The sequence below is a fragment of the Candidatus Sneabacter namystus genome, assembly GCF_008189685.1.
Lineage (GTDB): Bacteria > Pseudomonadota > Alphaproteobacteria > Rickettsiales > Rickettsiaceae > Sneabacter > Sneabacter namystus.
Genome location: NZ_CP043312.1, coordinates 115,344 through 173,014, shown reverse-complemented (window position 1 = coordinate 173,014; position 57,671 = coordinate 115,344). Strand labels below are relative to the sequence as shown.

Genomic DNA, 57,671 nt, shown 5'->3' with positions numbered 1-57,671 from the left:
AAATCCACTACATACTTTACCATAGATAAAGTGTGCAACCTTATCCCCTTCATTAAAGTAGCAGTTAATATTATGCTTTCCTGTAAATACGGAAAACTCATCTAAGACATTTAATACACCTGCTGCTTTTGAAAAGGTGGAAAAAGGCTTGTTATCAGGGTTTACGGTAGCGTGGAGTAAAATTTTCCCTCCGCTCAAAAGATTAGATAAATTAATCTGTACAGAGATATCACCAAGGCCATAACTACCTAACGCCTCATGATAACAACGCACGTCACTCAAAGAAATACGACGGAAACTTTCTACCTTAACACTGTCTATCAGTACCTGAAAAACTGGGTTAGATAACTTACTTTCTAAATAATGTTTACACTCCTTTAAATATTCACAACGCGCAAATGTTAAAAAAACACCAATAATACAAAACAAACAAAAGCTAATCTGCCACACATACCTCCTCAATATAACCATACAAAGACCCATTACGCTGAAGATTTAAATATGTGATAACAAGATTAGTTGAAATATAATAAAAGTTATCAACAAAAGCCTAAAGAATCCACAACAACCTTATTCTTGACTAGAGTAAGGTAATAGATTAGCCTCCTGGTTTGTGTGGCGGACGTAGCTCAGTTGGTCAGAGCATCAGGTTGTGGTTCTGAGGGTCGCCGGTTCGATCCCGGTCGTCCGCCCCATACTGATTTTCCTTAAGGGCCCGTAGCTCAGCGGTAGAGCACACCGCTCATAACGGTTTGGTCGCAGGTTCGATCCCTGCCGGGCCCACCATTTTAGACCACAATTATGCTCAAAAAAGGCACTAAACACTCTAGCTTCTACGTGTTTTAACTCATTAACTAGAGTTACAAGATTTAAATAATGCGAGTTGTTAAACTTTACTACAAATTCTAAAGCCCTGCTCATGCACTATGGCATCCAAAAGATAGCATATACCTCCGGAAATGCGCCTTACTATAGCCCTCATACCAAGGGAACGTATAAGAAAATAAGTGTAATATTCATGAACGTTATGTATAGACATATCCTGTTCTCTACCACCACGTGTTAAGATATCAACCCTTTTAGAGTTAATATCTGACATATTGTTAGCTGTAACCTTTGCAGACACACTAAATTTAGAAAACTGCAAACTAATGTTACCTCCATCCCAAATATGCTCACAACATAATGTCACCAGACATAAATACAACTTTATATGATTTGGGGAACGTAAACGTAACGAAATATCGTCCGCAATCTGAAAATTAACAGTCACGTTACGTTTATCTGCAAGAAAGCCTTCAATAACAGACTGCATTTGACCAAAGTCTATTTTTTCTTCAGGCAAGCTATAGCCATACAGCTCTCGAAAAAATCTCAACCGCGCTATTGCCGCTTTAGAGGCATGCGATGCCAACTGAATAGACTTGAGCCTAACACTTTCATCAGGGCAATTCAAATATCCGACACTATTATATACAGCACCTAATATTCCAGACATTTCATGGCTAAACTTAGCACTCACCATTTGAGATAATAACAAGTCCATAAATTTATTTACTAAAACTTATTTAAACAAACGTGAACATAGCTCACAACACCCAATTTCCTCTCAAGATATTGTCTCACCTGATGACCACAAGCCAAGGCTGTGTTATCATGCATCTCGATCTACCTATAGTCGAGTAGATCATAAATATAACCAAAATGCAAATCTCAGTAATAAAAGTAAACTATGATATTGTATATTTCCTTTTGATTAGAAGTCGATTCAGCATAGATGAATGAGTCAATTGGTTAATTTTACATACTTACGCAACAATACAAATATCTTAAAAAGGGATAATTTTATTAACTGACTTTCACAAGTTAACAAAATGCAAAACTTACATAAATACAACAATGCATTACTTTTCATTCCGTTAGGTGGAACAGAAGAGATAGGAATAAATTTAAATGTATATCATTTCAGAGGTAAACTTCTTATAGTAGACTGCGGCAGCGGATTTATACACGATGTTCCAGGAGTGCGAATGGTTCTTCCAGATATATCTTTTCTTGTACAAAATGAAAAAAAGATTGTAGGTGCCTTTATCACTCACTCACATGAAGACCATGTCGGAGGACTGCCGTATCTATTATCAACAATATCGTGTCCGCTATATGCAACAAATTTCACTGCTAATTTCATACAAGCAAAACTCAAAGAATACAGCATCACCGCAAAGATCAATACAATTGAACCAGACACAAGTTTTACTTTGGACCCTTTCCATTTAACCGCCATATCTCTTACACATTCATCCCCAGAAATGCAAGCTCTGCTAATACAAACATCTCAAGGGAACGTTTTACATACAGGAGATTGGAAATTCGACCCAGGGCCACTAACAGGGCCTCAGTCTAACAAAAAAGCTTTAAAACATTATGCTAAACAAGGAATACTAGCACTAGTCTGCGACTCTACAAATGCATTCTCTGAAGGTAGATCTGGATCTGAAGAGAAGGTACAAGAATGTCTGTCAGACATAATACAAAAAGCCACAGGCATGATATTAGTAACAACGTTCGCATCTAATATAGCACGTCTTGAAGGACTATTAATGGCAGCGCAACAAGCATCTAAAAAAGTCATCTTGCTTGGCAAAAGTATGCTAAAAATATTTAACATAGGAAAAGACAGTGGTTACTTCCTCGAATCCGAAGACACAGTGATTAACAAAAAAGAAGCCAGTTTATTCAAAAGAACAGAGCTATTAATTCTGTCTACCGGATGTCAAGGAGAAAAAAACGCCGCTTTATCACAAATTGTGCAAAAAAATCATGAAATTAAACTAAAAGCAAACGATACAGTAATTTTTTCCTCTAAAATTATACCAGGAAACGAAAAAGCCATATACGATATAATGAATCATCTGGTAAAAGAAGATGTTAAAGTTATATCTGCACACGAAGCAAATGTGCATACATCAGGACATCCGTGCCAAGAAGAGCTAAAGGAAATGTATTCTATAATAAAACCTCAAATAAGTGTTCCTGTACACGGAGAACCTATGCATATATCTAAACATGCGGAATTAGCACAATCATTTTCTGTACCAAAAATTATTAAAGTACACAATGGTAGCGTGGTACTGCTAGATAAAAATAACCCTGATATTATAGGGAATGTAAAAACTAGATACCTGGCTATAGATGGTAACTCAGTTATACCATTATCATCTCCTATTCTTAAAGAAAGGCGTACGTTAACAGACTCAGGTGCAATAGTGATAACGTTACTACTGAATAAGGATAGAAAACTTATCAAAACACCTATACTTTCAACACCAGGGTGCCTGAGTGATGTCACAGATAAGCATTTATTGGAATCTCTTCTGCTAAATTTGTCAGACATAGTCAAACAGTGCAACTCAAAACAAAGCGTGATATCTTCCTCTACAAGATATGTAACAAAATTTATAAAAAAAGAGTTAGCAAAATCACCGCTTGTGATAGTAAATGTAGTAACTGTATAAACTGTTTCTAGAATTAATTAATATGGTAGAAGATAACGAAGCACTTATAGTGCGACTGATAAATCAAATACAATCAGCCTCTTCAAAGGAAGAATTGGAAAGGTTGAGACTAGATCTTATTGGAAAAAAAGGACTTATTTCTTCTCAATTCTCTCAGCTAAAAAGCGCAAATTTAGAACAGCAAAAAGAAAAATTAAAAAGGTTAAACAAGCTAAAGTCAGAAGCAATAACTAATATAGAAAACAAAAAGCAATTGTTGCTTAAAGAACAATTAAATAAGCAAATAACAAACGAATGGTATGACATTACCTTGCCTGGAACACCTAAAAAATACGGAAAAATTCATCCTTTGACTAAAGCAAAACACACGTTACTTTCTATCTTAGCAAAGTTAGGTTTTCAACACGAGGAAGGACCTAATATAGATGACGAATGGCACAATTTCTCTGCACTAAACATGCCGCAACATCATCCAGCAAGGCAGATGTTCGACACATTCTATATAAAAGACCATAAGGTAAGTTGCGATAATAGAAAATTACTAAGAACCCATACATCAACCGTACAAATAAGAGTCATGAGTAAAGATAAACCTCCTTTTAGGTTTATCTCAGCTGGGAAAGTATATAGAAAAGACATGGATGCCACGCACATTCCTATGTTTCATCAAATAGAAGGGGTAGTGGTAGAAAAAGACTTCTCTTTAGCTCACATGAAATCCGTATTATATACCTTACTAAGAGAGTTTTTTGAACAGGATATACAAATCAGATTAAGGCCCAGTTATTTCCCTTTCACATCACCTTCCGCTGAAATAGATTTAAAATTACCGCAAAGTGACAAATGGTTAGAAGTACTAGGTACAGGAGTGATACATCCAGCCGTGCTACAAAACGTCGGTATAAACAACTCCCAATGGTTTGGATGTGCTTTCGGACTTGGCATAGAAAGATTGGCGATGCTAAAATACCACATTCCAGACTTGCGTCATATGGTTGAAGGACACATATCATGGCTGCAAAATAATGGGTTTAGCATGTTAGAAATTTGATTGTTATTATAGAAATAATAATATCAAGTTTTGTTTTGTGTATTTAAATAAGTGTTAGCATTAAATAATGATTATTCCTCTTTCTTGGCTAAAAGATTTCATCTCGATCGATCCTACAACGGATCCGGAGCATATATCAAAAACTTTGACAAATATAGGATTGGAAGTAGAAAATGTTAACCATACATCAAACGCGTTAAAAAATTTTCTTATATGCAGGGTATTAGAAACATATCCTCACCCAAATGCCTCTAAACTACACATATGTACCGTTGATATAGGTAAACAAGATCCAGTACAAGTTATATGTGGCGCAAAAAATGTCAAAGCAGGACTCAAATCAATATTCGCACCTATTGGAACAACAATACCTGCTAGTGACATAATAATATCACAAGCATCTATACGAGGTATCTCAAGCTATGGCATGTTATGTTCTGCAAGCGAACTAAAAATTGAAACAGATACAATCTCTAATGCTGATACCGATAATAATTCTATAGTGGAGCTTACGGAGCAAGAAGAAATAGGGATGGCTTTAACTGATTATCATGAGTTAGATGACACTATTTTTGATGTAAGCGTTACCGTAAATAGAGGAGATTGCCTATCGATGTTAGGAATAGCAAGAGAATTATCTGCAAGCGGAATAGGAGAGCTAAAGCCTGTATCCTTTCCTTCCATTGACATAAGAAACACTCCTGTACATAGCCTTGATGTGCAAGCCCCAGACAAATGCCAATTTTTTTCAATTCATTACATACAAAATATACAGAAGAAGACAACACCTATATATATAAGACAAAGATTAAGTAAAATAGGAGTCAAGAGAGTAAACGCAGCGGTAGACCTAGTGAACTATGTAGTACATGCATTTGGACATCCTATGCATGTATACGATGCAGATAAGATAGGTAAAAAATTATCAGTCAAAACCAGAGCTGGAAAAATAGACGCTCTTGACGGTATGCAATACGAAGTAACATCATCTGATATATCAGTAATTTCTGACGAACAAATAATCTCTTTAGCAGGGATAATAGGCTCTGAAGACTCGAAGGTGACAGAAAATACCACAAATATCATTCTTGAATCTGGAATTTTCGATCCAATACGAGTATCACAAACTGGCAACAGACTAAATTTACATACAGAAGCACGACACAGATTCGAAAGGCAAGTGGATACAGAAATGCCGCTAAAAGCAGCTAGTGTTGTAGCATCACAAATATCTCTCATATGTGAAGGTGAAATACATTCACAAGTACAAGTTTCTAGCAATGTTGAAAAAAATATATGCATATCAGCCAGATCTTTGAGTGCTGATATTAAGAAAATTGCCAATATAAGCATAAAAGATAAAGAGGTAAATCTAATTTTAAGATCCTTAGGCTATCATCTTACAAAAACTAGTAATGAAACACTTATCACAGCACCAAGTTGGAGACATGATGTACTTTGCGATAGAGATGTAATAGCTGACGTTATCAGAATTAAAGGTTTGCAACATATACCTGTGTTACACATACCACAAAACAATATACAACATGATACATCTGAGTTATCAATTAAGAAATTCCTAACCTCACTTGGTTATAATGAAACAATATCTTGGTCTTTCATAAGCAAAGAGGAAGCATTCCAATTTTGCTCGAATGAAAAAGAGCTAGTACAAGTTGAAAATCCTATATCAGACAATCTATCTTACATGCGCCAATCAATTGTACAGAGCCTTTTAAAAGTAGTAGAAAAAAATTTAGAAAGAGATGCAGAACAAGTATCTCTATTTGAAATTGCACCAATTTTTCCTAACTTGGAAGAAGAAGTAACAGTAATATCTTTAATGAAGTGTGGTTTGCTAACTGACTCTAATCCTCATATTCCTGACAAAAATGTAGATTTTTTCGATGTAAAAGGAGATTTAGAAGCTTTACTAAAAACCATGAATATTGACCTAGATACCATCACTTGGTGCACAAAGGAATGTCCACAATTCTTGCATCCCAACAGAAGTGCCAACATAATGGCAGATGAGGTGAAAATAGGACACATAGGAGAACTGCACCCTTTTCTTACTCAAAACATCAAAGTAAGAGTGATATCATCAGAGATTGCGATGCAAAAAATTAACAAAATAACTTCCTCAAAAAAATATTTTGTACCTTCGAATTACCAACAAACTATCAGAGATTTAGCATTCACAACGGCTTTAAACAACAACCTAGGTGCAATACCAAAAGCCATCAAAAATATTAACCCTTTATTGATAACAGATGTCAAAATATTTGATATTTTTTCTGGACCACCTTTAGAAGAGGGCAAAAAATCTTTTGCTATCAGAATTTACCTGTTACCACAAGACAAAACTTTAGACGAACAACTAATTGCTACAATAATGAGTAATGTGATAGACACATTGAAAAAAAAATTTTCATCTCATTTAAGATCTTAACTTAACAACATTTTACGTATTTCTGGTAACCATGACGATAACAATACACTCTGGTCAAGATTGGGAAAAAATGAGAATTGCAGGAAGATTGGCAGCTCAAACACTTGATTATATTACCCCTTTTGTCACCCCAGGGATCACGACATCCAAACTAAATGATTTGTGTCACAACTACATAGTAGAAAATGGGGCAATACCAGCTCCTTTAAACTATAAAGGTTTTCCTAAGTCTATCTGTACTTCTGTCAATCACGTAATATGTCACGGTATTCCAGATGAAAGACAATTATTAGAAGGAGATATCGTCAATATAGATGTAACTGTGATAGTAGATGGGTGGTACGGAGACACAAGCAGAATGTTTCCTGTCGGAGACATAAATATAAAAGCTACAAAATTAATAGATGTAACATATGCATCTATGATGAACGGTATAAAAGCTATAAAACCTGGCTCGACTTTAGGAGATATAGGGTTTGCAATAAATAATACTGCAGAAAAAGCTGGCTTCTCTGTTGTAAAAGATTTTTGCGGTCACGGAATAGGGCAAGTGTTTCATGCTGAGCCGGCAGTACTAAACTATGGGTCTAAAGGAAAAGGAACCAAGCTTGAAACAGGAATGTTTTTTACTGTAGAGCCCATGGTAAACGCAGGAAAACATCATACTATTGTAAGTAAATTTGATGGTTGGACCGTCACCACAAGAGACAAATCTTTATCTGCACAATTTGAGCATACAGTAGGAATAACTGAAGATGGATATGAAATTTTCACACTATCGCCATTAGAGCTACATCATCCGCCTTATGAGCAAAAAAATAAACAATAAAAACCACTATACCGGACATAGAGGCAGACTCAAAGCAAGGTTCTTACAAGCGCCCTCGTCAACTCAAGATTATGAGATATTAGAGCTGCTTCTTTTTTCTTCCATACCAAGAAAAGATACAAAACCTATAGCGAAAGAACTGTTAACAAAATTTGATACTTTGGCAAATATAATTTATGCTGATAAAGATAAGCTTCTATCTGTAGCGCAAGTATCAAAAAACACTGTAGCAAACATTATACTTGTTAGAGAAATATTAAACAGGGTGTTGCAGCAAAACATCATAAAAAAGGATATCTTATGCTCATGGTCTGACGTAATAGAATATTTACAAACGACAACAGGACACATGAAAACAGAACAATTCAGAATAATATTTTTGAATAAAAAAAATGAAATTCTGTCAGACGAAGTACAATCTGTAGGAACAGTAGATCAAACTTCCGTATATCCAAGAGAAGTAGTTAAAAGAGCACTATTCTTTGAGGCAAGTGCCATATTATTGGCACATAATCATCCAAGTGGCGACCCAAGGCCATCCAAAGCGGACATAGTCTTAACACAAGAAATAGTAAAAGCTTGCGACACTTTTGGTATTACAGTCCACGATCATGTAATAATCGGAAAGAAGAAATTCTTCAGTTTCAAATCGGATAATATACTTTAATCCTAAACGCACCATAGCTAATAATCATTCAATATCACTTACTATTCTTCATAGATATAACAAAGCTCAAGATCTCTGCCACTATAGTATAATATTTTGGTGGAATTGCTCCTTGTACGGCCACTTCTTTATATAAACCTTGTGCCAACTGTTTGTTTGGGACAATTGGTACATTATTTTTCTTGGCTATATACTTCATCCGAAGTGCCATCATATCTTTCCCTTTAGCAGTAACTTTTGGTACATTTGCTACTTCAGAATTGTATGACAAAGCAACAGCAAAATGTTCAGGATTTGTAACAATAACATCTGCCTTAGGTACAGCGTTAGCAAGCTGACTTTGCCATCTTTGTACAACCCTGTAGCGAATTCTTTTTTTTATTTCATGATCTCCTTCCGTTTCTCTTAATTCTCGTTTTATTTCCTGCCTTGTCATCTTAAGTTTGTTAAAATATATTTTCCTACTATAAAAGTAGCTAAAACATGCCACACACCCAACAACTACAGAAGATAAAATAAAGAAAAAATGTAATTGAGAAAATATATTCTGCATTATCACATGCAAAGGCAGAAGAGAGTAATTAATTATTGTGTTCCAAAATTTGAATACAGAAACAGTAAATACAACAATAAGTAGAAGTAACTTTATCAAATTAGCAACAAAGTCAAGTAAATTTTTTTTTGATAGAATTTTGCTTAATCCAGATGCAATGGAGATCTTGCTAAAATCTAATTTTACTGAGTTAAAGCTAAAATAAAATTTAAAATGATGCAAAAAATTTGCCAAAATAATCGAGGCTATAATAAAAATAAACAAAGGTGTCATGTACAATAAGACTTTTAAAAACAAAGTGCCTACACTTACGCCAGGACCACAGCTAAAAGATAAATTACCAGCATGCGTTAAAAGTCCACACATATAATTTAAAATACCTTTAACAATATCAGGAATAATAAAAATGACACTCACTGTCCACGCTGTCATTATGCACACACTGTATACATCTTTAACAAACATGAGATTTCCTTTCTTAAACGCTTCTTGTACTTTACGTTCAGTAGGCTCTTCTGTTTTAGCAGCTTGGTCTTCTGAGGATTGGACCATAAAAAATTTTAATAGATAAAAAAATAATGGTAAAGCTAGACATAATTGTAGAAGAAGATGCCTGGAAAAGACATACAAACTTCAGCAGAAAATATTTAACAAATATAGCAAATATCACACAAAGTGCCCTATCAACAACACAACGTATCAATGCAAGCATGTGTGTGCTGCTTACGCATTCAGAAAAAATGTGTCATCTAAACAAAGAATTTCTAGGAAAATCATATCCAACGAATGTACTCGCCTTCCCATATGGTGACATACAACATACCAGTCACAGACTCCAACTCCTAGGAGATATAGCTTTGGGATATCAAATCATATATAAAGAAGCATCAGAATACAGCATACCTTTTGTGAACCATGCATCACACCTTTTGGTCCACGGACTATTGCATATAATGGGATATGATCACTTTAACAAAACTGATGCAGAAAAAATGTTTGCTAAAGAAGATAAAATCATGCAAAAACTTAAAATAAAACAGTATCAAAAAAATCAGTTTACATAGACAAAATAGTCTATATTTTGTATAATCTCCTGCTCAACTTAGCTATTGTATCATGCCAAAAGAAGATTTTGTAGAATGCCTGGGAGACGTCGTAACAGTGTTACCCTGTGGTAAATTTAAAGTAGAAATAGAACTACGGGACCTTAACAGTAAAGCACCCGAGGATGCCAAACATACTGTTATTGCTCATAGTGCTGGAAGAATTAAGCAAAATAGAATTCGTATCATAATGGGAGATAAAGTCACAGTTGTGATAACAAAGTACGATCTAGCTAAAGGAAGAATTATAAAAATACATAAAAAGAAAAAAGTACCGTTTGTTCAATAAATAAAAAGTAACTTACGATAACATCTTTGGCACATTTTCAATTATATCTTAGCAAAATGCGTTTATGTCCAAACAATCTCCTTTGTTGTATTTAAAAAATGTAGATGTAAGTTTTGCAGACAAAGTCATTCTAAGCAATGTAGAGCTATACGTAAGAGATAAAGAAAGGATTTGTGTTACAGGAAAAAACGGTTCTGGTAAGTCTAGTCTGTTGAAAATATTGGCACAAATATACGAACCAGATCACGGCACTATATACTTGAAACCAGGAATTACTGTCGCCTATCTTAAACAAGAAATAAAAAAATATAGTTCGCAAACGGTTTTAGACGCTATCTTGTCAACGTCCAACTGTTCCAAACACTTAGCACAGTATTACTCTAGACAACTTGGTCTTCCACATTTAGAAACAACTGACACACTATCCGGAGGGCAACAAAGAAGACTAGCATTAGCAGCTGTGTTATCTACAGAGGCAGACATATTACTGCTCGATGAACCAACAAATCACTTAGACATATCTTCCATAGAATGGTTGGAAGAATTTTTATCAAACTATAAAGGATCTGTAATTTGTATAAGTCATGATAAAACTTTTTTACATAACATAACTAAAACGACGTGGTGGGTTGATAGGACTACCGTACGAGTCAATCAAAAAGGTTTCAGCAACTTCGAACAATGGAAACATGACATTTTAATACTTGAACAACAGAAAACTTTACATCTTGAGAAAAAGTTACACTATGAAGAGCAATGGCTACAAGGAGGTATTTCTGCCAGAAGAAAAAGAAATCAATTAAGGCTAGAAAAACTTTCTAAGCTAAGAAAAGAAATACAAGCAAGAATCAATAAGTTTGCTGAAGAAGGCATACAAATATCGCAAAATAACAAGGTTAGCAAAACTAAGTTTATTTTATCTGCGGAAGATATATCTTTCTCCTACAACAATAAAACCGTGATACAGAATTTTACCTATAGAATAATTAAAGGTGAAAGAATTGGCATAGTAGGAGCAAATGGAGTGGGTAAATCAACTCTGCTCAAGCTTTTTTTAAAAGAACTGTCTCCATCATCTGGAACAGTAATACACGGAGAAAATTTACAAATCTCCTATTTCTCTCAACATAAAGAGCACGAAATTAACCCAAAAGAATCACTGCTAGAAACACTATGTCCAGAAGGCGGTCATTACATTCAGGTGCATGACTCAACTATCCATGCAGGTGCTTATTTAAAAAAGTTCCTTTTTGATCCATCACTTTTGCATGCTAAAACTTCGGTTTTATCAGGCGGACAGGCTAGTAGACTATTGCTTGCAAAAATACTAGCGCAAAAAAGTAACTTACTTATATTAGATGAACCCACAAATGATCTTGATTCTGATACGCTCGACACACTAATCGATATAATAGATGAATATAAAGGCACTGTCATACTTGTAAGCCACGATAGAGATTTTATAGAAAAGTTAGTAACGCGTACTATTGTGCTATCCGCAACAGGGATCTTAAACCTCGTAGGAGGATATCAACGTCACAAAAAACATAATGTAACAAAAAAAACTGACACAGAGAAAATAGCAAAACAATGCTATTTTAGTTACAAATCTAAAAGAGAATTAGAACTACTTACGAAAGAAATAGCACAACTAGAAAAGAAATACTCTCACATCGAAAAACAACTTGCTGACACAAATATATATATTAACGATGCGAAACGTGCCACTATTTTAGGACAAGAGATCAAAGCATTGCGAACATTAATAAATGAAAAAATGGATAAATGGGCTGTATTAGAAGAAGAGAAAGAAAAATTCTCAAAGAAGGTACAAAAATAAAATGCATATTAATCAAGTAAAAACTAGATTTGCACCTTCTCCAACAGGGGTACTACATCTAGGAGGAGCAAGAACTGCCCTACTGAATTACCTTTTTGCAAAACAGTCTAACGGAAAATTCTATGTAAGAATAGAAGATACAGATAAAGAAAGATCTTCAACTCAAAATTCGCAATCTATTATAGAAAGTCTGCAATGGCTAGAATTAACGTGGGACGAAGAAATAGTATTTCAATCTCATAATGCTAAAAAACACATTAATATAGCAAAACATCTAATAGATGCAGGACATGCTTACTACTGCTTTAAGCAGCAAGAGGAAAATACAAATGGTAGTTTTCAATCAGACAAAATCATTAATCCATGGCGAGATGCACTTGTGCATCAGTTTCCTAAAGATAAAAAGCCCACAATTAGACTAAAAGTACCTTTACATGGAAAAATAACGCTAGACGATTTGGTACAAGGCCCAATAACAATTGAAAATAGACATTTAGAAGACGTAGTATTAGTAAAGAGTAACGGTGACCCTACTTACATGCTATCAGTAGTGTGTGATGATCACGATATGAATATCTCACATATAATAAGAGGAGATGATCATATATCTAATACATTTCTACAGCTACACATTTATCAAGCCATGAAATGGGATATACCTAAGATGGCCCATATACCTCTTATACACAATCCGGACGGCACAAAATTATCCAAACGTAAAGGCGCGATAGATATACAAGAATATAAAAATGCTGGATATTTACCACTAGCCCTGTGCAATTATATAGCAAAATTAGGATGCGGATTTCAAGATAGAGAAATAATGTCTATTGAAGAAATGATTCAACTATTTCGCATAGAAAATATCAATAAAGCAGCAGCAAGGATTGACTTTGATAAACTAAAATATGTAAATGCATGCCACATAAAACGCTATCCAAAAGATAAATTGGTGCATCTGATTCTAGAACACATCGATAATGAAATGGTAATTACACACAATACAGAAGAAAGAATACATAATTGCTATGACGCTGTGGTTAAGAGAGCAGTTTTGCTGACAGATTTAGTACAAACAACTAAAATGTACCTGCCTGAATTTACTCCAATGTATTCTGATATGGCAAAGACTTTACTTGAAAAATCAAATATTACGCTATTAGAGAATGCTACTTTTCAACTAAAACATATAAAAGATTTTTACAAACCAAATATAGAAAACACAATAAAATGTTTGGCAAAAGAACACAATGTAAAGCTTGTATCAATAGCAATGCCAATAAGAGCGTGTCTTACAGGTATAACTCAATCTCCATGCATTTTTGAAATGATGCAAATAATCGGAAAACTTGACACCATAAAGAGGCTCGAACAAGGAATTGCATATGCTAGAAAAACTTGAACAAATGTGGGCAAAAAACCACATGCCACACTCTATTTTGATACAAAGCAGCAACTACAAGGGCAGTACAAACACAATAAAACACTTCTTCTCCAAGATATCATACAGTCTTGACCAAGACATCCATACTGAATCAATTGTATATGTAGTGCAGGCGGAACGAGATAAAGCTTTCGTAACTGTAAACAACATTCGAGCAGCGAATCTATGGCTCAGTAAAAGCTCAGCACACGGAAAATATAAAGCTATTGTAGTAGAAGAAGCTGACAAACTGTCTACAGAAGCAGCAAATGCAACTTTAAAAACTTTAGAAGAACCAGGAGAAAATAATTACTACTTCTTGATCACTAATACAATCTCTCAGATACTCAAAACGATTCAATCAAGGTGTTATAGTATTGAAGATATACAATTACTAGATTACGAGCAATCATACACACATTTCTTATCTATACTTAAAGAAAAAAATATAGCACATATCTCTAAAGAGGTTATAAATCCGGATTTTATATCATATTTAACAAAATTGTTTGGTAATTGGATAAAATCTTATACAGGAATCTCTCAAACATTAGAAGAAGAAAAAGAGATTTTTAAACTTATGGATCTCCATTCAGTGCAAGAAGCATTAGAAAAATTACAAATAATAAAGACACTACATGATGGTCAAAAATTCTTCTTAAACTCAGAACATCTATCAGCTTTGTTATTGAGTCACGTTTTTTCCAAATGAATTACGCTATTTTAGACGCAACAGTCCAGAATTTGTTCAAAATTCCGTTATCACATGTACAAGCTCTAAAAAGATTAGGCATTCAATCTATACGAGATCTATGTTGTTATGCTCCAAAAACTTACATCTCTAAGCTACTTTACACTAAGCAAATACCAATAAAATCGATACCAGAAAACCAAATAGTATTACTCAATGGAAAAATATCTGATATCAGTAACCGTTCTAACAAACTAATAATCAAATTTACCTACGAACCAGCAAAACATGTATTTTTGATGTTTTTTAAAAAAATACATCCCGCAATTTATAAACAACTATACATCAATGCAAATTATACAGTAGAAGGCAAAATATCTATGCACAATAGCAAAACATACATGATACATCCAGAGTTTGTATTCAGTCCTATAGACTTATGTCTTATAGAACCGGTATATCCTTTAACATACGGATTAAATAATAAAACTTTATGGAAATATATAAAACAAGCCCTAGATATCGCTCAAGATACTATAACTAACACTCGTCAAGAAAAGAATACCTGTGAAATAAAATTGCAAATGTACCTAAAGTTCTTAAACAAACTGCATATTCCAAAAAATGTGCTAGATGTACAAAAACATCTAAGAGACTGCCTTGCAACCTTGGCAATTGAAGAGTTAACTGCGCACAAATTACTCATAGCAGAACACACACAAAAGAAAAAATCACAAACATTTACAGCTGCGCATCACATACATGAAGCGATGTTAAAAAACTTAAATTTTGAGTTAACTTGTTCTCAAACAGAAGCATTAGATGAAATTCAAAAAGATCAAGCAAATGAACAACAAATGGTGCGATTATTACAAGCAGATGTAGGATCAGGTAAAACTATCGTAGCTTTAATGAGCATGGTAAATGTCACACAATGTAATTACCAGGCTGCTCTCATGGCTCCAACAGAACTATTAGCTAATCAACATTATCAATACTGTCTAAAAGCACTCAATGGCTTAGACATCACAGTGTGTTTACTCACTGGCTCATTGACAAAATCAGAGCAAAATGAGGCATTACAAAAAATTAAAAATGGAGCTTCTATAGTAATAGGTACACATTCCATTTTTCAATCAAATGTATCATTTAAAAATCTCAAATACGTTGTTATAGATGAACAACATAGATTTGGCGTATATCAGCGCCTCTCACTAATAGAAAAATCAAACACAGTAGACATACTCTTAATGAGCGCCACGCCTATTCCACGTAGTTTAGCAGCCACCTTATTAGGTAATGTCTCTATTACTAATATGAAGACAATTCTCAACAGAAAACCAGTCAATACATACGTTATGTCTTCAGACAAAGAAGAACAAGTACTAAATTGCGTGCAAAAAACAATATCGAAGGGAGAAAAGGTATTTTGGGTATGCCCTTTAATAAGCGATCCAGATGAAGAATTGTCTAAAAATACAAACAATAAAAAAGGTGATGTGCAAACTAGATTTAAAATTTTACAACAGATATTAGGTACAAAGGTTGCGATGCTGCATGGAGATACACCAACAAAAGAAAAACAAGCTATTATGTCGCAATTTCTTAAAAGTGATACCGACGTTATCGTCTCTACAACAATAATAGAAGTCGGAATAGATATAAAAAACGCTTCCTTAATAATAGTAGAATCTGCAAATCAATTTGGTTTGGCTCAATTACATCAACTAAGAGGTAGAGTTGGAAGAAGTTCTTTAGAATCGCACTGCATACTTATGTACAACAAAAAAAATATCTCTAGTAACGGACTAAAAAGACTGGCACTTTTAAAAAGTACACATGACTGTTTTATACTAGCAAAACAAGATTTAGAAATAAGAGGCAGCGGAGACATACTAGGAATAAAACAAAGCGGTAAACAAGACTTTTACTTCGCAGACAAAATACCAATCGATAGCGTAATATATGAAACTGTAAGTCAAAATACAATCAATGCGCAAAAAGATACTACTATAGCTAACTTTTATAAAAAAATTGTTTCAAAAAAGTTTTCTACAAAAGCAGGGATTATAGCATAAACAGATTAGCAATGTGCGAGCGTATCTTTTATTTCTTTTTCACACCAAGTAGCCGCTCTACTACTTAGTCTAGGCAATATAATATTAACAATCGATTTATAATAATCTCGCAAATATGCTTTGTCTTCATACGATAGTAGATCAAATTGTATTAACGCAGCACAATATGGCAGCATAGTAAGTTGTTCAAACTTTAAAAGAGAACTAGAATTTTCTACACAAGTAACGTAACAAAGATTTTCTATTCTGATACCAAATTCACCTTCTTTATAAAATCCTGGCTCATTAGAAAGTATCATGCCTTCTTTTAAACTGATTTTACTAACAGGAGAAATACTTTGCGGACCTTCATGAACGCACAAGAAGTTACCAACACCATGTCCTGTACCGTGACCATACGTCATACCAGAGCGCAACAAAAATTGCCTAGCCAATATATCCAAGTGCAACCCACAAGTACCATGCGTAAAATACACATTGGCAAGACTAATATGACCTTTAAGTACTTTTGTATAGGCTAACTTTTGTTCTTCTGTCACGAAATCTCCCAATACCAGATTCCTCGTAACATCAGTCGTACCGCCTAAATATTGCCCCCCGGAATCAATAAGCAATATACCATCTGACTGTAGTAAAGCAGAATCATAAGGATCTGGACGATAGTGTATCATAGCACCATTGCCTCCATATCCACAAATAGCATCAAAACTCTCACACACATAATTAACTCTCTTTTGTCTATTTGCTATTAGCATTTGTGAAACATCAAACTCTCTAACGCGTTCACCACACGCTAATGCTTTGTAGATGTCTGTAAAAGTCTCTATAACAGCTACGGCATCTTCGATATGACATTGCTTAGCAGTACTAATTTCAACTTCATTTTTCTCTGCCTTAAAAATAACACTTGGCGAAGGGATATTCGAAACAATCTTGCATTTAGATAATGTACGTTCAATTAGTTCAGAGTATGGCTGCGAATCAATGATAATACTACTACCCTCCTTTATCTTATCTAGATAAGAATACATATCAGAAATATCTTCAACAATGATATCTGTATCCTTGTACGTAAGGTTTACATTCCTCAATCGCTCAGGATAATAAGTAAAAACAATAATAGAACTTGCAGATATTAAAGCATGACACAGCAAAACAGGAGTATTACATAAATCTCTAGCCCTAATATTCAGTAACCAATTAACTGAAATAGGATCATAAATAAAAAGATACTGTATGGAAAATTGTTTTATATATTCTAAACATCTATATATTTTACTGTCAGATGATTCACCAGAATATTTTTCTTCATACAAAAATACTTCTGAAGAAGGATGCTTGGGTTGATCATGCCACACAATATCAACCAAATTTTTCTCTAGCGGGACAAGATTTAATTCATCAAAAATTGCAAGTTGTCCAGATGACATAACACTTGCATCATATCCAATGACATCTGTATGCGAAAAATAATTTGAAGATACAAATACATTTTGCTCAATAACCTCATATGTACCTACATCATGCATCTCTTTCTCGGCCTGTAGCAGATATCTGCTATCTGTTATCAGCACGAGTTTATCTTGAAAAACAGCAGCAATGCCGTATGATCCAGAAAAACCTGTTATATATCGTAAACGTGCAGAGTACTCCGCACCTATCATAGATCCATACTCATCATTAGATGAAATAAGGTAGCAAGATAAGCCATATTGCTTATACAAAGATCGAAGAGCATCTACTTTGCCTGTATTTTCTCGATCCATTCGCGTTCAGTAAAAACTGTTATGTTCAACTCTTGAGCTTTAGACAATTTGACACTGCTGTCAATATCTCCAGCAATGAGAGCATCAATATTTTTGGAAACATGGCCTACTACCCTTACACCTAATTTTTCAGTTTTTGCTTTCAGCTCCTGCCTTGACATACTAGCAAATTTTCCAGTAAAGACTACAACTTTTTCCAGCATGGCTACAGTATCAGACACTTCAACATAATCAGCAATCTCAAGTACTTGTATCAATTTTTGTACTATCTTCAAATTATGATCATTTTGTGCAAACCTGCGCAAAGATTCCGTAACAGATGGATGAAACACCTCACGCATTTTGTATTCATCACACCATGTTTGCAATGCAAGATAGAACGAGTCTACACTCTTAAAATGTCTGGCTATTAATCCAGCATTAACGTAACCAACTCTTTTAATACCTAAAGAGTATATAAATCTTTGAAAAGATACATTCCTAGCACGCTCTATAGCATAAAGTAAATTAGACACAGAACGCTCCCCCCAACCCTCTAAAGATTTAATTTGTCTTTTTTTATCCTTCAATGCAAATAAATCAGGTAAATGTTGTAAATATCCTTTATCCAATAATAGTTTCAGTTGAGATGCTCCCAATCCTTCTATGTGTAAGGAATCTCTAGAGACAAAATGACAAAAACTACGATGTATCTGAGCATTGCAACTAAAATGATTAAGGCAAAAAACAGCTACATCACCTTTTTCTTGAAATAGAGAGCCTTGACATGATGGACACAAATTAGGCGCTGCAACAGCAACACAATCTTTTTGTCTTTTACTTTTATCAACAAAACATATTTTCGGAATTACGTCACCTGCCCTTTCCAAAGCAACTACATCACCTATTCGTATATCCTTTCTCTGTATCTCTTGATAATTATGAAGAGTAGATCTAGAAATCGTCACACCTCCTACATTAACAGGACGAAGAATAGCAACAGGAGTAACCGCACCAGTCCTACCTACCTGATGCACCACATCTAATAACTGTGTAAATGCTAAAATAGCAGGGAATTTGTGAGCTATAGCAAATCTAGGCCTTTTGCCTACACTAGACAAACGCCGTTGCAACGACAAATCATTGACTTTGTATACAACTCCGTCTATTTCAAAATCCAGTGAATTCCTTTGCACTTTCACAGACTCATAAAATTTAATCATGTCGTCAAGTGATAGAGCCAAATGAGGCTCTCCATCTATTAAAAAACCTAAATCTTTTAAAGAATTTAAAGTTTCTAGTTGTGTGTTAGCAAAATTGTTCACTCCATCAACAGAGTAGACAAAATACCGCAAATTACGTTGCTCAGTAATCTTAGGGTCAAGTTGACGCAAAGAACCAGCAGCAACATTCCTAGCAGTAGCAAAAATTTCCTTACCTTGAGCTTCCCTTTCTTTATTTAAATTTTCAAAATCCGATTTAGAAATGTATACCTCTCCCCTTATCTCAATATCTCCTGTATATCGTATTTGTTGAGGGAAATTTTTCACAACTTTCATGTTCTCAGTCACGTTTTCACCTACCTTGCCATCTCCTCTAGTTGCAACCATTTTCAACTTGCCAAAAGAATAGCTAGCTGAAAAGGATAAACCATCTATTTTTTTCTCACAGCAGAATGCCAAATTATCTTCTGTATGCAAAAAGTTTTTGACTCTTTTCACAAAATTTTTAATATCCAGTACAGAGAAACCATTATTCAAAGACAGCATAGGAACAACATGCGTCACTTTACCTAATCCAGAATCGTAGGAAGGGGCAGCTCCTACAGAAACAGTGGGGCTATTCAAATCTCTCAAAGATGGAAAGCGCGATTCTAATTTCTTTATAAAAGTAACAAGCCAGTCATACTGTTGATCCGAAATTATAGATTCATTCCTGTTATAATAAGAGTCTCTAAAGTCTTTTTCAGCTTCCGATAATTTCACAAACAAATCTGTGGCATCATGAACACTAAGAGAGTCTAAATCTATGTTATCCAGATTCAAATTTAGAATCATAACTAGGCACCCAATTTTCAATACAGGCGGTAAAAGTTTCAGTTAATCTAGATACCCCAAATGAACCAAATGCACTGGTTGGAATAACATTAACCTCCTCTTTAAAAACTTTGTATACTTCTTCTTGCGCATTAAAACATGCGTTGTCAATATACTTCTTGTCAATCTGATCAACTTTTGTCAAAACAATTTGACACATATGATGCGCAGAAAAAACATATTCAAGAGCTGCTATATCCTTTACAGTCACACCCTTTCTTACATCCACCAAAACATTTACCAACGCTATATTTTCTACATAGCGTAAAAACCAGGTCACTAACTTATTTATCTTAGCAGAAGTACGGTTAGATATTTTTGCGTACCCATATCCAGGCATATCAGCAAGTAAAGAACTTTTTTCTACTTGAAAAAGATTAATTTGGCTAGTAGACCCAGGTCTTTTTGAGCGCCTCGCTAACTTTTTTCTACGACACACAGCACTAATCAGGCTAGACTTACCCACATTAGATGAACCGGAAAATACAATCATAGGCAAGGTAGTATAACTAGATAAATCTTGCACACCTTGCAAACCCATAACAAATTCAACATCACCAGACACCATCTTATCCCATTTACTGACGTCAGACATATTACTTAAAGTCAAACAAAATACATAAGGACAGTATAAATCAAATGGAGTGAGGAAAGAAATAAAATCTATAACACTTTACTATCTTTTGCAGCTTTCAACCTAGGCAATACCTTATCCACAATTAATTGCTGACATACACCGAATATATTACTCCATGTCCAATAAATAACTAATCCGGCAGGTAAGCTACTAAAAGTAAAGAGCATCACCAAAGGCATAAGAGCAAAAATTCGAGCTTGCATTGGGTCACTAGATGCGGGAGATACTTTTTGCTGAACATACATAGTCAAAGACATAAAAATAGGCCAAATACCAACATTTAAAAAAGACGGATGATCCCAAGGTATCAGACCAAATAAAGTGAATAGATTTGTAGGATCCGGTGATGATAAATCTTGTATCCACAACATAAACGGAGCATGTCTCATATCTATCGCAACATCTAGTACTTTATACATAGACAAAAAGATAGGCACCTGTGCTAACATAGGCAGACACCCGACAGGATTAAAATTTTCCTTTTTATAAAGTGCCATAATTTCTTGCCTTAAACGCATCTGATCTTGAGCATAAATTTCCTTTAGCTTTGCAATTTTAGGCTGCAACACTTTCATTTTTTCTAATGATTGAAGTGACCTGTAAGTCAAAGCGAACAGGAAAATTTTTACTATCAAAGTAAGCAATATTATACTGAAACCAAAATTATCAGTGAATTTGTTAAGAAATTTAAGTAAGAAAAATATAGGTTTTGCTATAAAATGCAGCCATCCAAAATCTACAGCTCTATCTAAAAGCGGCAATTCCAAAGAACGTTTATACTTGTCTAATATCTCTACTTGCTTTGCTCCAGCAAAAAGATATATAACGTTTATCCCTTGCTCTGCTTCATAGCTTTGCGCAGATACCTTTACCAAAGATTTTCCAAAACGTTTCTCTTTACTCACTTGTACTACAGATGAACGAGATTTAAATAATGCAGCGGTGAGCCAATATTTATCGGTTATGCCAAACCATTTTGGATTGTTACCAAACACTTTTGGTTGCTCTATCTTAGTAATATCTTTCTTATTCAGTTCCTTTATACTGCCGTCATAAGTACCTACTATTCCGTTGTGAGAAGCAAACCTGCCACTATCTGCTATGCTTTCGGTATCTTTATATATATCAAGACATGTGGTGTGAGTTAAATGTGCACCCTTTGCATCTTTAACTGAAGTATAAAAACTGAACAAATAACCATCATCTACTTTACATTCTACAGTAAAAGATACTCCAGAGTTATTCTTCCATACAAATTTTACACTTGAATCATCTGTAAGCTTTTGCTTATCAGGCACCCAAACAGCATCTGCACCTGGAGTTACAACATTTGGTACAACAAATCTTACATTCACAAAACTTACGTTGTCTTCCAACGATAAAAGCTTTAATAAGCCTGACTGGTTATCACTAAAATCCTTATATTGCAGCAATCTTAAATCGTAAAACATTAGCCCCTTACAAGAAACCTTACCACGCATTTTATCTGTACTGATATTTACAGAATTATCTGCACAATAACTCTCTTTTTCTAACAACGTATCTGTCTTCTGTATACTAATAGGTCTTTCCTCAACAGAAATCACTTTTTCTACACGTTGCTCCTCCTGCTTCACAGTATAAGGTAACTGAGACGCAGTGGGAAAAAAATGCTGCCATAAATACAAAATTAACAACGATGCTATCACCGCTAAGGCTGCGCGTATCAAGTCTTCTCTCATACAATACTTATAAAAATATTTAATTTGAATTCCATTATAGCAAGCAACTTACCTGCACAATAACCTATAAACATCTGCTAAGATGTCTATACTCATCCTCATATAAACTAGTACCACCAAAAGGAAGAAAGAATAATGGTTTGTCTTTTTCTTTATAAAAGAATGATAACAAAGCTTTTAATCCAGTAAAATGCTTCTTTAAAGCCAAAAGATCTAAAGAAGTATTAGTAGTTCTCCAATACGGTGAGGAACTACACAACTTAACATAAGATAAAGATAAAGGAAAACAATTAGCTGACATAGAAAAATTGATTTTTTTTAGACATGAAAAACCACTATGTTGAGCTATTACGGCAGAAACGATTAACTGAGGCACGATGCCTTGTTGTACATCTTTCACACTAGGGATAGATCCTGTTTTATAATCTACGATAGCTAACCTACCATCTTTCAATAACTCTAAACGATCTACAATACTAGATACAGAGATACTAAATTTTTCGCATAAATTTATTCTTGTAACTCCATATTCTTCTGCAAAGGTATATACAGCCTCTTTCCTTCTTCTTTCATCAAAGATGATAAATTCTTTAGCAACAGCGCGAACTTTATGCATCCATAAAACATTTTGCTTGCTAGATATTCTACTCATAAGTTTTTCTGCTATCTTAATAAAGCGCGCTTCACTCTCATGTATACTCATAGGATAAGAATACGTTTTTGTATAATTTTCCAGTATGCCATGTAAAAATAGACCGAAATCCACCATCTGCAAATTATTTTTGAACCTATTCTTACTCTTCAAGTTAAGTGCTTTATTAGCGTAATATCTATAAGGTTCTTTCATCAAAAGATAAAAATAAGAAGAAGAAATTTTCTTAGCTAACTTAATTTGCTGTGGCAAATAAAAAACATTTTTCATGACTTTTTACCTAAATATGAACAACTTTAACCTTTGAGACAAGAAATCTGGATTCCAAAGTAACACCAGAAAAGATCTTCATAGGCCTGATTAAAGTGACATTACAGAAAGAAAGCATGTGCTCCAACAGTTTACCTTGCTGCAAAATCTCATCTTCTACTATATCTGTTAATCCTATTTCTTTTCTCATGCTACGAGATAACCAAAGTTCATTGTCAGTGTTTAACTTAGGCCACACGCCTTCGTAGAAATCTGGTATAATTACATCCTTTCCTGTACAATAATACGCATCTTTAGGGTCTAAAATATTGACTGAGTAGTGCATATTATCTTCTTTAATATAGTATTTACCACTTATTAGATGAGAAAAAATATCTTTATACTCTGAACATGGTACACAATGTAAATAACGTGATTCTTCTAATAGATCTTGAAAAAAGTCTGAAACACTGGTGCACAAAGAACTCCAAAGGTCCGCAGCCAACTCCTGAGAGGTGAAAAAATGCTCTTTTAATAACTCACTAAATGTGATGGATGTCCTTGTCGATAAAGTATTTCGAAACTTTTTAAGAATAGAAACTGTTTGTGGAAACTGTTCTTCTAATGCATCCCATATACATTCACTACTGCCCATATGCTGATTCATATTACACACATATTCCTCCACATCTAACTCATTTTCACAAAAGGAGCAATCTTTCAGCAAAGCAATTATATCAACAATAGAAGAATTAACGCTACATACCTCTAACACGCGATTCATAAATTTAGCTACAGGGTGACTACGAATATCAAATCCAAGACTATTTTTTACACCTACACCATAGCCTTTTAAAACATTATAAAGAGTTCCTGCTAACTCTAAATCAGACGTTAAGACATAAATAGTTTTATCAGTGTTGTTTTGCAAAAAGGACAAAATCAAACTGTTTATAAGCTCTAACTCCTTTACTTCATTTGAAACCACATAATACTTAAGATTATCCTCATCAGTTAAAGTATAATGATGTTCCTTACTTATGTAGCCAAAAGGCATTACTACATCACATTTACAACTTAAAACCTCATCTATAAAACTTGAAAAATAACTATCTGTGAGTCCTACAAAACAAATGTTATTTTTAAGAAAAGTACTCGCAGACAGCAGCTTCGTTAGCTCCTTGATATTTGTCTTACACAAATGTACAACATCAAAAAGTGCATTTTCTTCCAATACAGAAAACCATCTATCATGCACATTTTGTAATAAATTGGACAAAACGTCTAAGTGAGCTGCAACACTTTCTGATTGTAATGTTTTAATAATGCTTGGCTGAGTTTCTATCCTGATAAATTCATGTAACAACATTAACAATTTTCTACTTATCTGTACCGTATATGCAAGAGGTAACGTTTCATGACTTGCTTCAAATAGAGCTCGCGCTACCACAAACTGATTAGTAAAATAGCCAGAAATAGAAATTTTATCCTGAAAAATTATCCTTTCGTTACACAAATTAATTTCTTCAATAGGGATAAAGCTAGGTAGATAATTAGTTCCTGAAATCAAATCTCGACAAGCAATAGTTAAAGCATTCGCAGAGTAAACATTTGGCACAATAACCACTAACTCTCTAAGATTATCAGAATATCTTTCGCGCAAAAAAGAAGCTACTTCTTGTACAAAACCCTCCTTTCTACCTAAAATGTAAAGAGTCATAAATAAAGATCTGCGATTAGTGAGCCGTTTAACTTACATTTTCAGTAAAAAAACAAATATACCTTAACAAACAATCTTTACAAACGAAACAAACATACTCTACTATCAGAACAGATTAGTAAAAATAATATATAAATTCGGTATAAATAAATACAAATGGAACAAACATTTTCAATCATCAAGCCAGATGGAGTCAAAAGAAATCTTATAGGAAAAATCCTATCCTATTTTGAAGATAATGGATTAAAAATCGTCGCTATAAAAATTTGCCACGTTTCAGAAGAACAAATAAGAAAATTATACATAGAGCACACAGAAAAAGCGTTTTTTCCAGAAGTACTAGAGTTTATGAAATCTGCGCCTGTATGTATGCAAATATTAGAAGGAGAAAATTCTGTACTAAAAAATAGATCCATCATGGGAGATACAGACCCTAAAGCAGCTCCAAAAGGCACTATAAGAGGAGACTTAGCATCATCAATAGAAGCAAATTTAGTACATGGAGCAGCTACATTGGCTGACGCTCAAAGAGAAATATCAATCTTCTTCCCTGAATGGAAAAACAGATAATATCTTAATCAGTAATAAATAGTACAGAACGATATACAAAAACCAGTAATTGTGCCTGGAAAGAATGCTAAACGGTGCCAGTGCAAAAGGCTTTAATCAAGTTTAACAACACCAGACTTGATAGCTTTACTCCACGCTAAAGGCATATCATTTTCTAGTACAGGCTTACTGTCTTTATCTCCAACAGCCATATAGCTGGCATTCAATCCTATAAATTTCACAGGACGTACCTCTTTATCTGCCATCAAAAAAGAAATCTTTTTCTTCTTCTTTTTAGCGCCTTTTACCATACACTATAACCATGCTTATATTGTTTTCAACATACAAAAATTCCTAATATCACCTAGGAAATATACTCACTTGGAGCGGGTGATGAGTTTCGAACTCACGACCTCAACCTTGGCAAGGTTGCGCTCTACCCCTGAGCTACACCCGCGCAGACAAGAGGGATTGTATATGTTATAACACAAAAGATCCAGATATTTATTTATAGTAAAAGTCAAACAAAAATTAATATACGTAAGAACCAAACAAGATGAAAAATACCACACAACAAATAAGACAAAATTTTCTAGCATTTTTCACACAATATGGTCATACATACCTGCCATCTAGCCCGTTAATACCTAAAGACGATAAGTCTTTGATGTTTGTAAATGCAGGCATGGTCCCTTTTAAAAATTTCTTCACTGGAAAAGAAAATTCAGATTTTAAACGCATTACAACTTGCCAAAAATGTTTAAGAGCAGGGGGGAAGCATAATGATTTAGACAATGTTGGATACACTAGCAGACACCACACTATGTTTGAAATGCTAGGTAATTTTTCTTTTGGAGATTATTTTAAGGAGGAAGCAATTTACTACGCTTGGAACCTTCTTACGCAAGTATTTCAGATAGATAAAACCAAATTACTTGTAACGGTGCACGAATCTGATAATGAATCCGCTACTCTATGGCGTAAGATAGCATCTTTATCAGAAGATAAGATAATAAAAATCAACACAGAAGATAACTTCTGGTCCATGGGAACAACAGGGCCTTGTGGACCATGCACTGAAATCTTCTTTGATCACGGCCCATCTATATCTGGTGGTATACCAGGTAGCACAACAGAAGGAGATAGATATACTGAAATATGGAATATAGTGTTTATGCAATTTGAAAAGCTAGAATGCGGAAAAATGGTAGAATTGCAGCAAAAATCTATAGATACAGGAATGGGACTAGAGCGCATAGCGGCAGTGTTGCAAGGTGTACATGATAATTATCAATCAGATATTCTAGCAAACTTGATAGATCACACAAAAAAAATACTAAAAGTGCCCATTAATAGAGAAAATTTATGCTCCTATAAAACACTTGCAGACCATACTAGAGCAGCATCATTTTTAATAGCCGATGGAGTTATTCCATCTAATGAAGGTAGCGGATACGTACTAAGAAGAATAATACGCAGAGCCGTAAGACACACAAATTTAATAATGGGAGAATTCTTTCCTGTTTTGTTCCAAAATGTGCCAAAATTGATTGAACTCATGTCAGAATATTACCCAGAATTACAAAGAGCGGAAAAATTAATCTATGACACAGTAAAATATGAAGAAGAGAAATTTGGTATAACTCTTAGCAGAGGCTTAAAGTTATTAGACAAAATGATATCTAAAATAAAAGAAGGGGAAATATTTTCAGGAGAATGCGCTTTTGAGCTCTATGATACTTATGGTTTTCCTTTAGATCTTACTGATGACATTCTAAAAAATAAGGGTATCAAAATCGACGTAGAGAAATTTACAGCACTCATGAAACAACAAAAAATACAATCTAGAGACAAAGCAGAATGGAAAAATACAAACTCGTCCTGGGACAATATAACAAGTAGTATAAAAAAAACACACTTTTGCAATACAACCGAAGATTTAAATGCCAACATCTTGTCAATAGTGTATAACGATATTGCTGTAGAAAGATTTACTACAACAGAAGAGAAATTTTTACTTTTTACAGATAAAACAAATTTTTATGCAGAAGCAGGTGGACAAAAAGGAGATATAGGACATATTGCTACCAAATCTGCTTTTCTAGAGGTAATAGATACAAAAAAAATTCTAGGAAAATTTCACGCACATGTCTGCATTTTAAAGCAAGGTAACATTCAAACAGGAGAACAAGTAACCCTATGTATCAACAAAGATAACAGACAAAAATTGTGCATACATCATTCAGCAACCCACATATTATTGGCTACTCTACAAAAATATGTTTCTGAGAATATAATTCAAAAAGGATCTTTAGTGGAAAATTGTAGGCTAAGGTTAGATATAAATTTTAACGATACTCTCTCTTACAAACAGATTTGTGAAATAGAAAGACATATGCAGAACATAATTTTACAAAATGTATCTGTTACAAGTGAAAATATGCTTTTAGAAGAAGCATTGAAGCAAAATAGTACAGCTACATTTGGAGAAAAATACGGTAAAGAAGTGAGAGTGATATCCATGGAAAATGCAGATCAATGTTTTTCTAAAGAGTTATGTGGAGGTACGCATGTCTCTAAAACAGGAGAAATAGGAATGATAAAAATAGTCTCACAAACGTCTATAGCAGCCGGCATTAAAAGGCTAGAAGCAGTAGCAGGAACAGCCGCCTTATCAGATTATCAACAATCCAATTTAATCATAAGTAATTTAATAGAAGAGCTTAGTTGCTCTAAAGATGATATAGTACAAAACACAAAATCTTTAAAACAACAAGTAAAAACTCTAAAAGAAGAGTGTGCCAAAACCAAAATTGCAATGCATACAGTAACAAGGCAAGAAGTAGAAAAATCTTCTGATAAAATAAAAGGTGTGAGTTTAATTTTCAAAGATATAAAAAAAGAATCTCTAATAATTGCTAGAAAAAGCGCAGATAGAACTGCCAAGCACGCATCTAACGCGGTAATAATTTTCACGTGCCAAGATGCGGAGAAAAAATGCTTTTCTATTGCTGTAACAGAAGACATAATAGACACTCTTACCGCGGATAAAGTAGCAAAAATTTTGACAAAGATTATCAATGGTAATGGAGGAGGTAATAAAAAGATGGCACAATGTGGAACATTAAACCTCAACATTTCTAACCAAGAAATATTAGATCAGTTAAAACAAAACTTGTTATCTATCTGAACATAAATGATCAACTCTACAGATACTTTCAATAAGTATAAAGATTTAACGTTATCGGCTGCAATAGTCATAATATTGTTATTCCTACTCGTGCCAGTACCTGTAGCCTTGCTAGATGTAATGTTAGCTTTTTCAGTTACTTCTTCTTTATTATTATTGATTGTAACTTTGCTGATTTCCACTCCACTAGAATTAAGCATTTTTCCGAGCATCTTACTTGTATCTACAGTAATGCGTCTTTCACTTAACATCGCGTCCACAAAACTTATTCTAGCTAAAGGACATCAAGGAACAACAGCTGCAGGTAAAGTCATAGAGTCATTTGGTCACTTTGTTATGCAAGGTAACGTAGTTATAGGAATAATAATTTTCTTGATGCTGACTATTATTAATTTCGTAGTAATCACAAAAGGATCAGGAAGAATATCAGAAGTAGCGGCAAGATTCAGTTTAGATGCAATGCCGGGGAAACAAATGGCAATTGATGCTGAACTATCTACAGGACTAATAGATGACCATACAGCAAAAAGGAGAAGAAGACACCTGGAAGAAGAAAGTACATTCTACGGAGCCATGGATGGGGCAAACAAATTTGTACGAGGTGATGCTGTAGCAGGTTTATTGATAACTTTAATAAATATAATAGGAGGAATAATCATAGGAGTTGTACAAAAAAATTTACCATTCAATAAAGCTGTTTATTGTTACAGTATACTTACAGTAGGAGATGGAATTGCATGCCAAATGCCAGCAGTCATCACTTCAATTGCATCTGGGTTATTAGTTACAAAAGCTGGAACACAAGGATCAATGGATAAAGTGCTATTTTTACAGATGGCCAACAATGCAAGAGCCTTAACTATATCAGCTGTGTTGAGTGGTCTGATTTCTCTTTTACCAGGCCTTCCGGTAATACCTTTTGTTTCAATGGCTGCAATACTTGGAATAGCGGCATATTATTCATCAAAAAAATCCAACTCTTTACCGAATAAAAAAGAGCAAGAAATCCGCACATCTAATAAATCAACAGAAAACATATTACCAAAATTAGATATTATTAAACTAGAATTAGGAATAGGGTTAGTACGTTTATCACAAGCTCAACATAACGATTTTTTGCCATTAAAAATACAAACTCTGAGAAAAACAATGGCATCAGAATTAGGTTTTGTCATTCCAGCCATTAGAATACAAGATAACCCTAATATTGGATTAAATGAGTACATAATAAAGATAAAAGATTGCGTAGTAGCAAAAGGCTTAGCTTATACTGATAAGTATATGATCACATTGGATAACGAAAATAGGGATAAAGTACAGAATATTCCAGGAATACAGGCAAAAGAACCATCTTTTGGTCTCGCAGCAAAATGGGTAGATAAAAATGACATAAAAGATATTGATCAACACAAGCTACTAAGTGCAAGCAATGTAATATTAATGCACATATCAAACTTAATAAGAGAAAATATATCCGATTTATTGTCATACACAGATGTCTGTCATCTAGTGGAGCAACTAAGCTTACAACACAGAAAATTAGTACAAGACGTAATACAAGACGTTGTACCTATAACATTACTGCAAAAAGTACTGCAAAATCTGCTTTCAGAAGGAATCTCGATAAGAGACCTACCTGGCATTTTAGAAGCTTGTGCAGAAGCCGCATCACAGGATAAACATTCAATATATGTTACAGAAGCAGTGAGAAAAAAACTTGCAAAACAGATCTGTGCCAACTCCTCAACAGCTCAAGGAACATTGCCAGTTGTTAGTATCTCAGAGTACTGGGAAAACAAGTTCATTCAAAATCTAAACTCGCAAAATGCGGTAAATAAGAAGATTTTACTACCTCCTGACGAAATAAAGCAATTCTTAACAGCGGTACACAATACACTTAGCAATAACACTAAAAACGGACACACTCCTGCTGTTCTCACATCAAGCACAATAAGGCCTTATGTAAAAGATCTAGTACATCAAATCCACAATATGATCTCAATACTGGGTCATGAGGAATTAAGTGGCAAGATAAGGGTAGAGTCAGTAGGCGTAATATAGAAATCTATATAATATCTCTAATTTTTTTTCTTTTACTATCTCGTAATTTTATTAACTTTTCTACCACTGATCGTAACTTTCTTGGATTGCTTACGATTTCAAACAAAATTTGAGCTATGAATTTAGCAGCATGAGCATTTTGCTCCACAGTCCATGCAGCGCCAAGATTTGAAAGAAATTGCGCGTTATAAAGCTGATGATTTTGAGCTGCAAATGGAAATGGAACGAAAATAGCTGGCTTCGCCAAAGCCACTATTTCTTCTATTGTAGATGCACCAGATCTACATATTACAATATCAGCTTTGTTATACCTCTTGTGAATATCGTCAAAAAATCTTTTCAAAGTAGCATCCACCATGTTATTAGAATAAAAACGCTTCAGCTTGGAATTATTACCTTCAGAAGTTTGCTGTACAACACATACATTTAACATGTATTTTCCATCTCTTAAAAACCCTAAAAACAAATCTATAACATGAGGAATTAAACTATCAAAAATGCTAGCTCCTTGACTACCTCCTAAAATTAGAATGTTAAAATTTACCATATTGAGAGCATTAGAAGAAGATGCGCTAAATATCTGGCTTCTAATAGGGTTATAAGTACGTACACATTTATGCGCAAAATTGTCATTTACCTTACAGGCATCAAAAAAGCCTAAAGATACAGTATCAGCACACGGTAAAAAAAAAGAATTAGCTTTGCCCATAATACTATTTTGCTCATGGATAATAATAGGAATTCTGAGTAATACGGCGGCCATGAGAGGACAAAAAGAGGTATATCCTCCAAATCCTACAACTTTATAAGGTCTTCGTTTAATATATTTAATCAAAAGTTGCAATACAGTGATAATACGTAATACGAAATACTTTAAAAATCCTTTTGAGGCAAAAGGCATTTTAGGTATATATTCAACATTCTTACAATCGTCCACTTTAATGTCGGTAATCACTAGTGTTTCATATGTACATAAGTCAAGAGTACCAGCTGCAGCAATGGCGGCAAACAGATGTCCTTTAGTGCCACCCCCTACAAATACAACAAATTTTTTCTTGTTCATGAAGAATACCAAAATTCTAAAAATGAAAAATCTGCTTTGAATATCGTGAAGTTTTAATTGTACTTCTGGTAAGAGACAATAAAAAACCAATCGATAAACTAGAAGCTAAAATGGAAGAACCTCCACAGCTGATAAATGGTAATGTCATACCTTTCGTAGGAGCCATATTAAGGTTAACAGCAATATTTATAGCAGCTTGAAGTCCAAGTGAAAATGTTAACCCAGATATTGCTAGGGTGTGAAATTGATTATCAGCAGCAACGGCATATTTGAAATTACGGACAATTATCAATACAAACATAAATACAATCACAGCACAAGACAAAGCGCCTAATTCTTCGCAAGCTACAGCAAAAATGAAATCTGTGTGAGAATCTGGCAGCATTTCCTTTATCCTACCTTCACCTGGACCTACTCCAAATAACCCTCCGCTACGAAAAGAAGTAATAGCCTTAGAAATCTGATAGCTATGCTGAGATTGCAAAAATCTATTTATTCTATCTGCAATATATGGAAGAAATACATACGCCCCTACACCTGTACAAAAAATTGAGACAAATATCAACATACATAATATTACAGGCATACCATTTATAAAGAACATAAACCCTGATGTAATCATAAAAACACCAGTCATACCAACATCGGGCTGAAAAAGTAGCAATGACGATATAATCAAAGTGATGAAAATAGCTACACAAAAACCAAAAACATAACGCTTTTTATGACTAAGAAAGTACGATATTACTAATATAAAAAATGGCTTTAAAAGCTCAGAAGGTTGTAACGATATACCAAAAAACATGACCCATCTTCTGGCACCTTTAGTCTCATAACCAAAAAAATGTACGTATACTAGTAGTGTCAATATGAGAACAAATATCACAAGGATAACTTTTTGTAATTCTGCAATATTAATAGCAGAAAGTGAAAAAATTACTACTATACCAACAACAACACATGCTATGTGTTTGTAGATAAAAAAAGTATTTGTAAAACCTATTTTACGCGTAATAGTTGGGCTAGCGCTTGTAACCAACATAATGCCCAAAGCAAGGAGCGCTATGCTAGTCAACAGGGTGGTTTTATCTATGGACTTCCACCAAACAAGAACTCTAAAGCCTATCATATGTTTTTAATAAAAAATAACAAATACATTTCCAACTTAAACGTAAAATGTTGTACTTAAATTAATCAATAAATCATACCTTCACACTATATCATTGCTTATAAAATGATAATATTGTAGAATTTTGTGCGTCTTTACGTAATTTTGCATGAATTTGACTGCATATGGATTAACGATATTTGCACCAAATAGATTTCTTAAGAACAAACCTTCAAACAATATAATTAGATACAAGCAATTTAAATGTTACGAATACTTTTGTTGTCTTTTTGTGTGATAAAATGCTTAACAGGCACTGTACATGCTACGCAAGTAAAAAGATCAGAGCAAAATGGAATCTGGTTTTACAAGAAATCTGCAAATACTAATAATTTCGCAAAAAATTCCATACAAGCTAAGGTCCAATATACACAAAACAAAGATAATTACCACAATAAGACTGCTAAGAAAAAATCTTCTGGATTCATTATGCCATACATATGGAAAGAAGATGATCCAAACGTAGGAAACACTAAAAAACTTTCACCTTGCAAGTCTGAAACAGTACCACATGCACCAAAAGTAAAATCGGCAACAAAAAAATCTTCTGGATTTGTTATGCCATACATATGGAAAGAGGATGATCCGAAGACAAGCAATAACAATGCGAAACAGAAAGAACATAGCTTAAATAAGACAAACGTAATCTTCACTAAGAGTACTAATAATAAAAGAGTGTATGATAACAAATTGTCATCACACTCAACCCAACATACTCACAATAATGACAAAAACTTAACGAATGCGAGGGTGAAGGTAAAACCTTACAACAGTGTCAAAGAGATAAAAAAAGAACATAAATTCGGTTATGAAGAAAACTTTTGTCCAAACGCGGCAAAAGCTCAACCTTCAAAAAAAACGCTACTTAACTTGATAACAAAATATGGAGCCAATGACGAGAAGTTTGAAAATGAAATATTTGGCTGGAAAAGCTTAGAAAAGACTACTCCCAAACCACAACATTGTTCACAAATCAAAACTCAGACAAATGTTTTAAGTAACATAGATTGGAAAGTCAGAAACTGTGCAAGAGTTTTTTTTGAATTACATTTGAAGCATAACATATTAACAACAAAAGAAAGTGACTTTGTTCTAAATTGCATAGACTCAAATAGCATGAGTTTAAATGCTGCATTAACAAGATTGGAAATGCTGGATAAAATAGCAAGTAAAATTCCAATCTTAATACCTCAAAAACAAACTGTAATTACCAGTCATTATGGGAAAAGATTTGTACGTAGACAAGGTATTAATAATCATACCGGTATAGATATGACAAGTCCTAATTGCATTGTGTACGCTGCAGCAAATGGTATCGTAGAATTTAATGGATATGCAGGGGCGTATGGGAAAAATTTAGTAATTAATCATGGAACACTAAAAACGCGCTATGCACATTTAAGCAGGTCGATAGTGCATAATGGAAAATATGTAAAACAAGGTCAACCTATAGGCATAGAAGGAAAAACAGGAAATGCCAGAGGAAGACATTTACATTTTGAAATAATTGACGTTGGTGGCAATAGGGTAAATCCCGTAGACTTTATCTGCTATAGCATGGATTCAACTACAAAACAACAAAGTGCACAGATGTTAGTAGCGCAAAATGCAAGGTGTACTAATAAGTCCAAGATTATGTCAAAAACTTTCGGAAAAAAATTCGTCAAACCCAAAAGAACAAAAGCGGCTTTTAAAAGCTCTAAAGTTAGCATAGCTAAGAACAATAAAGATAAAAAATTTACAATATCTGAAATACAGAATTTTGGTAGAATGTCGCGAGTGATATCTGATAACAATTCAGATCACTCCTTTTTCAGGTAAACCCCATGTCAAGAGAAGTAATATTAGATACAGAAACCACTGGACTTGCACACTCTAAAGGACATAGAGTAATAGAAATAGGGGCGGTAGAATTGCTAGACAAAGTGCCTACAGGAAAAAAGTTTCAGTGTTACATTAATCCGCAAAGAGAAATCACAGAGGAGTCATACAAAATACACGGTTTATCTTCTCAATTTCTTAAAAACAAACCTCTATTTGCAGATATAGCAGATAAATTCTTACATTTTGTGCAAGATGCGCCCATAGTAATACACAACGCAAAATTTGATATGGGTTTTCTTAACAACGAATTGTCTATAATAAACAAAAGTGTATTACCTTTTGAAAGAGCGATAGATACGCTAGCCATGGCTAGAGAAATGTTTCCCAAGTCAAAGGTAAGCCTAGATGCTTTGTGTAAAAGGTTCAAAATATGTACCAGTCATAGAGAATTACATGGAGCCCTAAAAGACGCTGAGCTTTTGGCAATGGTATATATAGAAATGACTGCACGTGAACAAGTAAGCCTATCCCTTATGGAGTCATCTTATAAAATGCCAAACGGAGTAAAAATAGATAAAGTTGAAAAATTAAAGGTAATGCAACCAACTGCACAAGAAGAACAAGAGCACAATAGCATGGTGTCTTGTATAGAGAATGCAATATGGAGGCGCTGCAACAAAAGCTGACGAAAATGGTTAATATCAATTTTTGCTAAAGTACAAATAGGTCAAAATTATAGGAAATGCAGAATAATAATGCAGAGAAAGTAATCAAATATTTTCCAAATACTCTTACCTCTTTACGTATAGCAGCAATACCTCTAATAATAGTATGCTTTTATGTAGAGCAGAGCCTTTGGTCCAGAAGAGTATGTGCTACCATTTTTCTATTTGCTAGCATAACAGACTTTTTTGACGGATTTTTTGCAAGAAAGCTAAAAGCACAAACAAAGTTGGGCAAGGTACTAGATCCTTTAGCAGACAAGTTACTTGTAGGCAGTACTTTGATTTTATTAGTAAAATTTTTGGATGTATGTGCAATACCTTGCATCTTGATATTGTGCAGAGAATTTATGGTATCAGGTATAAGAGAGTTTACGCCTTTCAAAGTTAGTCATGGTGTACAAATATTATCAAAAATAAAAACATGTTTACAGATGACGGCAATATTTTTGCTGTTACTGGGATCGCAAGGATCAAAAATACAGATAATGAACGAATTGGGAATAGTGGCAATATGGACAGCAGCAGTCCTTACAATAATCACAGGCGTCTTTTACTTATTTGCTACAAATAATGTAACCTATGACGAATAAAGACGTTTAAAGCTACACTTCATTTCAAAATGGAAGATGTAAGATCTGGAGTTATCTCTGCCAAACATTGACCAAAATCACAGGCAGTAGATATTTGCGTGTCCCGTCTGATGAGAATAGTTTCGCTACTCGAAATATTGCTTAACAATTTTGTACAAACATCAAGCACAACAACGTCTGTATCCTCTAAGCTATTTTGTACTATCACAAAATCTTGTATACCGCATCTATGATACAGATGATATGTTTTTAATGCGTTACTAACAGACATTTTACTCATTGTAGTAACCACAAATACAGAGTCAATTTTATAGCTAGAAAGAATGCTAAGATGCATATCACCTGTACCAGGAGGCATGTCAAATATCAGATAATCAAGCTCTGGCCATGTTATAGAACTAATCGCTGCCTTAATAACTTTAGTAGATAACAGACCCCTCCACGCAACAAGTTGGTTTTCTTGTACACCAAAAGGTAAAATATGCACCCCATGTCTACAATATAATTGATATTCTTTATTAGACGTATCAGAATCATATATACCAAATATTGTAGCTATAGAAGAACAATGTATGTCTGCATCTATAAGACCAACTACCTTACCTTTTTTAGCTAATTGCTGCGCAAGAGCAGAAGCTACTGTAGATTTTCCAACTCCCCCTTTACCAGACGCTACAACGATAGTATGTTTAGATAAAGTTTGCTTACTTAACATAATAGTATTAAATTTAAGTACATTCTTGATATTCGTTTTCACAATACAAGACTGCGTTGCATAACACTACAAAGAAAATTTTAAAATTAGCACAACTAATAAATGAACAGACAGACGTATAACATCGATGAGCTGCTGAGCTTTCTATTTAAAATTCTTGGAATTGATAAAAAACCATCTAACAAGTTTTTAATATACATTTTCCTACCAGGTATAGTTGCTCTATGGCTATTGTCAGGGGTATATCAGGTCAAAGAAGGATCAGGAGCAATTATATTAAGATTTGGAACCATGGTAAGATGCGCAAGCCCAGGCTTGAATTATCACTTGCCTTACCCTTTTGAAAAAGCCATAGTTGAAAGAATAGACTACTCAAGAAGAGTAGAAATAGGCTATAGATCTGGCATGCAAGGCATTACAGGATATATACCAGACGAAAGCAACATCCTAACAAGTGATGAAAATATAGTAAGACTAAAATGTGATGTTAGTTGGCATATAAAGAACTTATCGCAATTTTTGCTTAAAGTCCAAAACCCTAATTCAGTAATAAAAACTATATCTCAAAGTGCAATAAGGGAAGTTGTCAGCGAAACTCCGATTCTAGATTTATTGTCCAATAAAAAACAAGAAATAGGAATGAAAATAGAAAGTGTATTACAAAGAATAGCTGACAATTACAGTTTAGGAATTCAAATAGATAAAGTTTATTTGTTGGCGGCAGAACCACCACAAGAAGTTGTTAATGCGTACAGAGATGTGCAAAGTTCAAAAGCTGACAAAGAGAAAGAAATCAATCAGGCATTAGCATACAGAAATGATGTTGTCACAAGAGCACAAGGAGAGGTAGTGAAAATAGTAAGAGAAGCTGAAGCTGAAAAGCAGGAATTAATTTCTAAGGCTTTGGGTGAAACTAAAAGGTTTAAGTCTGTATTATCTCAATATACTCTAAATAAGGATATAACAAGATATAGACTATACTCAGAAGCTATGGCAAGCATATTGCAAAATGGAGAAAAAGTCGTTATTGGTGGAAAAGTTTTGCAACACTTACCTCTAGAATCTTCCTCCACTAAAGTAAAAAATGAAAAGTAAATACTCTTTTAAAACTTAAGTAAAAACTCACAAAAAAATGTACAAATTTCCTCAGAAGAAAGCTTTAACTATTTTACCTTTATCCTTCTTTTTTGCACTTATTGCACTATTTAACAGTGTAACAATAGTAGATGAAAGGCAAACAGCTGTAATTTTTGAATTTGGTAGAGTGGTAAGAGAAGTAACAAATCCAGGCATTACGTTAAAGATACCAGTATTACAGTCTGTGGTGTTTTACGATAAGCGCATTGTAGGCATACCTGTAGAAGCGCAAGAATTAACTGCATCAGATAGTAAAAGGGTGATAGTGGACGCTATAGCTTACTTAAAAATAATAAGCCCGAAAACATTCTACAAATCAGTCAATTCAGTACAAAATTCTAAAATTAGAGTCAAATCACGACTTGAATCCTCACTAAGAAAAGTAATAGGGAAAAATCCTTTGATTAGCCTGTTATCATCTCAAAGGTCTCAAATGATGCTTGAAATTTCTTCTATTTTGTCAGAAGAATTGAAAGATTTAGGGATGGAAGTGATAGATGTAAGAATTTCAAGAGCAGATTTACCTCAAGAAAATAGCGTAGCAATATGCAGAAGAATGCAAACATCTAGAGAACAAGAAGCAAGGAAAATAAGAGCAGAAGGAAGTGCAGAAGCCGCGAGAATAATAGCAGATGCAGATAAAGAAACCAGAGTATGTATTGCTCAAGCAAAGATGCAAAATAACCTCATAAAAGGAGAAGGGGAAGCAAAAGCTAGCGAAATATATAATAACGCTTATTCACAAGATCCTGACTTTTTTAGGTTTTATAAAGCAATGAATACGTACAAAAGGTCTTTCTCACGCGATACTAAGTTTTTTGTATCAACAAAAAGTGATTTTATGAAATTTTCTAAGTTAGGGGATTAATGAGATATACACTTTTGAGTTTATTAGGGGCTTTAGCACTTTCTGTTTACAGTGCACAAGGAACACCACCACTTAATAATCATACGATTATTAAAAAAAATGTTGCTACAGGGAACGCCTTTTGTAACCTTCCAGACATAATAGAGCCATTATTACCATCTGTCGTCAATATACATGTAGTGCAAGAAAATACACGAAATCCCAGATTGTCATCTGGTGCCAGAGACCCTATGCAAGAATTGCTCGAAAGGTTTTTCGGATATGATGCTCCTACAGAAGAAATGTTGCCAGAAGTAAAGTCGTTAGGATCAGGTTTTATAGTATCTACGATAGGTCACATAGTGACAAACTATCATGTTATCAAAGGAGGAACAAAGATAATGGTCAAGATGAGCACGTGCGCAAAATCAGTCAAAGCAAAATTGGTAGGATTTGATGAGAAAACGGATATAGCTATACTAAAAATAGATACCAAAAAACCTCTGCCAACAGTATCTTTCGGAGATTCTAGAAAATTAAGAGTAGGAGAAACTGTCATATTGGTGGGAAATCCTTTAGGGCTAGGAGAAACCGTAACTTGCGGAATAGTGTCTAACAAAGCGAGAAAAGATTTGGATTTAGGTTCTGCTAGCATGATACATGAACTTATTCAAACTGATGCCGCTATGAACAGAGGTAACTCAGGAGGACCTATGTTTAACCTAGAAGGTAAAGTAGTTGGAGTAAATTGTGCAATATGCTCTCCATCTGGAGTAAGTGCCGGTATAGGGTTAGCTCTTCCATCTTCTTACGCAAAAGATGTGGTGGATCAAATAATAAAAACTGGAAGAGTGCAAAGAGGTCGTCTTAGCATAACCCTTGCGCCCATTACAGAGGAAGTGGCAGAAGGTATTGGCATAAAAGAATTACAAGGAGTGCTTGTAGCAGACGTTACAAAGGGTGGAGCAGGAGATAAAGCTGGCCTGAAAGCAGGTGATGTGATCACTAAATTTGATAACATAGCTGTCAAGGGTACGAAACATATGCAGTCCTTAACGGCAAATGCTATACCTGGTTCAGTTGTAAAAATTACAATAATCAGAAACGGTTTGAGTAAAGATATAATAGCGAAAATTTCAGCAGATATAGACATAAATAGTAAAGATGGTCAACTGTCCGCTACTGGAATTTTGGAACATAATGGTGTTACATTAGCGGATTTAACTAATAGCATAAAAAGAAATTTAGGCATTCCAGAATCTGTAAGTGGGGTATTAGTGCAACAGGTAAATCCTAGTTCTCCTTGGGCAAATATACTCAAGAAAGAAGATATAATAGTATCTGTAATAGGGGTCGATACAGTACATGATGTACAACATTGGCAAAAATTGTACTCTGACGCAAAATCTAAAGGCAGAAAATGGATAGCCCTTTTGATAAAACGCAAAGGTGGTCATTTTAGTTTTGCTATAAAATTACCAATTTTGTGACAAGAAACTTTGTTTAATGAACTAATCCATTTAATCAAATTTTCAAAAACAAAAGTGTTTGAAAGTGCGTATCGTAAAGTGAATTTTTATACACACGTAAAAGCTATTAATTTATAGTAAAACTTTTTCCTAGTTTTTTTACTTTACCTTTTTTTGTACAGTTGGTACAATTCACGTGATTTTAGTTTTTTATTTTTAAACAATAGGTTTTAATTAGAAATATGCCAGATATAAGTTTACAAGATATGAAATGTATTCTAGTAGCGGCTGGGACAAGGGTGTCTGAGTCAATGCTAGAACAAGAGATAAGGGAGAGGTATAAGGCTCTTTCCGCTGATACGCTTAAAAGAGCAGAGAAGTACGTTGTAGAAGCTGGTGGTGCTCCAGCGGCAGCAGCTGGTGGTGGCGGTGCTGCTCCAGCGGCAGCAGCTGATGCTCCAGCTCCACAAGATATGAAACGTATTCTAGTAGCATCTGGGACAAGGGTGTCTGAGTCAATGCTAGAACAAGAGATAAGGGAGAGGTATAAGGCTCTTTCCGCTGATACGCTTAAAAGAGCAGAGAAGTACGTTGTAGAAGCTGGTGGTACTGGTGGTGCTCCAGCGGCAGCAGTTGATGCTACAGCTCTACAAGATATGAGATGTATTCTAGTAGCAGCGGGGGCAAAGGTGTCTAAGTCAACACCAGAACAAGAGATAAGGGAGAGGTATAAGGCTCTTTCCGCTGATACGCTTAAAAGAGCAGAGAAGTACGTTGCAGAAGCTGGTGGTACTGGTGGCGCTACAGCGGCAGCAGATGATGCTCCAGCTCCACAAAATATGAGACGTATTCTAGTAGCGGCTGGGACAAGGGTGTCTGAGTCAATGCTAGAACAAGAGATAAGGGAGAGGTATAAGGCTCTTTCCGCTGATACGCTTAAAAGAGCAGAGAAGTACGTTGTAGAAGCTGGTGGTACTGGTGGTGCTCCAGCGGCAGCAGTTGATGCTACAGCTCTACAAGATATGAGATGTATTCTAGTAGCAGCGGGGGCAAAGGTGTCTAAGTCAACACCAGAACAAGAGATAAGGGAGAGGTATAAGGCTCTTTCCGCTGATACGCTTAAAAGAGCAGAGAAGTACGTTGCAGAAGCTGGTGGTACTGGTGGCGCTACAGCGGCAGCAGATGATGCTCCAGCTCCACAAAATATGAGACGTATTCTAGTAGCGGCTGGGACAAGGGTGTCTGAGTCAATGCTAGAACAAGAGATAAGGGAGAGGTATAAGGCTCTTTCCGCTGATACGCTTAAAAGAGCAGAGAAGTACGTTCTAGAAGATATGAAAAAGTTTCTATTAGAACATTTGGGGATAAGGTTCTCTGAGTCAATAACAGAAAAAAAGATAATGGAGGTACATGGGAATGTGTGCCGTATTATTAGAAAAATGTTTAAGAGGTTAACTGCAAAAATAGCAGATGATGAAGGTGAAGGACCGCATGATCCAGCGGCAGCAACTGGTGATGGTGACGGAGTGCAACAGCAGCATACTATAAAAAAGTTTCTAGAACATATTGGGGTATTGTCTGAGTTAGTAGCAGAAGAACAGATAAGGGAGGCGTATGAGATTGTTTGCCGTGAGTTTAGAAAAGAATATGGTGAGGTGGTAATTGATGAAGCAGAAGCAGCACAAGTAGCAGAAGAAGCAGCAGAAATAGAAGAAGCAGAAGATGAAGCAGAAGAAGCAGAAGATGAAGATGAAGCAGAAGAAGCAGAAGAAGCAGAAGAAGCAGAAGATGAAGCAGAAGAAGCAGAAGATGAAGATGAAGCAGAAGAAGCAGAAGATGAAGATGAAGGTGAAGATGAAGGTGAAGGACCGCATGCTCCAGCAGCAGAAGCTGAAGAGCAGCCTGCTCTTGGTGCGCCGCTTGGTGGAGGTGCTGTTCAGCAACCGCCTGCTCCAAAGCCTGCTCCAAAGCTTGCTGCAGCGGCAGCAGAAGCTGGAGAGGAGCCTGCTCCTGGTGCTGCTCAGCAACCGCATCAGCCTGCTCCTAATGAGCTTGTGGGAGAGGACGCTGATGCTGCTAACGAAGGTATGATGGGTATATAATGAGACAGAATTTTGTTAATTAATTTTTATAGGTTTATTTTTTTATGAAGCACAGTAGAACTAGTGCAACTGCTAAGTTACCTGGTGGCACAGGACCAGTAGGTCCACAACGCACAGAAGAAGCGTCTTCTGTGCGTGATACGGTACCTCGTGCGGTACAACCGCAGGGGGTACCTGCTTTACCTTTTTCTCAAGAAATGGAGAAAGTAATAAAGGATAATAATAATAAAAAACTTGGGTTGCTTCAAGCTGCTTATGACGCCGTGTTAAAAGCAAATGAAGAATATATTAACACTTTAGATATTAAGGAGAGTGATGCATATGAAAACTTTGCAATGATCGCTGCATGTGCGAAAGATCTTACACCAGCCTTAAATTATTTAAGGCAGGCTTTTAGTAGTAGTTTCGCAAATGAAGAAATAATGGATTTATTTTTCCATATGACCTGCAGAGTAGACGGTGGAATCGAGATCGAAAGGAAAAGTCGTGCACCTGCTGGATGTGTCGATGCTGTGGACTCGTTTTTCCAGTTGTGTAGAACAATCACCTCTAAGCACAAAGGTAAACTTGCTGAGATCATCGCAACAAAGAAAGAAATAGCCGAGGAGTACATAGGTGATAATAAAGGTTATTCTTTGCTACAAAGCACAAATATAGCTATGCAGCGGTTTGTACTAGCTTGGAGGTGCATCTTTGAGAGTAATAAAAGAGAAGAAGGTAGGTCTAAAGACTTCGTTACACACAAAGAATTGATAACATTTGATGAACTACTGTTTAAAGAAGAAACAGAAAAATGTAAAGATGTACGTAAGATGAAGTTTAAATCTCGAGACATTCGGCAGGATTTGGTTACAGCTTCAGAAGCAGTAAAAGGACATGCCTCAACCAAGAACTTAGTTAATCTCATAACAGCACCAGAACACAAAGGTAAGTTTCCAGGTGCAGATCAAGCGCGTCTAGAGAAAATAGTCCAGAATTATAACGTTCTCAATTTCCTTGTTCACTATGTGAAATCAGATGAGTTTGATAAAGCCTTTAAAAAAGAAATGGCACTTTGTGAAGCGTTGGGAAAACACGCGCAAACAGAGGGAGAAAGAATACAGGGTGACATTATCGCTAATATTAGCAGGACTAACGAATCTAGAATAAAACTCCAGTCTGCAGTCAATGATCTTAATGAAGTAAAAATGCTTTTGGGGAAGGATTGTGTTGATTCGATTGCATTTGTTTTTGCAGCAAAAAATGTAGCTACAGGTCTATATGCTGCTTTGAGTGCAACTCAACATAAGGTCTATATTACTTCTGAAAGATTGAAGGCTATATGGGAAAGTGTAGATAGTTTATCTCCTTCTAGGAGTAAAAAACAACTCCCTGAGATAGAGGGTCTACCAGATGTACAACTAAAAGCAGATATTTCAGATCCATTCTTTTTTGTAGAAAGTGAGCCTTTATCATCTCCTAGAAGAGAGGGTGCGTTAATGGGGATTGATGTTGATCAGTTCTATAAAGAGCAAGTAATGACAATCTTGTATACTATGGACAAGCCACTAAAAACGCTTGACCGAAAAGAAGAAAAAGAAGAAGAAAAAGAAGAAGAAAAAGAAACAAGAGAGGCATGGCAAGACGTGCGACGCATGTCTGAATTCGAGAAAGAAGATATTCACGAAGTAGCACGAATCAGAATGAAACTTAGTAACCTAAAGGAAGGAGATGCTAGTGCACGAGAAGAGAGGGAGAAGTTAACGCAAGAAGAAATGAAGATTTTTGAAAAACATCGTATGCAGAAGAAAGCGCCTATGGCCGAAGGTAATATATTAATGGATCATGTCTTAGAAATTCAAGAGCAACAGATAGCCTTTATTAAGGAACTAGTGAGACTAAAAGACGAAGAATCAGCTGATCTTATTCAATTCATAGATGGAGGTAGACAATTATTGCAAGAAGCAGAAGCAGGTGCACAGGGAGGAGGCGCAGCAGCAGCTGGTGATCCAGGAGGCGCTGCAGCAGCTCGTCCTTTTTGGGGACAAAGACATGCGGATGCAATTCAGCAGCAGCTGCAGCATAGAGCAAGAGACGCAGCAGAAGCTGATGCAGACGCAGCAGCAGCTGATGCACAGGAAGGCGCTGCAGCAGCAGCTGGTGATCCAGGAGGCGCTGCAGCTGGTGATATCCAACTTGCAGGACAAGGAGGCGATGCGCAGCAGCAAGTGATGTGAGGAGAAGATGCTGAGAATTAAAAAAAACTTGTTGTGAGAAAACAACACGTTGTATAAAAACAAAAAAGAGCCCTTTTCCATATTGGAGATGGGCTCTTTTTTTTGTGTATATATGACGTAGCTAATAAAACTTTCAAAGAAGAGGGTACTCTGCCGTTGTATATCTTTTTTTAGACATATGAATAGACACCTGTTTTCTTCTCCCTTTCTCTCTCTTTATAAATCTCAAGAAAGAGTTTCTTCTAAAATTGTTTTTACCACATGATTTTTATACCAGGTTAGCCCTTCTATACAAAATATCATTACAAACACTGAAAAGAGAAAAAAAAAGGATACAATACGTGTCCATCGCAAAAACAACAATAGAATAAAAAATGTGTTGTATCAGAAAAAAGAAGAGTCGTACATTAATGTTTTGATCGCGATATATAACTTCACAACAAAGACTTATTGTGATACCCATAGGGCTCGAAAGATCTCTAACAAAGCAATAATTTTCTCCTATAGAGATGAGAAGGAGTAAAAAAGGAATAAAAAGCTTGTTATCGAGAAAAAAACATGTAGGAAAAAGACGCTAAGGAAACTGCTGGTTTATTTTGTTTAGCTCTTTTTAATTGTTCCACAGAAAAGAAAAAAAGCTATACAAAAGAAGAAAGATTTTCCTGATATAGAAAAAACACCTTTCTTCTTTTTTACTAGATGTGATGCCCTTTACCTTTTTTAACAAACAAACACTCTCCAAAATAAGACACACTAAACAATGTAAGAGACATAATTAATACAAAACAGCCCTTATACATAATTTCTTTAGTAAAAATAGATATGCTCCTTGCTAAACTAAACTTGGTTAAGAAAAAACCAAACATTACGGTGCAGTCAATTACAGAACTTAACATCGATCCTATCATGGCAGAACACCAAAAACGCATATTTCTCAAATAACAAGACGATAGCAGTGCTCCAGCACCAATTGAACAAAACATGGAAAGTGATGAAGTCAGTATCAAGTAATGAATAACTTTACCTGCAATCGTATAACTATGATTGCTGTGAAATAAAAACCCAATCATTATGCCACTAAACAACACCAAAACAGTTCTCAATCTGCTAATACTGGCGAGATAATTAGCAACAAACGACAGAATCACAAACATTACAGCACATTGATACACTTTATTTACAGCATTCACACCGTAACTTAATCCAGCAACGGATAATAAGCAAAAGAGATAAATAATATTCACTGACATATAGGCACCTATAAAAAAATACAATCAAACGAAAAACGACGTGCACAATCTAATTATAGAAAACGTGCACGATGCTTTGCTAAAATGAAAAAGAATTACTCCTCTGTATCTTCCATTTCTCCCATTCCATCTCCTGTTAAACAAAACTGCAATTCTTCTGTTTCTGTAACCGTAGTTGTAACCTCAGTATGCTTTTTAACTTCAACTTTAGCTTCTTGGCCACCACGTAACCAGGCAGGCATCTCTTCCCAACTCTTTTGTAAGACCTGACAACTCTTCTTTACCTGTTTTTTCTCTTCTCCGCCCCCGTCTTTATATTGCTCACATAATTTATCTCGCACCACGCGCATAAGCGGCACTACAATCTCTTTTATTGCTTTCTTTTCATTATCAGACAAACAAGTTCCATTATCCTGTAAATTTGCAATTTTATCTTTTGTAAAAACATCTTGAAGTATTAACCTATCTTGAATATCATTGAGACCATCATGAACATTCTTCAAGTACTGATTCCCCAATTGCTGCAAGTCTACGCCTGGCATATTGCTACGTCCTATTAGCGCACGCTGACGCTCTTTTACATCATCAGGAAGAATTTCATTAAATCCACCTAACATATCATTGCTAAGTATAAAAGCTTTCCAACTGCAAACATTCTCTGCAAATAATACCCCACCACCAACATTCGCAAATTCTGCACTGCAATAACTCTTAATATTAAGCCCAATGCGTTCGAAATTCACATATATCTCTCTCATAGCTTCCACGCATTTTTCTCTAACAATGTTTGTCTGTTCTGCAACCTCACAAGTGCTTTTTGACCTAATATCCTTTACAGTACCAGGAGAAAACATTTTCCAATCTTCCTTATGATCTCGCAAAAATTTTTCTTTCTTATCTCTTGTTAATAAAAGAAACTCAAACACCATACCGTCCAAATTTGCACGATCCCCACCACCGCGCTCTTGTATAAGAAACTCATTGATATGCTTAACAAATTCCACTGAGAATATCTTATCACGCACATAATAAAATGGTGTCTTAACACATAAATATAACATAAATGACTCCTTTTTTTTAATTGAAAAACACAAGCGGTATTGTACCCTAAAACAACAAAAGTGAAAATGGTACAACTACCACAATAATATTACCACAACTTAAACTTCCTTCTACTCTTCTTCCACACAACCGGTAACTAAATCCTCTTGTAATAATCCCATAACATCATTACAAAAAACTTCTACATCATGTAAATACTTCTCTTCCGCAAATCCTTCCAATAAGTGATGCTCTTTTACATGCTTGAATACTGGCTTGAATACTGCCTCACAAAACTGTATCTTTACTTCTTTCTCAACTCCAGAAAGAACTGACTTAAAGTTGGCTATGGTAGCTTTGGAAAACATTTTCTCTGTTGCGCCGTATTTTTTATGGCTGAAAGCGCTCAATTCTTCTGCACCTAGACAACAAAAAGAATCAACTACATCCTTTGTTGTATCAATATTTTTCGTTTTTGTATCTACCAAGAAAGTATGAATCTTCTGAAAAAAAGTTGTCCTATTAAAAGCCTCTACATACGCACCATCCGCTGGCACTAGTTTTGCTGCTTCTGTAGGAGCTCTCCCTTCCATGTGATGCCCTCCCCACAATCTTATCATCTCACCCTCAACCATGTGCCTGGCCACTGCTACAACCGGCGAAGGATTTTTGTGTCTTACTTCTGGTTGAGCCGCTGCTTCTGGTTGAGCCGCTGCTTCTGGTTGAGCCGCTGCTTCTGGTTGAGCCGCTGCTTCTGGTTGAGCCGCTGCTTCTGGTTGAGCCGCTGCTTCTGGTTGAGCCGCTGCTTCTGGTTGAGCCGCTGCTTCTGGTTGAGCCGCTGCTTCTGGTTGAGCCGCTGCTTCTGGTTGAGCCGCTGCTTCTGGTTGAGCCGCTGCTTCTGGTTGAGCCGCTGCTTCTGGTTGAGCTGCTGCTGCCGGTTGAGCTGCTGCTTCTGGTTGAGCCGCTGCTTCTGGTTGAGCCGCTGCTTCTGGTTGAGCCGCTGCTTCTGGTTGAGCTGCTGCTTCTGGTTGAGCTGCTGCTTCTGGTTGAGCTGCTGCTTCTGGTTGAGCTGCTGCTTCTGGTTGAGCTGCTGCTTCTGGTTGAGCTGCTGCTTCTGGTTGAGCTGCTGCTTCTGGTTGAGCTGCTGCTTCTGGTTGAGCTGCTGCTTCTGGTTGAGCTGCTGCTTCTGGTTGAGCTGCTGCTTCTGGTTGAGCTGCTGCTTCTGGTTGAGCTGCTGCTTCTGGTTGAGCTGCTGCTGCCGGTTGAGCTGCTGCTGCCGGTTGAGCTGCTGCTTCTGGTTGAGCTGCTGCTGCCGGTTGAGCTGCTGCTTCTGGTTGAGCTTCTGCTTCTGGTTGAGCTGCTGCCGGTTGAGCTGCTGCTTCTGGTTGAGCTTCTGCTCCTGGTTGAGCTGCTGCTGCCGGTTGAGCTGCTGCTGCCGGTTGAGCTGCTGCTTCTGGTTGAGCTGCTGCTGCCGGTTGAGCTGCTGCTTCTGGTTGAGCTTCTGCTTCTGGTTGAGCTGCTGCTGCCGGTTGAGCTGCTGCTTCTGGTTGAGCTTCTGCTCCTGGTTGAGCTGCTGCTGCCGGTTGAGCTGCTGCTTCTGGTTGAGCTTCTGCTCCTGGTTGAGCTTCTGCTGCCGGTTGAGCTTCTGCTCCTGGTTGAGCTTCTGCTTCTGGTTGAGTCGCTGCTGCCGGTTGAGCTGCTGCTTCTGGTTGAGCTGCTGCTGCCGGTTGAGCTGCTGCTTCTGGTTGAGCTGCTGCTTCTGGTTGAGCTGCTGCTGCCGGTTGAGCTGCTGCTGCCGGTTGAGCTGCTGCTTCTGGTTGAGCTTCTGCTCCTGGTTGAGCCGCTACTGACCCCGCTCCTCCTGCTGGCCCAGCTTCCGCTTCTGCTGCGTAAAAATGTGCGGCACGCAGCAAATCAGCTGCTGTTTTATTTCCTGCTTCCGCTTTTTCTTTAAGATATGCCAAAGCCTCTCTTTCCTCTAATGCTTCTCTTTCTTCTTTCGACATTTTTACACAAAGATATAACATATAAAAACCTATCCTTTTATTTAAATTAAAATGACCAAAATATAGCGTGAAAAATACAAAATACAAAATACACTAATACGAGGACATATTATAATACATTCTATTGAAATTTGCAAGGCGAACCTCTTGTCACGAATCTAAAAAACAGTCAACAAAATACATGCCACTACGCTCACACACACTACTTAAGGTTTATATTGCTTGACTACAAAAAAATAAGAAATTATTATCTTCGAACTATAAGTAGGATTTGTATCTATGTAGTAAAAGCAATCTATGGAATTCAATGATATGTTTACGCAAAATAGCATACCTGCAGTTTTCATTTGGATAGTTAAGCCTATATGAAAAGCTTCTTTCTTTCGACATTATCAAAAAAAGATAAAGAACATTTGTCACTTCTTTCAATAGGAACATTGTTAGAATATGCGGATGTGATGCTGTATTTACATATGGCAATAATTATAGATAAGGTGTTTTTCTCGCCTGATATGAAAACCAGTTGGTTTTTATCTCATATGACTTTTTGCTCAGCTTTTTTATTTCGTCCAATAGGAGCAATTTTTTTAGGATGGATAGGAGATACGCTAGGTAGGCGTATAACAATCTTTATAACAACGACATTCACGGCAATAGGGTGTTTAGTAACAGCAGTTCTACCTGGATACGCGACATTAGGGCTACTATCTGCTTACACTTTAACTCTGTGTAGAATGCTGCAAGGAATAACTTCCATGGGAGAAATACAAGGGGCAAAGCTTTATATGATGGAATCTGTAAAAGATGTACGTACACAATGCTTTTGTTCTGCAATATTTGGATTATTTAGCGATATTGGTACTTTTTTTTCAATCAGTATCTCTGCTTTTGCATGCTATCTGATGCTGTATCACAAAGAAGCATGGAGAATAGCTTTCTTATTAGGTGGAGCAGTGGCATTGATAGGTTTATATGCAAGAAAATATCTCAGGGAAACAAGAGAATTCACAGATGCGAAAATGAAATTACTAAAGGTAACCAATAACAATCTAAAAGCTCTGGAACATCCTTTAGTGAAAATACCAGTAAATCGTGCTGCCTTATTTTTCTTTATAATGTCCAAAGCAGGAGACATGTGCTCCTTATGTTTTATACCGTTTTATTATTGCAAAGAATGTCTAGAACAAATCGGAATGTCAAACATTGAAATCATCACACAGAATCAATTAGTAACACTAGTAGTTATGTGTGCAACGCTCACATGTGCTCTTCTTGTGTACGCAATCGAACCTTTGAAGATAGCAATATTCAGAAACTGGGTTGCTGTGATTTTCATAATATCCGCTCCTATATTGCTAAGTTTAGATACACCGTCAAAATACCTAATCTTTGGAGTCCAATGCTGTTCCATGATATTTACACCAAATGAATCTCCAGCAGCTCCTATATTCTTTAAACAATTTCCCATTTTTAAACGTTCTAGATGCATTTTTATAGGTTTTTCAATAGGATCTGCTATTGCCTCGTTACTATTTGTTTTTCCTCTTGAGATATTAAAAACATACTTTGGACATTACACTTTGTACATAGTGCCTTTGCCACTTATTGTAATATCTCTCATAGGTAAGTATTATTTCAAAAGCCTCGTTGAGGAACCAAGGACATTATCGCAATAAAGACAAATCTACACTCCTACAGTTAGACTAATCTATTTACGCCTAGTATCAAAAGCCTTGTCAGTAAAACATAAAGAAGAAAGTAATTGCATTTCTTTCTCTAAATTTAAATAAACTGACAAAGGAATTATATCCTCTACAATCTCTTTTTTTATCTGATGTTGTTTCTCCAAAGTCAGGCAATTTATGCTCTGCAAACGGAGTAATGCACTCATAATCTTTATAAGAAAAATAGAATTTTTAGTTTTATTATCATAATCACTGATTACAGCACTGATAGTACTAGCTACTGCAAAATTTCTCTTCTGCAAAATCTTCGTTATACAGTCTGTGACTTTCATAACACTTTTATTAAATGCACATAAAACTTTTTTATAGTCAGAAAGACTTTCAAGTTCTTGCCCTAATGTATGCAAATTATTTCTCAAATAATCAGTTAAGAACAATACTACATCTTCTAATACCGGTACATCAGACTTACGAGCACATACCACATCTATCATCTTAGAAAAACTGTCAACAGCAACATTTTTAGAAATCTTACATTCCATTTTGTTATTCAGCATCTTTTGTGCAGCACAATCCGCTATACTACAAAAATCATCTACCAAATCTTTAAAAAATTTCTCACTATCTAGCTTTGTAGAGCGTACCAATCCTTCCACTATACGTGTTACAGCAAAGCCAAATTCATCATATATCTGTCCACAAGTTACACTGCGAGAATACTCAACTATATCATGCAGTACGCTGGCAACTATAGTATCTTCGTCGTCATTATGCTCAAGCACCATGCTTGCAACAACGATAGGATGCACGTAAAAAGGTTCCCCATTCTCTCTCAATTGCTTCAAATGATGCTTCTTTACAAAAGCAACAGCCTTTTCAATTCTGAAAAGCCTAATTGTTGCACTTTTACTAAGTACAGCATCAAACAACCTATCGCTATAAATACAGGTCATCTTTGTCTAAATAAATACATAAAGCACTGAAATTTTAACATACGTTAATGTAATCAAGCAAGAATCTTTTATCAAGTACATGAATATGATTCACTTGCATTTTAATCAACTGACTTAGCAAAGCATCTTGAAAAGAAATGGCATACTCAAAAATTCAATTCTGTATGCTGCGATGACCGAAACTGTGTCACTTTACAAATATAAGTCAACTTACGTATACACTTTCACATTAGCGCAACTGCTTGTAAATGTAGGTACGATTTCATGATGGCACCAAATTGCTCAATTCTTTTTTGACTCAAATCATATAGTGCATCATTTGTAATGCACTTGGTAAGTAACGAGACAATAATTTGCTAGTTAGTAAAAAAGAAGAATAAGTATGAACCTAGTTTATATGTAACAACAAGAAGTAACATACATCATCTTAGATATACGCTTACATAAATCTAAATAACGATATCGAGGTATGAAAAATGTATCTCTTCTGAGTAATAGATAAAATATGTAATTCTCGTAAATGTTACATGCAGAAAGAGCAACGAGTTGTACTTAATTGCACAATTCGATACAATGTACGGTGTTAACAATTTTTATAGTTAACACGGTCGAATATCAAATTTTTTAGGTGACAGTTTATGTTATATCTCTGTGTAAAAATGTCGAAAGAAGAAAGAGAAGCATTAGAGGAAAGAGAGGCTTTAGCATATCTTAAAGAAAAAGCGGAAGCAGGAAATAAAACAGCAGCTGATTTGCTGCGTGCCGCACATTTTTACGCAGCAGAAGCGGAAGCTGGGCCAGCAGGAGGAGCGGGGTCAGTAGCAGCTGGGCCAAAAACTGACCTGAGGCGTGCACCTTTATCACCAGCAGCAGCTGGGCCAGCAGGAGGAGCTCAATTAGAAGCTGGTTCACAACATACGCCCCTATCATCAAAGGCATGGCTAGAAGAAGGGGAGGGGGCAGCGGCAGCTGGGCCAGCAACTGACCTGAGGCGTGCACCTTTATCACCAGCGGCAGCTGGGCCAGCAGGAGGAGCGGGGTCAGCAGCAGCTGGGCCAGCAGGAGGAGCTCAATTAGAAGCTGGTTCACAACATACGCCCCTATCATCAAAGGCATGGCTAGAAGAAGGGGAGGGGGCAGCGGCAGCTGGGCCAGCAACTGACCTGAGGCGTGCACCTTTATCACCAGCGGCAGCTGGGCCAGCAGGAGGAGCGGGGTCAGCAGCAGCTGGGCCAGCAGGAGGAGCTCAATTAGAAGCTGGTTCACAACATACGCCCCTATCATCAAAGGCATGGCTAGAAGAAGGGGAGGGGGCAGCGGCAGCTGGGCCAGCAACTGACCTGAGGCGTGCACCTTTATCACCAGCAGCAGCTTGGCCAGAAGAAGGAGCGGGGGCAGCTTGGCCAGCAACTGACCTGAGGCATGCACCTTTATCACCAGCAGCAGCAGCAGCTGGGCCAGTAGGAGGAGCGGGGGCAGCGGCAGCTGGGCCAGCACTAGGTGTAGAAGAGAGATTGCGAAACGTGATGTGCATGATTGACGAATTTCCAAGATGCAGATCATCTGATAAACAAAACCTTACACCCACTACTCCAGAGCATACACAGTTAGCAGAGGAGAGGATGCGTCCCGTAGCTGCAGCGGCAGGAGCAGGAGCAGCAGCAAAAGTGGAAAATACATACATTGAAGTAGTACTTGCTGGTGGGGATCTAAGGAGCTCTGTAAGATATTCCATAAGTCAAGTACTAGTAGACGAAAAGATCTTCAAGGAGAAGTATAAGAAGAGCATCGAGGAAAGGAAGGAGGACAGCGATAAAATGGAGCAGAAGGACATCAGGAAAATCTGCGTCAAAGACTCAATTCGTGATTTTGAAGCCTGCATGAAGGATGCTATAAGACGAGCCGAGAAGAAAACAAATACAGTAACAACAGAAGAAAAGGATAAAGCAATGCTAAAATTTATAGCCATATCTTTTAATGGATTAAAAGAGGGTTTAAAAGAAATCCAGACAAAGTACACACAAGATACTTATTTAAAAGAAGACATAGAGCATGCAGAAGCAGTCTTTCAGGAATGTCAAGAAAGAAAAAGTTCGGAAGTAACGGGAGTAAAGGATCTAGATGATGCGACAACAGCGATTTTGCAAAGAATATTTGATCCACCGTGGTAAGCCGCCTAGCGGCCGGTGCCCCATCATCACTCTGAGGTGAAGTTCCTAGAGGTGTTTTTGTCTACGTTTGCTCTTACGTCTTAAGAATACGTGTGCAATTACAGCTTGACAAAGTTTATTTACTATGCGGAGGATGTGACAAGGTGCGTAATATGCCTTTCATATCTTCCGCTCCGTACGGCTTCATTAAGTATCCGACAATTTGAGTATATTTGTCAGCCAAGGTAACTACAGCCCCCTTGCTTACACCTGTCTGCAATATTATGCTAGCCTCAGGAGCATATTTAGCTACACCGTTTAAGCATTCATAAAATTCTTGCCCTCCTAGCATGATATCTAATAACACAATGTCTATTTTATCTCTACTCAGCACTTCAATGGCAGAATAAAATGACATCGCATATAAAACTTTGAAACCAAGTTTTTCCAGCATAAAGCCGGTAGATACAACACTAATTTCATCATCATCAACTAGAAGAGCAACTAGCACTTGTTTACGTAGCCACGCTTGGGCTTTACTTACAGTACCGGAATCTACGTTATTCCAAAACACATTAGCGCTATCAATGCGACCACGACATTCTTGATCATAGTCATCTTCTACTTCTTTTTTCAAAGGAATAGTAAAAGAAAAAACTGCACCTGAAGGCAGGTTTGGTTCAAACCAAATTTTGCCATTGTGTAACTCAATGCACCGTTTTGCCACAGATAACCCCAAGCCACTAGAATCCTGTTTGGCATTACAACCTTGCTGAAAATTATCAAACAACCCGTCTCGATCATTCTGAGCTACGCCAGGACCGTTATCTGCAACACTGAAATGTAAATTCTCTCCTGATTCAAATACGCGTACCATAACCTGCCCATTTTTTGTAAACTTCAAGGCATTAGACACCAGATTCCTAAGCACATGAGATATCTTTACACTGTCTAATTCTACAAAAATTTTAGGACAATATACTTTTACAACTGTGTTATGCAACATGCTGGTCGCTTGCAACTCCTTTACCACAGACTCCACTACCTCTTGTATATTCACATAACCAAGATTCAAAACTTTATAGCCAGATCTAAACTTTTCGAAATCTAAAACATTTGATGCAGTAATTAATAATTGAGTACAACTAGTAGATAAAATATTAACTTGATGTTTGTAGTCATCAGAAGGTAATCTAGAGCGTGTTAAAAAGTCAGCAACGCCCTTTATTCCTTGTAAAGGTGCTCTTAATTCATGACTGACATACGACAGATACACCTGAGTATCTGAAGCATTCTCTAGTGATTCATCGTATTTCTTATCTAGCGTTTGAGACTTGCTACTTCTATATCTCCTTTCTCTTACAAAGAAAAACATGCAACACGTTATAGTAAGTAGATAGCTACATATCAATACAATGTATCTCTCAAAAAAACCCACACCTAATGTAAAAATGTTATTAGCATGGACCATAAGTCCAATCCAACATGAAAAAAAGATAGAAATACAAAATTCTCTAATATTGAATAAAATACCCAAAAATAAGTGCGAGAAAATTAAATTAAGTAACCAAAAAGTGCGCCCACATGCTGCTATGGATACAATAAAAGAAAATAACGGTAAACTAACAAATACTCCAGCATACCAGAAAATATTAAGGTACACCTTTTTGAAATTAGGAACAAATTCTCTAACACTCGCTAAAACATATAGCACAACACATAATGCTCCTGCTAGATTCTGCAGTACAAGTACAGCAAAACTATTAAGATTTACAAGAGAGGTATGCAACATTGGACTCCAAAAAAAAGCTAGCCCCAATAGGCTAAAAACATGATATTTCACACAAAAAATGCAACAAATAAATTCTGTACTGTTGTTCTACCCATAACCTCATCTAACGTGCTTACAATATAAGGCAGAAAAAAAGTTTAAATAAAGTTTTTATTAACTTCATCTTACAAATGCGTCAAAAAACGCATCATGCCCCAAAACACTTAAAATGACAAAATCTTATACATAAATAGCAAGATGTCATAAAAACTTTACTGCTATATTACTAATTACCAGATTCCTCATCCAAGCTCTCTAATTCTTCTAATTCTTCTTCACTCAAATCTTCTGATTCTTCTGCCTCTTTTTCTTGATTATTGCTATCACGACCTTCTTTATTCTTAGTGAGTGGTTGAGCCTGTTTATCTGTTATATCTTGCAAGGCATTTTCTTCTATTGCCTCTATATTAATAACATTACTCTTACCATTATCTCCTAAACGTTTATTATCATTGTGTGCAATTTTCATAGCTTCTACTATCGCTTCACTTGCATTATCTACTTCACCTGTAAGAATGTTGACTTTTCTCAACATTATATTGGAAGGAATTTTAAACTGAATTCCCTGCTTATCTTTAAGCACTTTCTGCATAAAATTAGATACAATAGGCATAGCTACACTAGCTCCTACAGCCTTATCTCCCAATGAACGTGGTATATCATATCCAACGTAACTACCAACTACGATATCGGGAGAAAAACCAACAAACCAAGTATCATTATTATTACTTGTAGTACCAGTCTTACCACCCACTACTTGTCTAAAGCATCGACCAAAATTCCGTGCCGTTCCACGTTTAGCAGAACCAATGAGAAGAGATGTCATCTGATAAGCGCTAGCCGGATCTAAAACTTGCACGCGAGCTTTTTGAGTCAAAAATTCCAACAAAGAACAATTAGAATCAACGTCCATTAACTCTTTACCATTAGCATATATTGTATTTCCCTTAGAATCTTGAACATATTCAACAAAAGTGGAATCAACATAAGCGCCACCATTAACAATTCTACTATATCCTTGCACAACCTGTTCTAAGGTACCTTCAACAGCCCCTAAGACCAACGAAATATATTGAGGACCGTGAACATCAATACCAAGCCTTTGCATCATCTCTACTATACTATTTATTCCAACTTGATCTGCAATTTTTACAGTGACTGTATTTCTTGATTTCTCAAATGCATACCTCATAGTCATCTTACCCCGAAAGTCTCTTTCGTAATTACGTGGCACCCAATATGGCTGGTTCTCACCACATTTCACCACTATTGGCTCATCAACAAAAGTGGTATTAGGTTCTATGTTATTTTCTAAAGCAGTCATATATACAAATGTCTTTACTAACGAACCTATCTGGCGTCTAGCCTGTGACGCTCTATCAAATTTACTAAACTCGTAATCGTATCCTCCAACCATAGCCAATATTTTACCACTTATAGGGTGCATAGCTAAAATAGCCCCATTCAATTCTGGCACCTGACTTAAAGTATAATTGTCATTTTCAACAGCGTGTACTACAACTATTTCCCCTTCTTTTAATATCTTTGACCTGACATGATTAGCAAACGGTCCTGTATCTATCATTCTACCTGTACTACCATCTACAAGACCTACTCTATATATATCCTTTTCCAAGCCAAGAATGACAGCAATTTTTGCCGTTAGCAGACTTCCTGTATTTTCAAATCTCTTTATATTATCTTTCCAGTTAGTGACATCTATCTTACCTATAGATCCTCTAAACCCCTGACTAATATCATGCCTACGTAAACCTTGAATTAAAGAGT

At 35.9% G+C, this 57,671-nt stretch carries 45 protein-coding genes and 3 tRNA genes (2 of these 48 cut by a window edge); 27 read left to right on the top strand and 21 right to left on the bottom strand.

Features of this window, described 5'->3' with window-relative positions; genetic code table 11:
- Positions 1-450: the start of a hypothetical protein gene (locus FZC37_RS00710; protein WP_148951822.1), read on the bottom strand. 1,935 nt of this gene lie to the left of the window's left edge; only the first 450 of its 2,385 coding nucleotides appear in the window; the start codon lies at positions 448-450; the stop codon falls past the left edge of the window.
- A 168-nt stretch (positions 451-618) separates the two neighbouring features.
- Here FZC37_RS00710 and FZC37_RS00705 point away from each other — a divergent pair.
- Positions 619-695, top strand: a tRNA-His gene (locus tag FZC37_RS00705).
- Positions 696-711: 16 nt separating this feature from the next.
- A tRNA-Ile gene (locus FZC37_RS00700) sits at positions 712-786 on the top strand.
- Positions 787-886: 100 nt separating this feature from the next.
- On the opposite strand, the gene FZC37_RS00695 is transcribed toward FZC37_RS00700, so the two are convergent.
- Positions 887-1,546 (bottom strand): histidine phosphotransferase family protein, encoded by a 660-nt coding sequence (locus tag FZC37_RS00695; protein WP_148951821.1) that lies wholly within the window; start codon positions 1,544-1,546, stop codon positions 887-889.
- 328 nt (positions 1,547-1,874) lie between these two features.
- On the opposite strand from FZC37_RS00695, the gene FZC37_RS00690 reads away from it, so the two are divergent.
- The 5 genes from FZC37_RS00690 (at position 1,875) to radC (ending at position 8,514) form a co-directional block, all read left to right on the top strand.
- Positions 1,875-3,515 carry a ribonuclease J gene (locus tag FZC37_RS00690; RefSeq protein ID WP_148951820.1) on the top strand — a complete coding sequence of 547 codons (1,641 nt, stop codon included), beginning with the start codon at positions 1,875-1,877 and terminating at the stop codon, positions 3,513-3,515.
- A 22-nt stretch (positions 3,516-3,537) separates the two neighbouring features.
- Positions 3,538-4,566, top strand: coding sequence for a phenylalanine--tRNA ligase subunit alpha (gene pheS, locus FZC37_RS00685; protein ID WP_148951819.1), 1,029 nt, complete (start codon positions 3,538-3,540; stop codon positions 4,564-4,566).
- A gap of 67 nt (positions 4,567-4,633) precedes the next feature.
- Positions 4,634-7,018 (top strand): phenylalanine--tRNA ligase subunit beta, encoded by a 2,385-nt coding sequence (gene pheT, locus FZC37_RS00680; protein WP_148951818.1) that lies wholly within the window; start codon positions 4,634-4,636, stop codon positions 7,016-7,018.
- A 31-nt stretch (positions 7,019-7,049) separates the two neighbouring features.
- Positions 7,050-7,847 carry a type I methionyl aminopeptidase gene (gene map / locus FZC37_RS00675; RefSeq protein ID WP_148951817.1) on the top strand — a complete coding sequence of 266 codons (798 nt, stop codon included), beginning with the start codon at positions 7,050-7,052 and terminating at the stop codon, positions 7,845-7,847.
- Positions 7,825-8,514, top strand: coding sequence for a RadC family protein (radC, locus tag FZC37_RS00670; RefSeq protein ID WP_148951816.1), 690 nt, complete (start codon positions 7,825-7,827; stop codon positions 8,512-8,514). The genes map and radC overlap by 23 nt, the downstream gene beginning before the upstream one ends.
- A gap of 34 nt (positions 8,515-8,548) precedes the next feature.
- Here radC and FZC37_RS00665 read toward each other — a convergent pair whose 3' ends face one another.
- Entirely contained in the window at positions 8,549-9,619 is a 1,071-nt protein-coding gene (locus tag FZC37_RS00665; RefSeq protein WP_148951815.1) for an EscU/YscU/HrcU family type III secretion system export apparatus switch protein, read from the bottom strand.
- Positions 9,620-9,645: 26 nt separating this feature from the next.
- Here FZC37_RS00665 and ybeY point away from each other — a divergent pair, with 26 nt between their 5' ends.
- The 6 genes from ybeY to FZC37_RS00635 all read left to right on the top strand — a co-directional run bounded on the left by ybeY (position 9,646) and on the right by FZC37_RS00635 (position 16,491).
- Positions 9,646-10,131 carry an rRNA maturation RNase YbeY gene (gene ybeY, locus FZC37_RS00660; protein WP_148951814.1) on the top strand — a complete coding sequence of 162 codons (486 nt, stop codon included), beginning with the start codon at positions 9,646-9,648 and terminating at the stop codon, positions 10,129-10,131.
- Between the two features lie 52 nt (positions 10,132-10,183).
- On the top strand, positions 10,184-10,459 hold the full coding sequence (infA, locus tag FZC37_RS00655; RefSeq protein ID WP_148951813.1) for a translation initiation factor IF-1: 276 nt from the start codon (positions 10,184-10,186) through the stop codon (positions 10,457-10,459).
- 64 nt (positions 10,460-10,523) lie between these two features.
- A complete protein-coding gene (locus FZC37_RS00650; RefSeq protein ID WP_148951812.1) occupies positions 10,524-12,299 on the top strand; it encodes an ABC-F family ATP-binding cassette domain-containing protein in 1,776 nt (591 codons plus the stop codon).
- 1 nt (position 12,300) lies between these two features.
- Positions 12,301-13,701, top strand: coding sequence for a glutamate--tRNA ligase (gene gltX / locus FZC37_RS00645; protein WP_148951811.1), 1,401 nt, complete (start codon positions 12,301-12,303; stop codon positions 13,699-13,701).
- Positions 13,685-14,434, top strand: a complete 750-nt coding sequence (locus tag FZC37_RS00640; RefSeq protein ID WP_148951810.1) for a hypothetical protein — start codon at positions 13,685-13,687, stop codon at positions 14,432-14,434. The genes gltX and FZC37_RS00640 overlap by 17 nt, the downstream gene beginning before the upstream one ends.
- Complete coding sequence (locus FZC37_RS00635) at positions 14,431-16,491, top strand: ATP-dependent DNA helicase RecG (RefSeq protein ID WP_148951809.1); 2,061 nt, start codon at positions 14,431-14,433, stop codon at positions 16,489-16,491. The genes FZC37_RS00640 and FZC37_RS00635 overlap by 4 nt, the downstream gene beginning before the upstream one ends.
- 5 nt (positions 16,492-16,496) lie before the next feature.
- Here FZC37_RS00635 and FZC37_RS00630 read toward each other — a convergent pair whose 3' ends face one another.
- The 6 genes from FZC37_RS00630 to FZC37_RS00605 all read right to left on the bottom strand — a co-directional run bounded on the left by FZC37_RS00630 (position 16,497) and on the right by FZC37_RS00605 (position 25,311).
- Entirely contained in the window at positions 16,497-18,257 is a 1,761-nt protein-coding gene (locus FZC37_RS00630; RefSeq protein ID WP_148951808.1) for an aminopeptidase P family protein, read from the bottom strand.
- Positions 18,230-20,293, bottom strand: a complete 2,064-nt coding sequence (ligA, locus tag FZC37_RS00625) for an NAD-dependent DNA ligase LigA (protein WP_148951807.1) — start codon at positions 20,291-20,293, stop codon at positions 18,230-18,232. The genes FZC37_RS00630 and ligA overlap by 28 nt, the downstream gene beginning before the upstream one ends.
- Positions 20,268-20,927 (bottom strand): ribosome biogenesis GTP-binding protein YihA/YsxC, encoded by a 660-nt coding sequence (gene yihA, locus FZC37_RS00620; RefSeq protein WP_148951806.1) that lies wholly within the window; start codon positions 20,925-20,927, stop codon positions 20,268-20,270. The genes ligA and yihA overlap by 26 nt, the downstream gene beginning before the upstream one ends.
- A 68-nt stretch (positions 20,928-20,995) precedes the next feature.
- Positions 20,996-22,690, bottom strand: coding sequence for a membrane protein insertase YidC (yidC, locus tag FZC37_RS00615; RefSeq protein WP_148951805.1), 1,695 nt, complete (start codon positions 22,688-22,690; stop codon positions 20,996-20,998).
- A gap of 64 nt (positions 22,691-22,754) precedes the next feature.
- Entirely contained in the window at positions 22,755-23,612 is an 858-nt protein-coding gene (locus FZC37_RS00610; RefSeq protein ID WP_148951804.1) for a PD-(D/E)XK nuclease family protein, read from the bottom strand.
- A gap of 10 nt (positions 23,613-23,622) precedes the next feature.
- Positions 23,623-25,311 (bottom strand): hypothetical protein, encoded by a 1,689-nt coding sequence (locus FZC37_RS00605; protein WP_148951803.1) that lies wholly within the window; start codon positions 25,309-25,311, stop codon positions 23,623-23,625.
- A gap of 156 nt (positions 25,312-25,467) precedes the next feature.
- Here FZC37_RS00605 and ndk point away from each other — a divergent pair, with 156 nt between their 5' ends.
- On the top strand, positions 25,468-25,881 hold the full coding sequence (ndk, locus tag FZC37_RS00600; protein ID WP_410520479.1) for a nucleoside-diphosphate kinase: 414 nt from the start codon (positions 25,468-25,470) through the stop codon (positions 25,879-25,881).
- 92 nt (positions 25,882-25,973) lie between these two features.
- Here the strand turns inward: ndk and FZC37_RS00595 are convergent, their stop codons facing one another.
- Together FZC37_RS00595 and FZC37_RS00590 are read right to left on the bottom strand one after the other, a co-directional pair.
- Positions 25,974-26,171, bottom strand: coding sequence for a hypothetical protein (locus FZC37_RS00595; protein WP_148951801.1), 198 nt, complete (start codon positions 26,169-26,171; stop codon positions 25,974-25,976).
- A 71-nt stretch (positions 26,172-26,242) separates the two neighbouring features.
- Positions 26,243-26,317, bottom strand: a tRNA-Gly gene (locus tag FZC37_RS00590).
- A gap of 99 nt (positions 26,318-26,416) precedes the next feature.
- Between FZC37_RS00590 and alaS the strand changes: the two genes are divergently transcribed.
- Together alaS and FZC37_RS00580 are read left to right on the top strand one after the other, a co-directional pair.
- Entirely contained in the window at positions 26,417-29,050 is a 2,634-nt protein-coding gene (gene alaS, locus FZC37_RS00585) for an alanine--tRNA ligase (RefSeq protein ID WP_148951800.1), read from the top strand.
- A 6-nt stretch (positions 29,051-29,056) separates the two neighbouring features.
- Entirely contained in the window at positions 29,057-31,111 is a 2,055-nt protein-coding gene (locus tag FZC37_RS00580) for a flagellar biosynthesis protein FlhA (RefSeq protein ID WP_148951799.1), read from the top strand.
- A gap of 4 nt (positions 31,112-31,115) precedes the next feature.
- Here the strand turns inward: FZC37_RS00580 and FZC37_RS00575 are convergent, their stop codons facing one another.
- Positions 31,116-32,174, bottom strand: a complete 1,059-nt coding sequence (locus tag FZC37_RS00575; RefSeq protein WP_148951798.1) for a UDP-N-acetylglucosamine--N-acetylmuramyl-(pentapeptide) pyrophosphoryl-undecaprenol N-acetylglucosamine transferase — start codon at positions 32,172-32,174, stop codon at positions 31,116-31,118.
- A gap of 16 nt (positions 32,175-32,190) precedes the next feature.
- Complete coding sequence (locus FZC37_RS00570) at positions 32,191-33,303, bottom strand: FtsW/RodA/SpoVE family cell cycle protein (RefSeq protein ID WP_148951797.1); 1,113 nt, start codon at positions 33,301-33,303, stop codon at positions 32,191-32,193.
- 243 nt (positions 33,304-33,546) lie between these two features.
- Between FZC37_RS00570 and FZC37_RS00565 the strand changes: the two genes are divergently transcribed.
- The 3 genes from FZC37_RS00565 to pgsA are packed head-to-tail and all read left to right on the top strand — an operon-like array spanning position 33,547 to position 36,481.
- Complete coding sequence (locus FZC37_RS00565; RefSeq protein ID WP_148951796.1) at positions 33,547-35,163, top strand: M23 family metallopeptidase; 1,617 nt, start codon at positions 33,547-33,549, stop codon at positions 35,161-35,163.
- Between the two features lie 5 nt (positions 35,164-35,168).
- Positions 35,169-35,852, top strand: a complete 684-nt coding sequence (gene dnaQ, locus FZC37_RS00560; RefSeq protein ID WP_148951795.1) for a DNA polymerase III subunit epsilon — start codon at positions 35,169-35,171, stop codon at positions 35,850-35,852.
- A gap of 56 nt (positions 35,853-35,908) precedes the next feature.
- Positions 35,909-36,481 carry a CDP-diacylglycerol--glycerol-3-phosphate 3-phosphatidyltransferase gene (gene pgsA / locus FZC37_RS00555; protein ID WP_148951794.1) on the top strand — a complete coding sequence of 191 codons (573 nt, stop codon included), beginning with the start codon at positions 35,909-35,911 and terminating at the stop codon, positions 36,479-36,481.
- Positions 36,482-36,500: 19 nt separating this feature from the next.
- Here the strand turns inward: pgsA and FZC37_RS00550 are convergent, their stop codons facing one another.
- On the bottom strand, positions 36,501-37,196 hold the full coding sequence (locus FZC37_RS00550; RefSeq protein WP_148951793.1) for a P-loop NTPase: 696 nt from the start codon (positions 37,194-37,196) through the stop codon (positions 36,501-36,503).
- Positions 37,197-37,298: 102 nt separating this feature from the next.
- Here FZC37_RS00550 and hflK point away from each other — a divergent pair, with 102 nt between their 5' ends.
- The 5 genes from hflK (at position 37,299) to FZC37_RS00525 (ending at position 44,967) form a co-directional block, all read left to right on the top strand.
- Positions 37,299-38,291 (top strand): FtsH protease activity modulator HflK, encoded by a 993-nt coding sequence (gene hflK / locus FZC37_RS00545; RefSeq protein ID WP_148951792.1) that lies wholly within the window; start codon positions 37,299-37,301, stop codon positions 38,289-38,291.
- A gap of 37 nt (positions 38,292-38,328) precedes the next feature.
- Positions 38,329-39,201: a protease modulator HflC gene (gene hflC, locus FZC37_RS00540; RefSeq protein WP_148951791.1), complete on the top strand. Its 873-nt coding sequence runs from the start codon at positions 38,329-38,331 to the stop codon at positions 39,199-39,201.
- Complete coding sequence (locus FZC37_RS00535; protein ID WP_148951790.1) at positions 39,201-40,670, top strand: trypsin-like peptidase domain-containing protein; 1,470 nt, start codon at positions 39,201-39,203, stop codon at positions 40,668-40,670. The genes hflC and FZC37_RS00535 overlap by 1 nt, the downstream gene beginning before the upstream one ends.
- Before the next feature lie 221 nt (positions 40,671-40,891).
- On the top strand, positions 40,892-42,751 hold the full coding sequence (locus tag FZC37_RS00530; RefSeq protein ID WP_148951789.1) for a hypothetical protein: 1,860 nt from the start codon (positions 40,892-40,894) through the stop codon (positions 42,749-42,751).
- 44 nt (positions 42,752-42,795) lie between these two features.
- A complete protein-coding gene (locus tag FZC37_RS00525; RefSeq protein ID WP_148951788.1) occupies positions 42,796-44,967 on the top strand; it encodes a hypothetical protein in 2,172 nt (723 codons plus the stop codon).
- Positions 44,968-45,662: 695 nt separating this feature from the next.
- Here FZC37_RS00525 and FZC37_RS00520 read toward each other — a convergent pair.
- The 3 genes from FZC37_RS00520 to FZC37_RS03140 all read right to left on the bottom strand — a co-directional run bounded on the left by FZC37_RS00520 (position 45,663) and on the right by FZC37_RS03140 (position 49,264).
- On the bottom strand, positions 45,663-46,217 hold the full coding sequence (locus FZC37_RS00520; protein WP_148951787.1) for a hypothetical protein: 555 nt from the start codon (positions 46,215-46,217) through the stop codon (positions 45,663-45,665).
- Between the two features lie 95 nt (positions 46,218-46,312).
- Positions 46,313-47,278 (bottom strand): hypothetical protein, encoded by a 966-nt coding sequence (locus FZC37_RS00515; protein WP_148951786.1) that lies wholly within the window; start codon positions 47,276-47,278, stop codon positions 46,313-46,315.
- 111 nt (positions 47,279-47,389) lie between these two features.
- Positions 47,390-49,264, bottom strand: a complete 1,875-nt coding sequence (locus FZC37_RS03140) for a hypothetical protein (protein ID WP_172619321.1) — start codon at positions 49,262-49,264, stop codon at positions 47,390-47,392.
- A 365-nt stretch (positions 49,265-49,629) separates the two neighbouring features.
- Between FZC37_RS03140 and FZC37_RS00505 the strand changes: the two genes are divergently transcribed.
- Positions 49,630-50,940 (top strand): MFS transporter, encoded by a 1,311-nt coding sequence (locus tag FZC37_RS00505; protein ID WP_148951785.1) that lies wholly within the window; start codon positions 49,630-49,632, stop codon positions 50,938-50,940.
- 32 nt (positions 50,941-50,972) lie between these two features.
- Here FZC37_RS00505 and FZC37_RS00500 read toward each other — a convergent pair whose 3' ends face one another.
- Together FZC37_RS00500 and FZC37_RS00495 are read right to left on the bottom strand one after the other, a co-directional pair.
- The gene (locus FZC37_RS00500) at positions 50,973-51,902 is read right to left on the bottom strand and encodes an HD domain-containing protein (RefSeq protein WP_148951784.1); all 930 of its coding nucleotides are present in this window, start codon (positions 51,900-51,902) and stop codon (positions 50,973-50,975) included.
- 711 nt (positions 51,903-52,613) lie between these two features.
- Positions 52,614-53,453, bottom strand: coding sequence for a hypothetical protein (locus FZC37_RS00495; protein WP_148951783.1), 840 nt, complete (start codon positions 53,451-53,453; stop codon positions 52,614-52,616).
- Here FZC37_RS00495 and FZC37_RS00490 point away from each other — a divergent pair.
- Positions 53,435-54,073, top strand: a complete 639-nt coding sequence (locus FZC37_RS00490) for a hypothetical protein (RefSeq protein WP_148951782.1) — start codon at positions 53,435-53,437, stop codon at positions 54,071-54,073. The genes FZC37_RS00495 and FZC37_RS00490 overlap by 19 nt on opposite strands.
- Before the next feature lie 115 nt (positions 54,074-54,188).
- On the opposite strand, the gene FZC37_RS00485 is transcribed toward FZC37_RS00490, so the two are convergent.
- The gene (locus FZC37_RS00485) at positions 54,189-55,427 is read right to left on the bottom strand and encodes a hybrid sensor histidine kinase/response regulator (protein ID WP_172619320.1); all 1,239 of its coding nucleotides are present in this window, start codon (positions 55,425-55,427) and stop codon (positions 54,189-54,191) included.
- A gap of 40 nt (positions 55,428-55,467) precedes the next feature.
- Here FZC37_RS00485 and FZC37_RS03135 point away from each other — a divergent pair, with 40 nt between their 5' ends.
- Positions 55,468-55,887 carry a hypothetical protein gene (locus FZC37_RS03135; RefSeq protein ID WP_172619319.1) on the top strand — a complete coding sequence of 140 codons (420 nt, stop codon included), beginning with the start codon at positions 55,468-55,470 and terminating at the stop codon, positions 55,885-55,887.
- Positions 55,888-56,109: 222 nt separating this feature from the next.
- Here FZC37_RS03135 and FZC37_RS00480 read toward each other — a convergent pair whose 3' ends face one another.
- Positions 56,110-57,671, bottom strand: partial view of a penicillin-binding protein 1A gene (locus tag FZC37_RS00480; protein ID WP_148951780.1) — the 3' portion only. Its footprint extends 916 nt past the window's final position; only the last 1,562 of its 2,478 coding nucleotides appear in the window; its start codon lies beyond the right edge, outside the window — the gene reads right to left on this strand; its stop codon occupies positions 56,110-56,112.

What these genes read in the sequence shown, in the direction of transcription:
- FZC37_RS00695 (WP_148951821.1), bottom strand. Translation starts at nt 1,546, where the DNA reads ATGGACTTGTTATTATCTCAAATGGTGAGTGCTAAGTTTAGCCATGAA.
- FZC37_RS00690 (WP_148951820.1), top strand. Translation starts at nt 1,875, where the DNA reads ATGCAAAACTTACATAAATACAACAATGCATTACTTTTCATTCCGTTA.
- pheS (WP_148951819.1), top strand. Translation starts at nt 3,538, where the DNA reads ATGGTAGAAGATAACGAAGCACTTATAGTGCGACTGATAAATCAAATA.
- pheT (WP_148951818.1), top strand. Translation starts at nt 4,634, where the DNA reads ATGATTATTCCTCTTTCTTGGCTAAAAGATTTCATCTCGATCGATCCT.
- map (WP_148951817.1), top strand. Translation starts at nt 7,050, where the DNA reads ATGACGATAACAATACACTCTGGTCAAGATTGGGAAAAAATGAGAATT.
- radC (WP_148951816.1), top strand. Translation starts at nt 7,825, where the DNA reads ATGAGCAAAAAAATAAACAATAAAAACCACTATACCGGACATAGAGGC.
- FZC37_RS00665 (WP_148951815.1), bottom strand. Translation starts at nt 9,619, where the DNA reads ATGGTCCAATCCTCAGAAGACCAAGCTGCTAAAACAGAAGAGCCTACT.
- ybeY (WP_148951814.1), top strand. Translation starts at nt 9,646, where the DNA reads ATGGTAAAGCTAGACATAATTGTAGAAGAAGATGCCTGGAAAAGACAT.
- infA (WP_148951813.1), top strand. Translation starts at nt 10,184, where the DNA reads ATGCCAAAAGAAGATTTTGTAGAATGCCTGGGAGACGTCGTAACAGTG.
- FZC37_RS00650 (WP_148951812.1), top strand. Translation starts at nt 10,524, where the DNA reads ATGTCCAAACAATCTCCTTTGTTGTATTTAAAAAATGTAGATGTAAGT.
- gltX (WP_148951811.1), top strand. Translation starts at nt 12,301, where the DNA reads ATGCATATTAATCAAGTAAAAACTAGATTTGCACCTTCTCCAACAGGG.
- FZC37_RS00640 (WP_148951810.1), top strand. Translation starts at nt 13,685, where the DNA reads ATGCTAGAAAAACTTGAACAAATGTGGGCAAAAAACCACATGCCACAC.
- FZC37_RS00635 (WP_148951809.1), top strand. Translation starts at nt 14,431, where the DNA reads ATGAATTACGCTATTTTAGACGCAACAGTCCAGAATTTGTTCAAAATT.
- FZC37_RS00630 (WP_148951808.1), bottom strand. Translation starts at nt 18,257, where the DNA reads ATGGATCGAGAAAATACAGGCAAAGTAGATGCTCTTCGATCTTTGTAT.
- ligA (WP_148951807.1), bottom strand. Translation starts at nt 20,293, where the DNA reads ATGATTCTAAATTTGAATCTGGATAACATAGATTTAGACTCTCTTAGT.
- yihA (WP_148951806.1), bottom strand. Translation starts at nt 20,927, where the DNA reads ATGTCTGACGTCAGTAAATGGGATAAGATGGTGTCTGGTGATGTTGAA.
- yidC (WP_148951805.1), bottom strand. Translation starts at nt 22,690, where the DNA reads ATGAGAGAAGACTTGATACGCGCAGCCTTAGCGGTGATAGCATCGTTG.
- FZC37_RS00610 (WP_148951804.1), bottom strand. Translation starts at nt 23,612, where the DNA reads ATGAAAAATGTTTTTTATTTGCCACAGCAAATTAAGTTAGCTAAGAAA.
- FZC37_RS00605 (WP_148951803.1), bottom strand. Translation starts at nt 25,311, where the DNA reads ATGACTCTTTACATTTTAGGTAGAAAGGAGGGTTTTGTACAAGAAGTA.
- ndk (WP_410520479.1), top strand. Translation starts at nt 25,468, where the DNA reads ATGGAACAAACATTTTCAATCATCAAGCCAGATGGAGTCAAAAGAAAT.
- FZC37_RS00595 (WP_148951801.1), bottom strand. Translation starts at nt 26,171, where the DNA reads ATGGTAAAAGGCGCTAAAAAGAAGAAGAAAAAGATTTCTTTTTTGATG.
- alaS (WP_148951800.1), top strand. Translation starts at nt 26,417, where the DNA reads ATGAAAAATACCACACAACAAATAAGACAAAATTTTCTAGCATTTTTC.
- FZC37_RS00580 (WP_148951799.1), top strand. Translation starts at nt 29,057, where the DNA reads ATGATCAACTCTACAGATACTTTCAATAAGTATAAAGATTTAACGTTA.
- FZC37_RS00575 (WP_148951798.1), bottom strand. Translation starts at nt 32,174, where the DNA reads ATGAACAAGAAAAAATTTGTTGTATTTGTAGGGGGTGGCACTAAAGGA.
- FZC37_RS00570 (WP_148951797.1), bottom strand. Translation starts at nt 33,303, where the DNA reads ATGATAGGCTTTAGAGTTCTTGTTTGGTGGAAGTCCATAGATAAAACC.
- FZC37_RS00565 (WP_148951796.1), top strand. Translation starts at nt 33,547, where the DNA reads ATGTTACGAATACTTTTGTTGTCTTTTTGTGTGATAAAATGCTTAACA.
- dnaQ (WP_148951795.1), top strand. Translation starts at nt 35,169, where the DNA reads ATGTCAAGAGAAGTAATATTAGATACAGAAACCACTGGACTTGCACAC.
- pgsA (WP_148951794.1), top strand. Translation starts at nt 35,909, where the DNA reads ATGCAGAATAATAATGCAGAGAAAGTAATCAAATATTTTCCAAATACT.
- FZC37_RS00550 (WP_148951793.1), bottom strand. Translation starts at nt 37,196, where the DNA reads ATGTTAAGTAAGCAAACTTTATCTAAACATACTATCGTTGTAGCGTCT.
- hflK (WP_148951792.1), top strand. Translation starts at nt 37,299, where the DNA reads ATGAACAGACAGACGTATAACATCGATGAGCTGCTGAGCTTTCTATTT.
- hflC (WP_148951791.1), top strand. Translation starts at nt 38,329, where the DNA reads ATGTACAAATTTCCTCAGAAGAAAGCTTTAACTATTTTACCTTTATCC.
- FZC37_RS00535 (WP_148951790.1), top strand. Translation starts at nt 39,201, where the DNA reads ATGAGATATACACTTTTGAGTTTATTAGGGGCTTTAGCACTTTCTGTT.
- FZC37_RS00530 (WP_148951789.1), top strand. Translation starts at nt 40,892, where the DNA reads ATGCCAGATATAAGTTTACAAGATATGAAATGTATTCTAGTAGCGGCT.
- FZC37_RS00525 (WP_148951788.1), top strand. Translation starts at nt 42,796, where the DNA reads ATGAAGCACAGTAGAACTAGTGCAACTGCTAAGTTACCTGGTGGCACA.
- FZC37_RS00520 (WP_148951787.1), bottom strand. Translation starts at nt 46,217, where the DNA reads ATGTCAGTGAATATTATTTATCTCTTTTGCTTATTATCCGTTGCTGGA.
- FZC37_RS00515 (WP_148951786.1), bottom strand. Translation starts at nt 47,278, where the DNA reads ATGTTATATTTATGTGTTAAGACACCATTTTATTATGTGCGTGATAAG.
- FZC37_RS03140 (WP_172619321.1), bottom strand. Translation starts at nt 49,264, where the DNA reads ATGTCGAAAGAAGAAAGAGAAGCATTAGAGGAAAGAGAGGCTTTGGCA.
- FZC37_RS00505 (WP_148951785.1), top strand. Translation starts at nt 49,630, where the DNA reads ATGAAAAGCTTCTTTCTTTCGACATTATCAAAAAAAGATAAAGAACAT.
- FZC37_RS00500 (WP_148951784.1), bottom strand. Translation starts at nt 51,902, where the DNA reads ATGACCTGTATTTATAGCGATAGGTTGTTTGATGCTGTACTTAGTAAA.
- FZC37_RS00490 (WP_148951782.1), top strand. Translation starts at nt 53,435, where the DNA reads ATGATTGACGAATTTCCAAGATGCAGATCATCTGATAAACAAAACCTT.
- FZC37_RS00485 (WP_172619320.1), bottom strand. Translation starts at nt 55,427, where the DNA reads ATGTTTTTCTTTGTAAGAGAAAGGAGATATAGAAGTAGCAAGTCTCAA.
- FZC37_RS03135 (WP_172619319.1), top strand. Translation starts at nt 55,468, where the DNA reads ATGTATCTCTCAAAAAAACCCACACCTAATGTAAAAATGTTATTAGCA.